Here is a 57671-nt window from a genome sequence, read left to right on the forward strand (position 1 = left end):
TCGCGACGGACACCCTTGCCCTTGGCTAACAGTTCCTACTGCCAAGCCTGTAGCGGACTTTCACCGCCAAGTTATCGCCCGTGCCGGGCGCACTACAAAAGGGCTCCTGTCGTCAAGCCATGACAACAGGAGCCCTTCGTATAGCTATAGCGTTTTTCCCTAATAAACAAACTCTTTTTTACTTTTAATGAACAGACACTTCTTCACTTTCTGCCGACTCGGCCTTCAGCCCGGCTGCATTACATGCCGCAACATATGCCAGTCCTGCCGCCATCACGATATCATGATGTGTAGCCGTACCGCGGAATTCACGCCCCGCACGTTCGACCGTAATCACAGCTTCGGCACTGGCTCCCTCTCCGCCGCTGAGCGCATGCATCTCCATGTCTACAAACGTAATGTCATCTGAAATACACTGACCAATGGCCTGAATTGTCGCATCAACCGGACCGCTGCCAACCGCCGAATACGAATGTTCACCTGTACTTGTACGAATGCGTACCGCCGCCATCCGGTCTGTCATGCTGCCCGCCGTAACCTGCAATTCAACCAGTTCATAGTCCTGTGCCGGGATGTTCATCGTTTGGCTTACCATTTGCAGTAGCTGGTCATCACTTACCACCTTCTGTTGATCTGCAGTTTCTTTAAACACCTCGTACAGCTGCTCCATCTGCTGCTCATCCGGTTCGAAGCCGTATTTGCGTACCCGATCCTTCAAGGCATGACGGCCGGAATGTTTGCCCAAAATAATCATACTGCGCGGAATGCCCAGTGCTTCGGGGTCCATAATTTCATACGTATTGCGGTTCTTCAGCAGGCCGTCCTGATGGATGCCCGACTCATGCTGGAATGCATTACGTCCAACAACCGGCTTGTTATAGGCAATCGGAAAATGCATGGCACGGCTGATCTGACGGGAGGTTTCATACAGCTGATTGAGCTTGATATTGGTTGCTGCGCCGATCACATCTCCACGGGTCTCCAGTGCCATAATCAGCTCCTCCAAAGCACAGTTGCCTGTTCGCTCCCCGATTCCGTTGATTGTCACTTCAATCTGTGATGCCCCGTTAGCAATAGCCGCCAGACTGTTCGCTACAGCAAGGCCCAGATCGTTATGACAGTGAGCGCTATATCGAACCTGATCGCCGCCTCTTGCCCCCTCGCGCACTCGGCGGAACATCTCGCCGTACTCATGAGGAAGTGCATAACCAACGGTATCCGGCAGATTGATAATGCTCGCCCCCGCCTCAATGGCTACTTCAACCATCTCAATGAGATCATCCATTTTGGTACGCGCAGCATCCATCGCTGTGAACTCGACGATATCGGTAAACTGGCGTGCATACGAAACCATCTCCCGCGCCGTTGCGACTACTTCACTGCGCGGACGGCGCAGCTGATGCTCAATATGAATGTCGGACGAGGAAATAAACAGGTGAATTCGGCGCCGGGCAGCATCTGCCGTAGCTTTCACTGCAGCATCGATGTCTCCTTTGACTGCGCGCGCAAACCCGCAAATTTCCACCTGCTGCAATTGTCTCGAAATCGCCTGAACTGCCGCGAACTCCCCTGGACTGGAGATCGGGAATCCAGGCTCAATGACGTCAATGCCAAGCGAAGCCAGCTGGTGTGCCAGTTCAATTTTTTGCTCAGGCTGAAGACTCGCCCCTGGTGCCTGTTCTCCGTCACGCAGCGTTGTATCAAAAATTTCAATCATACGTTTGTTCGGATTGGTTGTCATATTTATCATCCTCCATTAAATTGTTTGTCTGTGCAGGGCCAGTAATGGAATTGCATCAAGTGAAATCCTCAAAGCACTCCTTCGTTGTGAACAAAACGTCCTGCTGTTGTTATATGTTTGCTCTCAAGGCTTATGTCCTAAATGTGGATTCAAAGTGTACGTCGACTTACACTCTGATTTGCTTCAGATGTTCTGATCAGTCTTGCATACTCCTGCTCCAACTTGCACCATATGGTTGTTACCTTTGCCCACCCTGCTGCCGGCAGCAAAAAATACAAATAACCCGCCATCTCATCAAAGAGACGGCGGGTTATTCTCCCCTCCGCGGTACCACTCTCGCTTGATGGCCCAGCTTGTGCTGACACCATCCACCTCGTGTTCTCCCAAATTCATTGTACCTTCGAACTACGCAGTTGTCTGCGAATCCAGTCCAGTCCATTCAATTCAAGAGAAACACCCTGTAACGGGGGTTAGCCGTTGCTTTGTACTCATGGACTACTGTCTACAACCGCTCCATTGTAAGGCAGGGCGTTCAGCATATTCCAGATTTCCAAAGCTCTGTTCCCGGGCGAGATTCAAACGATTCCAGCCACTGCGTCGCACCAACCCGCAGCTCTCTGAGCGCCTTGAACGTTCTACTGCTCCCGTTCATTACCTTTGCTGATATGGTTTTGCGTAATCAAAATCAAAAAAGCCTGCCTCTCCTGCATAATGCAAGAGACGACAGGCTGTTCACCTTCGCGGTACCACTCTTGTTGACTTCCCCCTGTTCAATTCCGCTATCTCTGGCACATCATGTGCTGTATGATATACAGTTCATTGAAAGGCTGAAAATCCCCTCGTATTGTGTATTGATTTCTTTAACTAAACGCAGACAGACAACGGAGCAACTCCGGTCCGGTTTACAAAAGAAAATCAATCCCAATGGCCCATTCACGGGGGCAAACCGTAACGATATACTGCAATTGTCAGCTTCAGCCTTAGGCTTCTTCCTGCACAGCTGCGTTCCATCGTTCCGCTTCCAGGTGAGTTTCAGGTGTCCTTTGTCTGCGTTGCACCAACCCGCAGCTCTCTAATGACCGGGAATAACCTTACTGTTCCTGTTCATTGCGTTTATCTGTTTAATTCATTCATCGTTTCAGGAGAACATCTCCTTAAATTTGTAACTAATATACATTCTTCTCAAACCGCTGTCAACTATTTATTTTGTGCTCAGGATTGTACCGACCACGCTTCCAGCGAAAGTCCAGGGTCTGCCTTCGCATCAAAATCAGTACCCTCGCCGCGAATCCATTTCAGATGAGCAGCCGCTCCGATCATGGCTGCATTATCCGTACAATATTCCATTGGCGGAATGACCAGCTCGAGCCCTTCCTTCGCACAGCGTTCCTGCAGCGCTGTGCGCAAGCCCCGATTGGCTGCGACCCCACCGCAGAGGAGCAGCTGACGCGAGCCATATTCACGCACGGCACGCACCGCTTTTTCCACCAGAACCTCCACTACCGCTTCCTGAAACCCGCGTGCTACTGCAGAGGGCTCCAAAGTTTCACCGCGCATTTTGGCCTGATTCAGTGCATTGAGCACCGCCGATTTCAATCCGCTGAGACTGAAGTCATATGACCCTGCTTCAAGCCACACCCTTGGCAAAGGTACAGCGTGCTCCGCTTCGGACGCCATACGGTCCACGTGCGGTCCACCCGGATAAGGGCAGCCGAGGGCACGAGCCACTTTGTCATACGCTTCACCCACAGCATCATCACGTGTGCGGCCGATCAGCTTGAACTTGCCTTCAGACTCCAGATGCACAAGCTCCGTATGCCCGCCCGACACCACAAGAGCCATTGCCGGATATTGCAGCTCCCGTACAAGGCGATTGGCATAAATATGACCGGCTATATGATGTGTGCCGATGAGCGGTTTGCCCAAGGCCATAGCGAGTGTTTTCGCTGCTACAATTCCCACAAGCAGTGCGCCGACCAAGCCGGGGCCTTGTGTAACTGCAATCGCGCTCAGGTCACGAGCACGAATGCCGGACTGTTCAATTGCCTGCTCCAGCATCAGTGTGATGACTTCAACGTGCTTACGCGAAGCCACCTCGGGAACAACTCCGCCAAACGCTTTATGTGTTTCCACCTGACTGGAGATCAGATTGGACAGCACTTCATGTCCATCCTTGACCACCGCTACCGATGTTTCATCACAGCTGGTCTCCACCGCCAAAATGTAGGATGGGGCGGAACCTTGCTTATCTATAAGATCGTTCATGAATCCTGTACGCTTCCTTCCTCTTCGCCGCTCCGGCTGACAGGCGGCAGTGCCGCCCACATGATCATTGCATCCTCTCCATTATCGGAGTAGTATCCTTTGCGCAGACCTGCCGATTCAAACCCTTTTTTCTGATACAAGTTCTGGGCCACAATATTGGATACTCTGACCTCCAGCGTCATTCGTTCCATACCGAGGTATGCTGCTGTTTTCATCAACTCGTCCAGCAGCTTCTCGCCCAGCTTGCGACCCTGATATGCTTTTCTCACCGCGATATTGGTAATGTGGGCCTCGTCCATAATCGTCCACATGCCTGCATAACCGATCGCTGTGCCGCCGTGCTCCATGACCATATATTTAGCAAAATGATTATTCTTCAGTTCATTGTGAAAAGCCTCTTCCGTCCAAGGGAGGGTAAATGCCTCATGTTCAATCTCCATCACATCGGGTATGTCTTCCACCGTCATGAGTCTGAACTGAAACAGATCGTCCTGTCCTTCCATCGCTGTGTTGCCCATCCGTTTTCCCTCTCCCTTCAGCCTTTGCGCAGCAGGTTCGCTTCCGCTTCGGACAGCTGGGTGTAGTTCGGCACCAAGGCATGTACGTCGTCACGCTGACCTGCAAGCAGCGCTTCGGCGCCAAGGCGCCCAATCCAGCGGCCCTCCAGCTCATACGGGACAAGCTGGAGCGCCGTTCCTGCGGGGCAGCGAAGCTCTGCCGCTGCTGCCGCATGCGGGCCCGTCTCGCCGACGATCCAGACGGCAGCGGGCCGCTCTTCCGGCGCCGCCTCCGCCAGGCGGGCGGCGAGTTCCTCCAGCCATCCGTCCATTCGGCGGATGGCATCCGGCGCCAGCCGGCGGGGTGCATCGCCGCCGGCGGAGGCGAATAGCGCGGTATAGGCTTGACCGCGCCGCGCATCCACGAGCGGAACGATCCAGTGGACAGGGGCGGCACTGGTGCCGCCCTGGTCCGCGGATGGCGTTCCGCCAGCCCCGGCTGCTGCGGCAGGCTCTGCCGCAGCTTGCGCCTTGGCGGCGAGGCCGCTGTGCCAGCCGCCCCAGGCGAGGGCCTGCAGGCTGGACACCCCGGCAACGGGGATGTCCCATGCCCAGGCCAGCGTCTTCGCCGCGGTCACCGCAATGCGGATGCCCGTGTACGAGCCCGGGCCAATGCCGACGGCGATGCCGCTCAGCTGGCCTGGTTCCGTGCTGCTCGCAGCAAGCAGCTGCTCCATCACGGGTACAACGTGTACCGAGTGATTTCGCTCGGCACGTTCATTGCGCTCCTCCAGCAGCGAGCGTTCCTCCATCACCGCTGCGGCCATCACCGCGGTGGATGTATCCAGCACCAAAAACCGCTGCCGCGGCTTATTTTGCAAATCTTCCATCGTTCCTTTTTTTTCGACTTCTCCTGCAGATCCCTGACTTTCCAAATCTTCAGTCATGCTTTTTTTCTCAACATCTTCATTCAAGCTCTTCTTTTCTACATCCTCATTCAAGCTCTTCTTCTCTACACCCTCATTCAAGCTCTTCTTTTCTACACCCTCATTCATCCTATAACTCCATTCTGTCTGAACTGTCGACACAGCGCGGCATATGCCTCGCCATACCCATCCAGTGTAATCGTTCGATCCTCCAGCCCCGTTGTCTCAATCTGCACATGAAGGTGCTCCTGTGGCAGCAGTTCGGGAATGATGCTGGACCACTCTACCAGACTAACGCCTGCCCCATAAAAATATTCTTCAAGCCCAAGCTCGTCCGCTTCTTCCAGGGAGATACGATACACATCCATGTGATAAAGTGGTAATCGCCCCTCGTATTCCTTAATTAGCGTGAACGTTGGACTGCTTACGACATCCCTTACGCCCAAATGCCAGGCAAACTTCTGTGAAAATGCGGTTTTACCCGCGCCCAAATCCCCGTCCAGTGCAATCACCATTCCAGGGTGTGCCTGCAATGCAAGTGCGGACGCAAGCGCTTCTGTATCTGCAAGGTTATGCGAGTGGTATACCCACTGCTCATGCGTCTGATTCAATATATATGCCCCACCTTTGACGGCTTCCCGCCTGAGTTCACTTTGACCCTTATTATATCGGTCCCTTTCCTCGCCCGCAACATCAAAGGGAACTGCTGGAAACCCTAGACATCATAACCATCTCTTTGGCCTTATCATGCAAAAAATCAAAACAAATAAACCGGTACCACTTCGGTACCGGTTGTTAGATAAGACTCAAGTTGGATCAACCAAATGTACGGTCATGATGATATCCTTTTACTAGACCTCTCGAGGAAACATCTACAGCTGTTATCAAGCAACTTCGCCCCAAAGTCTCCTATTCCTCCAGACGATCCACCCGTACAGTTTGCGTATTCCCCGGTCTGCTGCCTACCTGCACGGTGGCCATACCGTTTGCTTCATCTACATTTTCGATCCAGACAGGCTCTCCCTCAAGAGTCACCGCAATCGTGTCCTTCGAATCATAAATTGCTTTAGCTCGCTTGGCATCCATCATATTATTCGTAGTCTCCTTCCGGGTCTTCATCATGAGCTTCCTGAACCATCGTATCTGTCGTACTATCACCAATATAGCCGTTATCCTCCGTGACCTGACCTCCGCCTAATCCCTCATTGACCATTCGATCAATATCGAGCATAAACGATTCCCGGTCCAGCGGCAGCTTCTCCGATGTGACTGCTTCCCAGTTCACAGCCGTTGCAGGGGTATAAAATTCCTCCGCACTTTCGGCATCCTCCAGAGGATAAGGTGTAAATGCATGCTTGTGCGCCTCTTCCTCATCTCTCTTGTCCTTCATCATGGCACCTCCCCAGATTGGTTACTGTTATCATCCCCGACTCTTGCAGAACCATACAGGCGTAACGAGAAGTCCCCACATCACACATCATTATCATTCTGAACTGAACACATTATTATCATTCTAAACTTAACCTTCATCTCCAATGAATAACTCGGTACAATCCGCAAACACAGGACTATCCCTTATCTCAACTGACCATACTATGGTTAAAAAGAAATTCGAAAGGAGCGTCTTTATGCACACGGTCTGGAAAGGTGCAATCAGTTTCGGTCTCGTTCATGTCCCGGTCAAAATGTTCTCAGCCACCGAGGACAAAGATATCTCCATGCGATATATTCACAAGGTCTGCGGCAGTCCGCTTGCTTATGTTCGCCAGTGCCCCTCCTGCGAGGTTGATGTCCAGTGGGAAGAGATTACGAAAGGTTACGAATATGAAAAGGGGAAATTTGTTCTGTTCGAAAAAGAAGAACTGGAAGCATTAAACGAGTCCAGCAGCAAAACCATAACCATTCTGGATTTTGTAGATTTAACGGATATTGATCCCATCTATTTTCAGAAAACCTATTATCTCTCTCCCGATCAGGCTGGTGGAAACGCTTATCAGCTGCTAATGAACGCCATGCGTGATACAGGAAAAATCGGCATTGCCAAAGTCTCGATTCGTTCCAAAAGCAGCCTTGCCGCCATTCGTGTACTGGAGAACTGTTTGTCGATGGAAACCATTTTCTACCCGGATGAGATTCGCCCGGTATCCCAGGTTCCCAACCTTCCTGAGGTTCAGAACGTTAACGAAAAAGAGCTGACCATGGCCAAGCTGTTAATCGATCAGTTATCCACGCCATTCGAGCCCAGCAAATACACCGATGATTACCGGGCAAAGCTGTTTGAACTCATTCAGCATAAAGTCGCTGGAGAAGAGATCAAGATTGCACCTGCAAAACCTGAAGCAAATGTCATGGATCTGATGGCTGCCCTTCAAGCCAGTATCGAAGCGGTTAAGCCAATTCCTGCCGACCCTGGTACAGCGACGGCCAAACCCAAAAAACGTGCTGCGCGCAAAACAGCCACTCAAGCGGCTGCCGGAGGAGAAAACGATGCATCAGCTGCACCCAAACGCAAGAAAGCACCCGCCAAGCCAAAAGCATAACCTCTCTTGGAGAGCCAGCTTAACATGCGGATTTTCGGTAATGACTTCGGCAATTACTTTGGGTTGTATGTAACTTTGGCATGCAGCTATAGTATTTGTTTCAATACGGACCTCGGTACTCGCTTCGGTTCTTGCTTTGGTTTTGCTGTGAATTTGGTACGTAGCTTTGAAATTTAATTTAGTGCTTGCTTTGGTACCAGCTTTGGGTTTTACGGGCTTGGGTACTTGTTTTAGTACTTGTTTTAGTACTTGTTTTAGTACTTGTTTTAGAATTGCTCTAGTACTTAGTTTGGTACTTTGTCTGGTACTTACTTTGGGTTTTGCTACTTCGGTAATTCAGCTTCGATATGTAGCCTTGGTAAGTACCTTTAGTACGTAGCTTTGGAACGTTAATTTGGTGCTTTTTTTCTTGCTTAAAGTTCTATTATTAGGTACTTGCTTTGGAATTTACTTTGCAGCTTACTTTGGTACGTTTTACTTTGGTACGTTTAATACACTGGCCGCATCAAGTTGCAGTAAAAGTTAATTCTCGGTACAACTTCTACATCTACCTTTTCGAAAAGAAATTTGAGAACAGTTCTATGAACAGCTCTAGGCAAACAGCCGCTCTCTATATCACTGCGAACCTTTACTGCAACGTAATTAGTGCCGAACATATCTATGCATAACTTACCGCAATCTTAACGAACAGCGTATTCAAGATACATCAACCTCTCGACATCTCAAAAGCTTGAATTACATTAACATCCTTGAACATCTTGCGCAGCATCTTGCTTATGCAATAGCTACACGACATAACATCTTTTTAATGTCAGAACATGTATATCTACACGCTAACGAATCGTACAAGCCCTATTCCGCCCTTTTTAGATGATATAGAAATGTAACGATTCCTATAGACGCTATTCGCTGCAATAACAAGAAAAATCATGCAAAATGAGCACAAAAGGCAAATATAGCGTTCCTCAGAATCGTTACGTTTGTGATTGGATTAAATCAGGCCAAATAGCGCATTCTCGATTCGTTAGCGTTTACACCAACTTGTACCTGCTTGAAATACTTATATTCGCTTGCATGTTTCGCAACTTGGAAGAGCTCTCAATACGCAGTGCCCCTGTCTCATGACAAGGTGGTCAGCCACATGTGGTGTGCCTTCAAGCTCTGAAATGCATCTTTTGCCGCCTTTTCACCCCCTTCTGCGTCACATTCCTTTGACATGCCCGGCACGCCCGCGGGAGGTTAATGGCTTAGAGTAATATCCGGAAAAATCTGCATCCTTCAGTGTTTTCTGATAAACCCTACGTTTATCAGCCTTTTGGCTGATGAGCTTTTTTTGTGGTTATGATCTGAATTAGATAGCCATATAAGTCGTTAATTCTAAGTTACCGCGAAAATTACGTTGACGAACGCGAGTTTATATTTTATATTAACTTATGAAAAGTAACTTATTTATGTTTTGATAGCTGAGTTCCAGCTATTTCTTATCTGTTTTTTTACACTCACTCTCCAGAGGTTCCATAACTTTATTTTCGAATTAGTGTGGTTTCACCATTATTGGTGGTTCGACCTTTTTCCTTTACAGCTCAACTCGTATTGTATCAGTCCAACTCACATTTAAAGGAGGAAATCATCATGAGCACCACTTATCAAATTCCAGCAACTACCCATTTGGGTGAAGTCAGTCTGAAAATTAGCAATCTGGATCGTTCCATCCAGTTTTATACGGAGGTTGTCGGCTTAAAATTGCTGACAAGGCAAGATCAGGTCGCTACGCTGACCGCAGACGGCCTACATTCTCTTTTACGCCTTGAAGAAGTAAGCAACAGCATCACTTTGCCTGAACGCACTCATGCCGGCCTGTACCATTTTGCTATTCTCCTGCCTGACCGCAAATCGCTTGGACTTGCCGTTCGTAATCTCGTAGCATCGGGAATAGACATTGGTCAAGGCGATCATCTGGTGAGTGAAGCCTTTTATATTTCCGACCCTGATCTGAACGGAATTGAAATCTACGCCGACCGACCACGTGACACGTGGAGACGCGATGCCGACAATAATTACATCATGGCCGCTGACCCGGTCGATGTGCAGAGTCTGTTTGATCTTTCGGAAGATGCAACCTGGAGTGGTCTGCCTGCTGGCACGGTGATTGGTCACGTTCACTTCCACGTTCGCAGTCTGGAAGAAGCACGCAGCTTTTACTCCGGAATTCTGGGATTTGACGTTGTAGGCAACTTCGCCAATATGTCTGCATTATTCGTATCCGCAGGCGGTTACCATCACCATCTCGGGCTGAACATCTGGGCTGGTGTCAATGCTCCCGTTAATCCAGCGAACGCTACCGGCATCGACTATTTTACAATCGTGTTCGCCCATGCCCATGAAGCTGAACAGGCTGCGCAGCGTTTGAGTCAATCCGGCATTGAGGTTACTCATGATGGTGGAGTATGGTACGCGGCAGACCCGCAAAACATCGGCATCCGCCTGATTGCTGAAGCATAAGCTTTAACCTGCCACTTCACAACATATGCAGTGCCGAGCACACATTTCTCAAACATGTTCAGCGGCAGTAATATACGCATTCACCTGCTCGTTACTTACACCTACTTTCCTCTTACTCTTAGGATTTTTCCTGTCCATACAGGTTACAGCCAAAAAAGCCTGACCCTCATCTCTCACACGCTTTAGCGCCGAGAATGAGCGGTTCAGGCTTATTTCTTGATGGTTGATAAAAACAGAAGTATTGGCACATCCTAACTTAATCCAGACCATGACAGATGAAGGAGATTTAGCGAATGATTGAAAAGGGACGTTTGACCGTCAGGCAGCTTGCTTCGCTTATGTTCCTTTGCACAATCGGGGAGCAGATTCTTTTCTTCCCTTCCATGATCACATCTTATGCCAAGCAGGATGCCTGGATCTCCTCCTTAGTAGGCGTAGCAGGAGGAATGGGCGTGCTCCTGATTACGCTGGCTGTTTATAATATGAACCCGCGTCTGAATCTGATCGAACATGTATTTCGAATTCTGGGACCATGGATTGGAGCAATCGTTAGTGTGTTCTATATTTTTTATTTTCTAATCAGCTCATCAACCTTTATCCGTGAGATGGGCGATTTTATGGGCACAGAAATATTGAAAAATTCGCCGTTATGGGCGATACATCTGACTTTCATCGTTGCACTCGCATGGGGGCTGCGTTCAGGATTGCCTAATATCGGCAGAACTGCAGAGATATTTTTGCCTCTGGTCGTTCTATTTCTGATCATTCTAACACTCTGCCTGCTGCCCAAAGCAGAACTTGAGAACATAAAGCCCATTCTTGGACAAGGCCTTCTCAGCCCATTCCAAGGTTTTATTGCCGTACTTACATATCCATACTGTGAATTGTGCATTTTTATGATGCTTTTACCCTACACAGAGCGCGGAACCCATTTAAAAAGAGATTTTCTACTCATGGGTATGATTGGCGGTTTATTGCTAACCCTAACACTAAGTATATGTCTGCTCGTTCTGGGGCCCTTTCTGACAGAGCATCACTGGTTTACATCCTTTAACCTGTCCCGAATGATTAACATCGGAAATTTCCTTCAGCGGATTGAAGCTTTTATGGCTTCTGTCTGGGTCATCGCTGTTTTTTTCAAAACGGTACTTTTCTTCTATAGCTTTGCACTCGGCCTGGCTCACCTGTTTCGATTGTCCAGCTATCGAATTTTGATTCTGCCAAGTTCACTGCTTATATTAGCCTTCTCTCTGCTGGTCGCGCCGAATGAAACCTTTTATCTGAAAATTGTCATTCCGTACTGGATTGACTGGGATTTGACCTGCGGGATTTTCCTTCCGCTGCTGCTGCTGCTGCTCCATCATATGAAACTTCGTCTGCAAAAACAGTAACCCCTCCGCTCACTCGTATTAAATTCTGATTCGATGAGGTGAGGAAAGGACAGAATAGAAAAGGGTAGGGCAGGAAAGGAAAAGAAAGGAGTATTCCATGTTGAAGCCAGTCATTCCGTTCGAACCTGTATCCCGAGACACACTCCCTTCAGGTTCACAATGGGTTGCCCAGATTAAATGGGATGGTGTGCGTATGCTGGCCTATGAGGATGGACAGGAACTGCGTCTGGTGAATCGCAGGCTGCACGACCGCACCGTTCAATATCCCGAACTGGTGCAACCACGCAAGCTGTGCTCTGCCTCCTCTTATATTCTCGACGGCGAGATCATTGCACTAGATCCGAATACAGGGAAGCCTTCCTTTTATTACGTGCTTCGCCGGGATCGCATGAGCAGGCCGGATGGCATTGCACAAGCCGTACAGCAGATACCGATCACTTATATGGTATTTGACATTCTCTTTTATGATGGGAAATGGGTTACAGATCAAACGCTGGCTGCACGTCAGAAGTTACTGCATGAAGTGCTCTGCACAGGCCAGCATGTGCAGGGAGTGACGAACTCACCGGATGCAGCCGCCCTGCTCACGGTCATGAGACAGCACCAGATGGAAGGCATCGTATGTAAGGACCTCACCAGCACCTACGGAATCCATGGAAAAGATGCACGCTGGCAGAAGATTAAAATTATGCACGACCTATATGCCATGATTGGAGGCGTCACTTATCGCAGCGGAATTGTCAATGCCGTGGCAGTTGGTGTATATGACGGCCCTCATTTTATCTATATTGGTCATGTTGGAACAGGCAAGCTGAACTCCACCAGTTGGCGCGAGCTTACAGCGCAGATTCAGCCGCTCATTACGAACGACAGACCGTTCTATAACATTCCTGAGCGCAGTGCCGAGACGACCTGGATCAAACCTCGGCTTGGCCTCAAGGTGCAGTATATGGAACTGACTCATCATCGTACACTGCGTCATCCCAGCATTCAGACCTTCGCTGAGGTGACGCCCGAAGATTGTCCGATAAGCCAGCTCGAACATTGAGCTATCGGGTGAATTTTGCCCATCATATCTGTCCTTAGCACGTTTACTATGTACATTTACCAATCGTTCGATAAACTGGAGGTGCTTCTATGCCACAGAAAGTTACAGGCTCCATTGTTATTGAGGGAGTGGAACTCACCGTCACCAATCCAGACAAGCTGTTATGGCCGGAAGCAGGTGTCACCAAAGCCATCTACCTGCAAAAGCTGGCCGCACTGGCTCCGTATCTGCTGACATATACACGCAACCGCTTGCTAACAACCATTCGGTATCCTCATGGCGCGGGAGGAACGTTCTTTTATCAGAAGAATGCACCGGAGCCCATTCCCGATTTTGTAGATACACATGAGCATGAAGGCATCCGCTACATCGTAATGAATGAACTCCCTTCGTTGCTCTGGCTAGGAAATCTCGCGGCCCTTGAATTCCATCCTTCACTGCATGCCATCAACAGCACACTTCCGTGTGAATGGATGATCGATCTGGACCCTTCCATAGAGCATGAGCCTCGAATCATGCAGGCCGCATTAATTGTAGGCGAAACATTATCCTCGCTCGGACTGCAATCTGTTCCGAAAACGTCCGGTGCCACGGGCGTTCAGATCATTGTGCCTATAACCCCAGGTGTGACATTTGACGAATTGCGGGATATTGGATACTTTGTCGGCCAATATGTTACGCAAAAGCATCCGGAATTATTTACACTGGAACGGCTAAAAAAGGACCGGGGGGATCGCATCTATTTTGATTATCTTCAGCATTATGGTGGCAAAACGCTCGCAGCTCCCTACACACCTCGTGCCAAGCCAGGAGGAACCGTCTCCACACCGCTGACCTGGGATGAGGTACGCCGTGATGCATCCATTCAGGATTATCATCTGATGAACATCATCGAGCGTCTGAACCAAGTTGGCGATCTGATTGCAGCCGTTCCTCCGCAGCGGGTCGAGCTGATCCTGAAACATCTGAAGAAAAAATAGCCGATACCCTGTCACTCAGGATATCGGCTATTTGTATGCCACATGAATTAATGATGAGCAAAAAATCGCTAGTGAATACCTTTTTTCTTGAAACGCCCGCCCTTCACATCGTGAATGTTACCAATAGCGACAAAGGCCTGCGGGTCCCAATCCTCAACGATAGACTTCAGCTTCGCCTCTTCCAGACGAGTAATGACAACAAAAATAATTTTCTTCTCATCTCCGCTGAAACCACCCTCTCCATCCAGGTACGTTACTCCCCTTCCGAGACGATCTGTCAATGCCGAACCAATATCACGATACTTCTCACTGATAATCCAGACGGACTTGGATTGATCCAGACCCTCATTCACGATATCAATCATCTTCATCGCGATGTAATAGGCAATCATGGAATACAAGGCGTTTGGCCAGCCGAAAACAAATCCGGCCCCAGCAAAGATAAATACGTTAATGATCAGCACGATCTGTCCGACAGACAGCGGTGACTTCTCACTGAACAGAATCGCTACAATCTCCGTACCGTCAAGTGAACCTCCGGAACGAATCACAAGACCTACCCCTACACCCAGAATCAATCCGCCAAATACAGCCCCGAGAAGCGGTTCGCCCGGTGTAAGCGCCGGAACTTTGTGAAGTAAAGATGTGCCGATGGACATTACAACGATCCCGAGCAATGTGGATAAGGCAAAGGTCTTGCCAATCTGCTTGTAACCCAGAATCAGGAACGGCAGATTGAGTAAAGTCAGAAATATCCCCAGCGGCAGATGGGTAAGCTCTGACACCATAATCGAGATGCCCGTGATGCCGCCATCGATAACGCCGTTTGGCACGAGGAACACTTCAAGCGATACAGCCATGAGCACAGCACCAATCAGGATCATGACAATACGCTGCAGAAACTTCAGCGTGAACACCGAGCTTTTGACGCCGCGGTCAGCTTGCTTGGCCGTTAATTCTTTCACCGTTACATTGGACACGGTATCCCCCCGTAAAATCAGAATGTGAATCCATTTTATATATCCATTAAATGACTCCACGGGGAAGCTCCATGTAGAAAACGAGCAGGACTTGATTCTGCATGTACTCTAACCCAACAGCCAAACAAGGGCATCTAAAGGCGATATAAAATAGATTCAAGATGTACTTCTTGCCGCATCACACTTCCAAAAGAGAGCAAAAGGGAGCCTGTTTTCCCGCAGACTCCCCTCCTTCGCCAAGACATGATTTATATAACTATTATATCATAAAAGATCAAACTGGAGCAAAATAGTTAGCAAAAAGAAGATAAATTCGAAAAAAGTGAATTTATCTTCAGAAATTTGCCCTAAATCGGCTAAAGAAGCGGAGAAAGCATGCGAGAAAGCATTTCAGCCCCTTTTTGCCAGCGTGAGCGATGTTGAAATTGCTGTGTGTCGATCTGACTGCATACCTCGAGATCACGTTCGAAATCCGCAAGCAGACGATGGATGGAAGAACTTTCGAACAATACCGCCGTTAGTTCAAAGTTACAGAAAAAGCTGCGCATATCCATGTTCGCTGTCCCTACCGTTGCCAGCAGCTCATCCACAATCATCACTTTGGCATGAACAAAGCCTTTCCTGTACTGATAGAACTTCACTCCAGCTCGCAGCAGCTCTTCAAGATAGGATAGTGATGCCAGGTGCACCAGCTTCGAATCCGATTGGTATGGAATGATAATCCGCACATCAACTCCGCTGACCGCAGCGGTTTTGAGAGCCTCATACAGAGCCGGGTCAGGGATGAAGTAAGGCGAAGTAATATAGATTCGTTCACAAGCAACCGAAATCGCTCCAAAACACATCTCCTGAATTGCATCCCAATCCTGATCAGGCCCGCTCCCCAGAATCTGAATACGTTCATCTCCGCTGCAAATATGCGGCGGGAACAATTCCCCAAGCTGCGGCTCCATCATTCGTTTGCCCGAGGCCAGCTTCCAGTCATTCAGAAACGTACTCTGCAGGAAATAAACCGCATCCCCTTCGATCTGTACATGGGTATCCCGCCAGAAGCCCACCTCCGGGTATTGCCCCAGATAGTCATCCCCCACGTTAATCCCGCCAACAAAACCCACCTTGCCATCCACTACGACAATTTTACGGTGGTTGCGGTAATTGACCCGGCGATCAATCGTTGCAATCAGCGGCGGCAGGAAAAAATGAAACTCCACGCCTGCGTCATGGAGCTTGCGGATAAAACTCCAGCTCATCTTGTGACTTCCTAACCCGTCGCAGATGAACCGTACCTTCACTCCCTCCTTCGCTTTGCGGATCATCAGCTCTTGAAACCGGGTACCAATGACATCATCGCGAAAAATGTAAAACTCGACATGCAGATGATGTTCGGCCTTCTCCATCTCCCTTAACATGGCTGCGAATGCCTCTTCGCCATTCGTAAGCACTTTACTCCGATTGCAGCCCGTAATGGGACTCTCGGACAGATGGGAGAGCAAATTAAACAGCCGATGCTGGTGGTTGTAACGATCCCCGGGCATCTGGGCAATATCATCGACAATGTGCGCCTGCTTCCAGATGGTTTCACGCATCTCCCGAAAGATCCGTGAGCCGCCCTTGCGAAGCTTTTTTCGTTTGCTGTAGTCCTGGGCTACAAAATAATACACGACGAATCCAATTAGAGGTACGCAAAACAATATAAACAACCATGCCACAGCTTTAGCCGGGTTGCGGAATTCCAGCAAAAGAATGGTGGCAGCCTGAAAAATAAATACAAGTAAAATAATGACCAGCCAAAACATGCGGCTCCCCCTCTATGTCATACTCTCTGAAGCTTTTTACCTTTTTTTTCATAAAAAGTAATATTTCAACCCGCATAGTTATGCACTTCGTTATAATTATGCCGTGCTTTCACTTAACCAGCTTTGACGATATTGCACACAGCTAATCATAGATACCCAATGAAGGTCATATTCGTAACGGAGGATTAGATAAAATTTTACATACCTCCCCTTCTCATTCTCTGAATTATCACTAAAACCTTGTGCTTGTACACTTTTTGTCTGCTTCACCTTTCCAGACTCTTCCTCTTTTCTTCGGGAAAGGTGGTCTTCTTACGTAAAATTAGATATAATACTCGTTAAAACTTATTACTTAAAAGGAGAAGAGTAGTGAATGGACAGTGAGAGGTATGCGTTAAATTTGGTTTTGGTTGCATTTTTGATAGGTTTATCGGCATTTTTTGTGGCAGTGGAGTTCGCTCTGGTACGGGTTCGTCCGAGCCGGATCGATCAAATGATTGCTGAAGGGAACAAGCGTGCACTTGCGGTAAAGCAGGCCGTTGCTAATCTGGATGGATATCTGTCTGCTTGTCAGCTCGGGATTACCATTACATCTCTCGGACTGGGCTGGCTTGGTGAACCAACGGTTGAGAAGATTCTCCACCCTGTGTTTGAAAGCATGAGTATCCCGGATGCGCTGGCTTCCTTCTTGTCATTTGTTATTGCCTTTGTAGCGATCACTTATTTGCACGTGGTTGTAGGTGAACTGGCACCAAAAACGATTGCGATCCGCAAAGCCGAGACTGTTGCACTGCTGACGTCCGGACCTATCATCTTGTTTAACCGAGTGATGTATCCTTTTATCTGGCTGTTAAACGGCTCTGCGAACCAACTGGTCAAACTGTTTGGCATCAAGCCTGCTTCCGAGCATGAAGATGCTCACTCCGAAGAAGAGCTGCAGATCATTATCAATGAAAGCTTCGAGAGCGGCAAAATCAATCAGGCAGAATTTGGTTATGTAAGCCGAATCTTTGCTTTTGACGAGATGCTGGCCAAAGAGATTATGGTTCCCCGGACCGATATGGTCTGCCTTTATCTGAATAAAACGAATGAGGAAAATCTTGAAATCATTCGAGAGGAACAGTATACCCGCTTTCCGGTAGTTAACGAGAGCAAGGACGACATTATCGGTATTATCAATACAAAGCAATTTTTCCTCGAGCTGTATGGCAATACAGAACCCGTGGACCTGTCTTCCCTGATTCAGCCCGTGTCGGCTGTTCATGAGACCACCCCGGTCAAGGACCTGCTCAAGAAAATGCAGAAGGACGGCGTGCACATCGCTGTGCTTGTGGATGAATACGGAGGCACCTCTGGTATTGTTACCATCGAGGACGTACTGGAACAGATTGTTGGCGAGATTCGGGACGAATTCGACGCCGATGAAGAGGAAGAAATCCAGATTGTGAATGAGCATTATGTCATTATGGATGGCAAGGTTTCGCTCTCGAAGGTTAATGATATGTTTATGTCTTCTCTCGATGCGGACGAGTGGGATACGATTGGCGGATGGCTTTACAGCCACCGCCCGGAGATGAATGAACAGGAAGAGTACGAGTATGAGAACCTGACCTTTGTCCTGCTGGAAAAAGATAAAAATCGTTTCTACAAGGTTGCAATCGTGCCTAAAGAACCGCTGAATATGTCAGATTACACGGACGAGGACGAGAAAGAAGCTCACGCATAATTCATATTGGAAAAGGTCTGTCCCATCGTCATCAATGACAAGAGGACAGACCTTTTTATGTTGATGCATGAAGCAGCCGCACCATCCATTCCTCTCCAGACACACCCGGCTTGCAGCTCATTTGTCCACTGCTTTATCCTCGACGATGCGATTCTGTATTTTACGGAATATAATCTTCAGAATCATATACAGCGGAATAATGATAATCATGCCGAGAATGTTACCCAGATCAGCTCCCACAAGCAGCAGAATAACTGTAGTCAACGGGTGGATATCGAGCTGTTTGCCATATACATAGGGTGAGATCAGATTATCCTGAATCTGCTGTGCGATGACGATAATAATCAGAGACCATAACGCCATCGAAGGGGAATCGATAAAAGCCACGATCACAACGGGAATTGCTGCCAGCAACGCTCCAACATAAGGGATAAAGTTCAGAATAATCGAAACCACCGTTAATAACAGCGCGTAGGGCAGGCCTATAATGATAAAACCGATAAACATCAGAATCCCCAGCGCCACATTAACAATCACCCGGCCCACGATATAATTGCTTAACGCCTCATCAATCTCATGAACCGTTTCTTCCCCGTCTTTTCGGTAATGTCTTGGCAGCAGCAGTGTCAGATTCGAACCGAATTTGCTGCCTTCCTTCAGCATGTAATAGAGCATGATCGGGAACGTCGCCAAAATAACGACCAGATTGGACACCACCGAAAATAAACCCGAGACATAATCGGTGACCTGCGTAATGCCCTGGCTTAGATACTGGGAGAATCTCGTAAATATATCCGAATTCTCAGGCATGTACCGGGCCAGGAAGCGGTTGTTCTCCAGTGCCTTGATCTGCTCTACCAGAGACGAGATCAGTGCGGGTGTATTTTCAATAAAATTCCACAGCTGCTCCCGCAGGGATGGCCACACCAGAACACTGAAACCTGCAATCAAAAGTCCTATAGCTACATAAATAATCAGTACCGACAGAGCACGCTTGATCTTGTGCCGTTCCATGAAATCCACGAGCGGGCGCAGCAGGTAATAGAAAAATCCCGCAATCAGCAATGGAATAATAATGATATGAATCAGAGAAGTCAGTGGGCGGAAAATAAAATTCACTTTATCTCCCAGATAAACGATCAGCAGAATCAAAATAATGGCTGTGCATACGCGGTAAAATTTATTGTTTATCAAGCAGTGTGATCCCTCCGTGCGCTGCCATATGAATTGGACTGCGGCGATAATATATATCTAGCTTTACAATACCAGTATGTACCCGGAATGAACAGCTATGCCTCAGGCAAACAAAAAAACAAAAAAAGAGGCAGGTGTTAACCTGCCACGTCTCTCTTGTTGAATACTACCCAGGATATCACCATAAAAATGACATAATATACGGCAAGCACCGCCAGAGAGAATCCTAGCGTCATGCCTTCACTGGGGCCGTTCATTAACCCTATATCCGATGAAGTATTCATATATTTGCTCAGATCCATATTGTTGAACAGAACATATTTGGCCCATGCATAACGGTCGGGATTAAAGATCAATGAGAATATGTTTTGCGTAAACATAATAAACAGTGACAGACCGATGGCAAGAGCGCCCGAACGAAATACCGAAGATACCATAAAGGCAATCGCAAGTGTAATGAAAAGATCAATATACAGATATCCCCACATCGTTAGCGCATTAGCTGCTGTTACTCCACTTCCTGCCGGTGCATCATGAGAGAACAGAATATACGAGGTGAGCATGGCCATACCGATAACCAGCAGTGTACTCAAAATACTGAAGCCCACTACAGTCAAATATTTGGAAGCCAGAATTTTGCTGCGTGACCACGGACGAATAAGCAACAGCTTGATCGTTCCCCAAGTGAATTCCCCTGCAACCGACTCCGCTGCGATCACAACACAGAAGATCGTGTTGAGGAAAAATGAAACCTGAACCGCCGTAACCGCTGCTTGCCAGTATATGATCTCACTCGACCCAAAGCCTTCCCGCATTAACACAGGCATCAATATCGAGATCAGTGCCAGAATAGCCAGCATGACCCAGGTACGTACCCGACGAAATACCTTCATGTTTTCATTCAGCAACAGCTTGCCAAAATGATTACCCAATGCTGCCACCTCCAGTTACCTGCAAAAATTGATCTTCAAGCGTACGCGTCACACTGCGAATGCTGTACACCTGTACCCCCGCCTGTACCAGCTTGGCATTCATTGCAGGAATCTGTTCACGCGATAGCGGCATAACGATAACATGGCTCTGGATCGTTGCCTCACCACCGAGAAGCTGAGCGGCACGTTCAGCATCATCAACTTCAAAGGCCACATCGATTAGAGCATCTGAAGTTTTTTCATCCCGCAGATTACGGACATCAATCAGTTTACCGTTCTGAATGATAGCAACGGTGTCACACATCAATTCCATCTCCGACAACAGATGGCTTGAGACAAAAACGGTAATTCCCTCCTCACGGGTGAGAAGCCGCAGATAGTCCCTGAGCTCCCTGATCCCTTGAGGGTCCAGACCGTTCGTAGGCTCGTCCAGAACAAGCAGCTTGGGTCTATGTAATATAGCCTGCGCAACACCAAGACGCTGACGCATACCCAAGGAGTAGGTTTTCACCTTATCATGAATGCGAGCACTCAGCCCCACACGCTCAATGGTCTCGGCAATACGTTCCTTGGTTACCCCTGGTGACATGCGCGCAAAGTGTACCAGATTCTGATAACCTGTCAGAAACTTGTACATCTCGGGATTTTCTACAATTGCCCCTACTTGAGATATCGCTTTTTCAAACTCATTCTTCACACTGTATCCAGAGATGAAAATATCTCCTTTACTAATGGACATCAAGCCTACCATCATGCGAATCGTTGTTGTTTTCCCCGCACCATTAGGCCCTAAAAAACCAAAAACCTGCCCCGGAGAAATATCCAGGGTCAGGTCGCTGACCAATGATCGGGAGGAAATGATCTTGCTGACGCCTTGAAGTCGGACAACCGGCTCCTGCTGCATTCCATCCTCTCCTTCATGGACGGACATGATTTATGCCCGTTTCTCATATGAACATAGTGTATCATAATCTTTAGTATATTGTCCTGCAAACTGGGTTTTTCCTTCACGTTTTGACTCAACTACACACGCTTCACAGCATCCAAGCGGCATTTCACTCCGGTAAAATCCGGTCCGAAACACGTGATTGCCTCCATAGCCCTCTTCCTTTCCGGTAAAGTCACTGGTGATCGGCACAATCATCCCACAACTGACACAGTAAAAGCGGCCCGTTTCATTCAATGGAATACCTTCCCCTCACAGAGAGCCTTTGGTCCCTGTTATTTGTCGTTAGGTGCTGAAAATTGATACATTTTGTATCCTAATTCGTAATTTACTTGACACCGGGACTATTGTCAAGATTTTCAAGCACAAAAACAGGATGAAATTCAAAAAAAACGCTATAAATGCGACAAAAGTCTCGCATTTATAGCGTCTGATTCGGGACTTATGATACGAATTGGTGTGGTTAACCTTCAAATATATTACGTTAAATGTTACATTCTCTACAAACTCATATATGTACAACGCTCTCTCATGCGGACGAAGCTTTGTCTTGCTTCCCCTGCTGTTCAGGATAATACCATAGAAGTGTCCACTGCTTTCCGTCCAGTACAAGATAACAAGTCTGAACCAGATCGAATTGACCAAATGTCCCCAAATACGTTTGGGTCACTTTAATTCGATAGGCTTCCGGAAACGGCTTCACGCCCTGAATGATCTCGACATCAAATCCCCGCTCCGGCGGCTCCATCTCTAATTCGAACGTCTGCACTCCAAAATGCTGCATAAAGATATGTGCTCTGTTCTGCACATAAGCACTTTTCGGGAATCGTTCCTTCATCAAAGGATGAAACAGTTCCCATGAGCTTCCGAAATCACCCGTTTGCTCGTATTTGTAAAACTGCTCTGCTGCAGCTGCAGCCTCGGCTGGTGCGTCCGCACGGAACAATGCCGAGCTTCTGGCAATCAACCATAACAAAAGCAGCACAAACAGAAAAAAGCCTATTTTTTGAAGCAGCGCATTTCGATTTCTTCTTCGCAGCATGTTCCAGCCCCCTTGTCCTGCTTCCTGCTACCCCATATGTATGATGGTTTACAAGCAAGTAGAAGCATTACGGAGCTGGAAACTGCATTTCCTGGGAAATCCTTTTTTATTTTCTCCTAAACAAAGCCCTGATTGCTGCATAAACCGCGATACCGAAACAGCCACCGATCAGGTCTACACCGACATCCCTGATCGAGCTTGTCCGTTCGGGACTGAATTGCTGAATATACTCATCAATGGAGGCGATAAGCGCAACCACAATTAATGCGAGCAGGATACATGTTCTCATATTCACACGCTTGTATCGCAGTCCGCCGTACACAAGCGCAGCAAGCACAGCATAAACAAATACATGTGCCGTTTTGCGAAAGAAAAACTCCACAAAAGCATATGGATTTTGCTTTAACGAATACTCATGCCCGCTATACGTAAATTGCACATCAGGCAGTATAAACCCGATGTGCATCTTCTGTGACAGTTTCTGGAGCCAAGGCTGTATATCCTGCTGCTGATAGGATTGTGCAGACATAGACCAGATTATCGCAATCCAGATGACAACCAGCAGCAGTCGCAAAGCACTTCTATATGAGTCTCGTTTTCGCTGATGCTTTTGTTTCCTCGTTTCCCACTCCTTCACCTTCAGCATTACTTTCATCACTTCCCCTGCTGGATGACACCACGTCAGACTCTTACTGTTCCATATGCTGCTTCAATATCCCGTGGATGCGCTCCTTTTCCTGCTGATCTACGATAAAATAATAAATACCGTTGATCTTCTTGCCCGTGCCTTTAATCTCTACTGTATCGATCTCTTCCAGATCACTCCGGTAATCCAGAATCAGCTCTTTCATCTCGTCAAACGTCAAGTCGGTTCTTACATGTGTTCCTAATTCATCCAGCATATTCTGAAGCTGCATCACACTGGAGAACTGCATTGTATTTTTCATAACCTGCTTTAATACCTCACGTTGACGATCATTTCTTCCCAGGTCACCCTTGGGATCATCGTAACGCATCCTGGAGAATCCGAGCGCGGCTGCACCGTCTAGGTGAATATTCCCCTGCTCATATCGCTTACCTTCGTAGTCAAAAGCAAATGGATTATTCACATTTACACCGCCGACCAGATCGATGATTTTGGAGAAACCCTCCATATCCACCTTCATATAATAATGAATAGGTATGCCCAGAAATTGCTCCACAGTTGCCAGCGACATATCTACGCCGCCAAACGCGTAAGCGTGATTGATTTTGTCCTCGGTGCTGCGACCGACAATTTCTGTCCGGGTATCTCGCGGAATATTAAACATAAGCACTTTCTTTTTCGCCGGATTCACACTTAATACAATCATCGTATCCGAACGTCCCCGGTCATGTGCACGCTCATCCACGCCAAGAATCAGTGCGTTGAAGGGCTCTTTGCGATTAAAATCAACCTGCTGACCGCCTGTGACATTCGTTACCGACACTGGTTTCACCGGATTACGCGGCTCATAGATCTGATCTGCTGTTGATTTGACCGATTGGTAAAGAACCATCGCATAACCAAATACCACGATTATAAACAGGGATACGATCCACACTGTCCATTTCATCCACTTTTTCATCAGATTTTCCTCGCTCGTATTTGTTATATTCACTGCCAGCTCAGATGATCGCTTGTGCTTTCCCCTCCAGCTTGGTCAGCCCCGGACGTCCCACTGAATAATATTGGAAGGCAGACGTTTGAATCTGTTCTGCACTGTACACATTACGACCGTCAATCATCACAGGCTCCTTCATCATTTGGGCTAACACATGGAGATCCACCTGAGCAAACTCCTTCCATTCTGTAAGCACACAGAGTGCATCTGCGCCTTGAGCAGCATGAAGCGGGGTATCCTGCCACGAAATGGAGGACATATCAATCTCCTTACGGAAATTATCCGTTGCAATCGGATCATATGCCTTAACATACGCACCCGCATCAATCAGGTGCTGCACAATATCGATAGCCGGTGCGTCACGAACATCATCCGTATCCGGTTTGAATGCCAGTCCCCAGACCGCAATTGTTTTACCTGTCAATGATCCAATGGCTTCCTCCAGCTTGTGGATCACTTGCATGCGCTGGTCCTGATTTACCTCTACAACGGATTTCAACATTCTGAAATCATAGTCCACCATACCTGCAATCTGGATTAATGCCTGCGTATCTTTGGGAAAACAGGAACCTCCATAACCGATGCCTGCCTTCAAGAAAGCCGAACCGATACGCTTGTCATACCCCATGCCTTCAGCTACACGGGTAACATCTGCTCCAACCTTTTCACAAATATTCGAAATTTCATTAATAAACGATATTTTGGTCGCCAGAAATGCATTGGATGCGTACTTGATCATTTCGGCTGAGCGAATGTCTGTGATAACCAGGTTGTTGGTTAACGGCCGATGCAGCTTCTTCAACGTTTGGATGGCCCGTTCACTGCTCGTTCCGATAACAATCCGGTCGGGATTCAGAGTATCCTTGATCGCTGACCCTTCACGCAGAAATTCGGGAACCGAGGCTACATCAAAGGGCTGGGAGGAAATGCTGCGAATCAGATCGCGAATACGGTCATTGGTGCCCACAGGAACCGTGCTTTTGGTCACGATAATTTTGTAGCTTTCGAGGTGGGTTCCGATCTCGACCGCCACCTGCTCTACATAACTCAGATTGGCCTCGCCGTTTGGCAGAGAAGGGGTACCTACGGCAATAAAGATAATGTCCGACTGGTGTATTGCCTCGCCGATGCTGGATGTGAACGATAATTTACCTGCCTGCATATTGGAAGTCATCAGCTCTTTAAGACCAGGCTCATAGATGGGAACGATGCCCTCATTCAGCATCTCGACTTTGGACTCGTTATTATCCACACAGATGACCTGATTACCGATCTCCGAGAAGCATACTCCTGAGACAAGACCAACGTACCCTGTTCCAATCACCGTAATATTCATCTTGTTTTCCCCCAATTCACGCAATTTTGTAAAATATCTTCCCACGCCATCTCAATACGCACGATATCCTCTTCGACCAGCTCACTACCCATCTGCACCTCGATAATTTCGAGCTCTGTCAATGCTTTTACGCTGTGCTTTCCACCTGCAGGGATGGAGATAACATCCCCTTGATGCAGTGATCTCAGCTCACCGTTGATAATGAGTTCACCTTGACCAGAAACAACGGTCCATACTTCGTTCCGTTTCAGGTGATACTGGTACGAAAAGTTTTTGTTCGGCTCAATGATGATACGTTTGGTCAACACCTCTTCGCCTTTATCATTGCGTGTATAATCAAGCACCCTGTAGCAGCCCCAGCGGCGTTCCTCATACATCGGGCGCTCTGTGCTGTCCTTCAGCACCTCTTTGATCTGCGGGCTTGCCTCTTTCTCGCTGACCAGGATGCCGTCGGGGCTTGTCGCTACAATCAGATTGGATACGCCCAGCACACATACCGGGATGTTCAATTCATTGATCAGATGTGTGTTTACCGTACTGTTTGTCATGACACCTTTACCAACAATCGTTGTGCTCATCTCATCCGTCAGCGTATTCCATGTCCCGAGGTCTTTCCAATATCCTTCATAAGGCGTAACCACGATATGGCTCGCCTTCTCTACCACCTGATAATCAAAGCTGATCTTCTGCAATCGTCCATACTGCTTCAGCATTTCCTCATACTGAATGGGCAGCTCCAGTGAGATCAGCAGGTTGATCAGATAATTCAGCTTGAAGGCAAAAACCCCGCAATTCCAAAGGGCAGATTGTGCAATCATCTCTGCCGCTTCAGCTTCACGGGGTTTCTCTTGAAAACGGGATACTTTGGCGTAACGTATATTCGGTTCAGGTTCAGACTGCTCTGGAATGATGTATCCATACTTCTCAGAAGGATAGGTTGGCTTCACACCAATCAAGGCAAGCTCAGCACCGGACTCATGCAGCACGTCCTCCAGCTCTGTAACTTTATGAAAAAAGGATTCCTCTACGTAAGGGTCTACAGGCAGCACCGCCACGGTTTCATTCAGGCTGACCTCCTGCACGGAGTACAGATAGACTGCTGCAAGAGCGATCGCCGGGAACGTATCTCTGCGTTCAGGCTCAACAACCAGATCAACTTCATAACCGAGCTGACTTCGCAGAATCTCCACCTGCGGTTTACTCGTTGCAATCGTTGCTTGTTCACTCAGCCCGGTATGCTTCAGCTGTCTCCATACGCGCTGTACCATCGATTCAGTCTGTCCTTGCTCACCATCCAGCACTTTCAAAAATTGTTTGGACCTCGTGTCATTGGACAACGGCCATAACCTTTTGCCTGATCCGCCGGAGAGAAGTACGATTCTCATGTGTTCACTCCATTCTTTTTCTATTTCGTGACATTTTTGATGTTTCTGTTTCTCTTCAATATATTTTTCTCATACAAACGCTCACGTAAAAATTCAAAATCACCCTTGTCATACACAATCTGTTTCAGAGGAATTTTACAAATCATTTTTAAAGCCAGCATGGACACAAACATTCGTATAATGGAACCAACGAGCAGTGTGATCCCAACCCCGTTTAAACCTAAAGTCGGAGTAATATAGAAAAACAAAAAAATCATAACTGACACTGAAGAAACCTGCCCGACAAGAATTACTTCCGGTCGACCTAGTGCATTAAATGAAGAGGCCAGAATACCGGCACCTCCAGCAACAATGCATTCCAGAGAAAGCAAATAAAAGACAAAACTCGCTTCCAAAAACTCTTTTCCATATAAAAGTCCCATTAAATACCGACCAATAAACAGGCTAGGTATAACAATAATGATCATCAGAACCATACTGCTTCGGAATGATCTGCCGACAAGACTGAAGACCTTTTCCTTCTCGAGACCAGCAGCTTTGGGGAAAATCACATTGGCGATGGCCGTCTGAATAACGTTAAACATGCGGGACAGGGCATAAACGACAGAATACAAACCAAAATCACGCGGCGTGAGCAAAGCCAAAATGATGATCTTGTCAAATTGGTTGTATAACGTATTGAACAGCTCAACCCCGCTTACTCTTCCAGCAAAAGAAAACAAGTATAATTTGGATCGGATCTGGAATTCCTTCATTTTTGTAGAGATGTGCATCCGCAACGTATAACAATAAAACACCAATACGATAGCGTGTGACATGAAACTCACGAGTATGGCCCGTTCCAAAGAAAGGGTCCCGCTGAGCCATAACAAAAGCAGTCCAAATAAATTAATTAACGTAGCAAACAGTCTTGCCAGATTGAAGATATGGAACTTTTCCGTTCCTTGTGCAGTGGCTGCCAGCACGCCAGCCAAAAGAAAAACAGGCGTCAGAGAAAGAATGTACACTTTCGCAATATAGATCACATCTGCCGAATAATTGGATAACCAGGAGGATATCCCGAACCAGGTTATAATGCCAATGATGATGCTGACTGGAATTTGAACCATAAAACCAATACCGGTATACATTGGAGTCAGGTCTTTATTTTTTTTGATATGATAAATCAATGACGTTGGCAATCCCAATGTTGCCAGATTGGTAAGAAACCCTGGCCAAAATAATATGGCAGCCAATTCTCCCTTGCCTTCTGCTCCAAATACCCTGGCCGTCAGGATGGAGGTAATGGTTGTAATGCCCATAATCAGAATATTGATTATACTGGTCATGAGGATTGTTTTAATCATACTTTGAGGTCTATGTCCTTTAGCGATAGCAATGCTCATCGAATACTCCGCCTCTCATTACTGCACTTCAACACTGCTGCTTACATTCCGCCCTCTCCCTAATCGGCCGTCATGACGAATCACCTCTTCATAATAGAGCAGATACTTCTGGGACATATTCGTCCAAGTATTATTCAGTGCTACTTCACGAGCCATTTCCCCCATCCTTTTCAATTCATCAGGAGCTTGAACAAATCGAGCCAGTATATTTGAAAGTTCCGCAGCATCATCCGAATTTTGCATAATGTATCCAGCCTGATGTTCCCCTTGGACAGCCGCTATCATTTCAGTCACGCCGGATTGTTCCGTTATAACAACAGGTATCCCTGAGGCAAGTGCCTCCAGAACAACCAGGCTGCAAGCTTCATAACGGGAAGGAAATATGAAGAGATCCACATTACGCATGAGCTCGCCCATATCTTTTCGGAAACCTAGAAAATGTACCCGATCCTCAATGTTCAGCTCTTTTGCCATCTGAGGATAAATGCTTCGATCCGTAGAACCCGCTACAACCAGCTCTATCTCAGGAACAGAACACATGGACTTCAGCACCGTATCCAGATTTTTTCTCGGGCTGCTGATATCACCTGCAAACAAACCTACGACCCGGCCTGAGGCAACTCCCATTCGAGTCTTCAGAGCAGCATCCCTGGGTTGAAACTCGTGCACATCCACTCCGTTATGAATGACCTGCACCTTAGCCGTTTCAATGCCTAATTGAATCAATTCCTTCTTCACTTTCTCTGAAACTGCAATGATTTTACCGCTTCTGCGAAAGGCAAACCGTTCCAGATACGCATTCACCAGCGTGTACAGACCAAAATACCATCGTTTCCAGGAACGGTGTACACGGAAGCTATGTACGGGGGATTTTATCCATGTACTGTGCACAAAGTGAACCGCATTGATGTCCCCTCTAGCCCAGGTGATAAACCCGTTGACCATGACAAGATCAACCTGCTTTGTTTTTCTTAGCTTGCGAATGTGAGTTGCACTTTGAAAGGCAAATATCTGATATCGAAGCAGCCGGGGCAGCTTGAGCGAAGGAAACACCTTGATCCAGCTGGCTCCCTTGTACTCCAGCAGCTCCGGCTCCACTTCATTGGATATCATCACCACTTCATGCCCCTGCCTTAATGCTTCGATTGCAATTTCATAGTTGACTTTGCCTTGTCCCTCTCCTCTGACAACCCTGTGGGTAACGATACATATTCTCATCCTTAATCCTCCCAAATTAGGACATGAAAATGGTGATTACCTTCCATCTTCATCAGACCAGCTGCTTGAGCAGCTGACCGCGATGCGACCACAGACAATGATTGGTCACCCAGTCATATCCGTTATCTCCCATCGTTCTGGCAAGCCCTTCATCTGTCATTAATTCCTCAATCCGTGCCGCAATCTCCTGATCATTCAAAGGGTCAACAAGGTACCCGGTAATTTGATCCTTGACCGCATCGGGAATACCGCCGCTATTGCCTGCAATAACAGGCAACCGATAATAGTTCGCTTCCAAAAATACAATACCGAATCCTTCCACATCACCCTTCTCTTTGATATCCCGGCTGGGCATGATGAAAAGGTCCGAACATTCATATAACTGATGCAGCTCATGATCTGTTGTACGCCCTGTAAAAACAACGACAGACTCCAGTCCATACTCTTTGACCAGCCGTTCGAGTTCTTGCTTATACGGCCCATCTCCGCATATCACGTATTTGAGATCAGGGATGCGTGTAATGAGCTGGCTCACGGCTTTCAAGGTGACATCATGTCCTTTGCGTTCCACAAGCCGTGAGACAGTGATCATCACTTTTTTTCCATGCAGACCATACGTATCCCGAATATCCTCCTGAGTCTCCATATCTCCGCCCAGCTTGCTGACATTCAGCCCTGGTGGAATAATGACGATTCGGCTCTCCGAAACACCCAGCTCCACCAGCCTCGACCTCGTATACTGACTGTTGGCAATCACCTTGTCTGCTCGTTTCAGAATAAACAACAGAAGCGGAAACAAGCTGCTGTTGACCATGCCCATCACATCCAGCCCATGAACATAAGGAAAGTATTTTACCTTAAAAAGCAATTTCATGAACGGACCCGCCAGCCCTACCGGGAATATGTTTACAAAATGAATTTCATCCGTCTTTTTGCGCCACCGGAGCAGCACCAATTGCATCACAAGAATAAGCTGCGAGAGCAGCAGCAGCCCTTTGCTCGAATTCCAGAAAATTCGTTTGCGAATAATCTCAAAATGATTGCTCTCGTCAAATCGCTCTGACTCTGCAGCATGGTTTGATATATTCGTCAGCACCGTTGTCTCTTCTGCCGGCATCTGTGAAATAAGCCCGTAGGCATAATCATGTATCCCTCCCTTATCAGGCGGGAAATCGATCGCAACAAACACTTTGTTCATAGCCTTATCTCCCTTACAAACGTACATTTCCGCTGCTCACACTGTGCTCATAATAATGTTGACCGTATCCTTGGCACATTTGTTCCAGGAGAAAAAGGCGGAATGCTCTCTGCCCTGAACGGACATTCGCTGCCCAAGCTCCGGATCGGACATCATCTCTACGAGACGAGAAGCTGCTTCCTGCGGGTGATGAGGGTCAAAGTAAAGGCCCGCCTCTCCGCACACTTCAGGGATCGAGCCACGTGAGGATACAATGACAGGACAGCCAAGCGCCATCGCCTCCAGGGGAGGTAAGCCAAACCCTTCATACAAGGACGGGAAAATAAACCCGGTGGCATGTTCGTATAGTGCTTTTAACTCTTCATCCGTCACATAGCCCACCCAATTAACATCTTCCGATTCACTCACGGCATGATCGTTGAACACCTTACTGTTCTTTGAGCCTACAATGACAACACTCAGATTCTGCGCCTTCACTTCGGGTAAAATGTCCAGAATTAGCTTGAAGTTTTTATAAGGATTCATCGTGCTGACAGCGAGCACATACGGAGACTTGATCCCGTATTTCTCAAGTGTTCCTTGAGCTGCCTGCCTATGATGGATATGATCAATGCCCAGATGGGTAACCGATACTTTCTGTGCAGCTATTTTGCAGTGCTGAATCAGTTCACCTTTGGAAAAATGAGATACGGTAATGACCTTTTTCGAAATCTTGCCCAAGCGAACCGTCAAAAATTGATACCATGACCGGAAGGCAAAGGAAAATGCCTTTGGATAACTGAACACCGAGGCATCATGAATCGTTACCACCTGATTCCGTTTGAAAGCCGGGCCGGTGTTGCACAGGTTAATCAGCATTCCCTTTTTCGCATAAAACGGCAGTTCCAGCTGCTCCCACACATGCCCCTTCAGCCTGCCTACGATCTGGTGACGGATATGCTTCAGTTCAAGATGAGTAACGACATTGGCGGGTGAAAGCAAACAAAATTCTACCTGGGAGCCGTCCACTTCTCCCACATCAATCAGATGATCCATTTCCTTCACAAGTTCAATCGCATAGCGCTGTACCCCGGTAACGGTCTGTGTCAGGAAACGGGCATTAATGTATATTGTAATCATGTTAATCTCCATTCCTTTTTGAAATTTCCAAACGTGAAGCTGGCGCAGCCGCCTGGAAGCTCACTTCCACATTTCTCGCTTCGTAATAGAGACTCACAAACTCCTCATTCATGCGATCCGAGCTGAACTTCTCTTTATACAGCTGACGACCTGCTTCTCCCATCGCGGCCAATGTGGATTTGTCGAGCTGCAGCAGAATGTCCTTCAAGCCTTCAAGCTGCTCCAGTTCGAAAATATAACCATTCACGCCATGAGTCACAAGCTCTGGCAGTGAAGACCGATTACTTGCAATGACCGGCTTATGATTTTTCATAGCCTCCAGCGCAACCAGTGGCAGCCCTTCCCATCTGGAAGGCATAATAATCGCATCACACTGCTCGTAATAATGATCGATCTCTGCATTATTGACCCAACCTAACCGGATCATATTGTCCGTAAAGGTCCACTCATTTTTTTCCAGCACACTATCTCCAATAATGTATAACTGAATGTGCTGCTGGAGCTCAGGATATTGCCTGAATACATCAAGCAGCAGGTCCAGTCCCTTCTGCCGATCGTATCTGCCCACAAACAAAAGCCTGATCATACTTGCATTCTGCTCGGACTCTTCAAGCTGCGGCAGCAGCTCCGGCGTCCGCTCCCCACCCTCACGCTTGCGGTCTTGCAGGCCGCTGTAGACGAATCGGGATTTGGCAGGAGACATGCCCATACGGATGGACTGCTGCATCTCATATTTTGAGATGTTAACGATAAAATCCGTTTTGAGCTCAAGCATTTTTTCAATCATAAAATAAGCCTTTTTACGCAATGGTTTGGTATCCATCAAAAAAGACCAGCCGTGTGAGCAATAAAATATGCTTGCCTTACGCGGTGTGAAAAAAAACAAGCCCCTTGCAAGCATGCCTGCAAATGAGCTGTGAACATGAATAATATCCGGGTCGATCTGCCGGATGGCCTGGTGAATCTGTCTCATCGCTGAGAGAAAGTGTCTGGGACTGCGCTTGTAGCTGTAACGCAAAATACGCTCGGGCTCCAGATCAAAATCCTTGGCCGAATTATAATCACTCATCAATACATAGACCTCAAACCGGTCACGCTGGTAAGAAACCAGTTCATTTACATACGTGGCTACACCACCCACCACATATTCTCCGATGTGCAAAACCTTCATCCCTGCTCACCCGCTTTATAAGGTATCTCACCTGCACGACGTTGCTGATATAGAGCCATGCCTATAAACATCCAGAAAAAAACGTTGGCAGGAAATAACTCAAGAACATTGGTCGTCAGGCTGGCTGCTGCCACACCTGCACCCATTGCGATAGCCGCCTGAGGAAGTGTAGACACTCCCGGTTCGGACGGAGCTTTCATTCGTTTAACAAGCGTGATAAACAGCAGCATAAATAGAATCAAAAAGTACACGAGTCCGATCCAGCCTGTCTGTTCATACAAGGAAAAGTATTGGTTGTCTACCGCAAAATTGCTGGAGTTCAGACCGATCATATGTGTGCGGCGGCTTGCGGCACCCACCGAGCCAATGCCATTACCGATCATGCCATTCATGGTGAAGGGGGATGTCAGACTGCTCCCCCATGTCTGCAGCCGATCCAGCAGAGAGGAGCTGGAGAGCAGATTTTTGGATTGCAGCAGCCTGCCTCCAAAAAACGCAGCAGCAGGCATTGCCATGAAAACAAACGCCAGAACCAGAATATTTCTCCTGCTGTACTTGCGCATACTCATCATAAAAATAACCACCTGATATACACACCACAGCAGCAACGCCGATCGAATGGTGGATAACAGCAAAAAGCTGATCGTCAGCAGCTGAATGAGGATGCGAAAGCTTCGATGGTTTACAGCCATTCTGGTTCGTTCCGCAATGATGCCGGTCATGAGCAGTGCGTACGCATAACCATCGGGTGAATACGTAATGGAAGATAAACGGGGAACACCTTCAAGATAGTTTTTGATGTTTACTCCATACACGAATCCCATCGTGATTAGCTTTTCTATGCCCAGCGCATATTGAACGCACCACCCTGCAATGAGCATAATAAAAATAACCAGATTGGTTCTGGCAAATGCGAACACCCCGCCATGCTGGGCCATAAACATGCCTGTAAACAGCATGACCAGCGGTAACAAGGTAATCTTGATGCCATAGATCAAAGTCACCACACTGGAACCGACCAGTACATTCAAAGAACCCAATACGACCAGGGACGCTAATACAAACAGGAGCAAGTTCATAAAGTCGATCTGCTGCCGATATACTCGAATCAGTGTATAAACTGCAAGCAGCAGCATGCCGGCATCCTTCAGTGAACGAATGACGATATTATCCACATAGATGGAGATCAACCCGTAAACAGATAGATAGAGCAGCAAAAAATGAATCAACATCATGATCACAGAGGGCGAGGTTTCTGATCTCGCTTGAATTAACACATGTGATTTGACATTCAAAGAAGTCATGTACATCCTAACCTCCACACCCGATTAAATTCTCATAAACGTCCGCATGACTCGCAAGAAGATAATCTTCATTAAAGGATAAGCTGTGCTTGCAGCATTGCAGCATCAGCTCCTGTTTATCCGCTTCGGATAACGCATAGTAGTGAAGAATCTTCTCACGAATCGCGTCGGAACTATGAGCAGTAAAGGAGAAGGTCTCTGCATCCAGCAAAATTTCGGGCATTCCGCCTACTCTTGAAGCATAGACGGGTGTACCGGCTTGATACGATTCAATCACAACCCTGCCAAAAGGTTCATCCCAGGTGGAAGGTACGATCGTCAGGTCCATTTTTTTCATCTGCGAGGTAATTTCCTGTTTGTCGATTTTGCCCACGAACACGATGCGGGAATCCGTTCCAGCCAGTTCCTTCAGTGCACCCAGCATAGGACCGTCACCATGAATAAACAATTTGCCTACAAGCTGTTGATCCAGTTTCTGCACTGCTTCAATCAGATAATGAACTCCTTTGACTTCTGTCAATTGTCCAAAATATCCGATGTGCAGCGGCTGATGATGACGAACCGTTTTGCCCCTGTTCAAATGCTGGTCCTGGTTCCCCTTCTCTACAATGTTGTGTATGACATGCCGGGATGCATTCTCGAAAAAACCAAGCTCTGTATGCTTCCTGAGTACATGCTCGGATATGCCGATAACAGATGCCACCCTGCGACTATATCGTCTGGATATCTGTCTGTAGAACCTGGAGTAGGCGGATATAGCAATAGGTTCGATCAAAGAGAAATCTCGAAGGGTATGCACAACCGGGATATTCAGTTCAAATGCTGCTTTCCAGATCGCCAGACTTAGTCCAGGAATGTTCTGAGTATGGATCAAGGCTGGACGTTTCAGCATAAGATATTCTTTAATATGCCGGTACTGTTTCACATTAAAAATATCCTGAATCCGCCATAACACTTTATCAGAAGTGCTGGTCTGTCTCGCCGTATCGCCGATCCAGTACCGATTGTTAAACGGAAGCCTTGAAATCTCGATCCCGTTAATCTGGTCTGTCTGCACCCCGCCCTCCTTATGTCCACCGACAGTAATAACTTCGACGTCATAACGAGGCTCCAGTGTCTGGGCAAGAATCTGTGTGGATATCTCGGCTCCTCCGATGATATGGGGAGCATATAAACTGTGGGCGATCAGTATTTTGGGCATGCATCTCAACTCGCTTTATTCAGCATCTATTTTATGAGGTTTCCTGTACTGGCACTTGCTCCTGCTGCAGCATGGTCCGATAATGCTGGATGGTACGTCTCAAGCCTTCTTCCAGAGCGATCACCGGTTCCCAGTTCAATATCTCTCTGGCTTTATCAATGACAGGCCGTCTGACCTTGGGATCATCCTCGGGCAGTGGCATAAAAACAATGTTGCTGTCTGACCCTGTCAGCTTCTTCACCAGATAGGCAACCTCAAGTATGGTGTATTCGGCGGGATTGCCAATATTGATAATCTCTCCTTCCGCCCTGTCCTCCGCCATCAACGCTTGTAATCCCCGGATGTTGTCATCCACATAACAGAAGGAGCGTGTCTGCGACCCGTCCCCATACACCGTAATATCCTGACCTGTCAGTGCCTGAGTGACAAAATTGGAGATCACCCGGCCATCGTCATTGCGAAGACCAGAAGAGTAAGTGTTAAATATGCGTGCAACTCGCACGGAAACACGTTGTTTCATGTAGTATTCATAACAAAAAACCTCGCCCAGCCGCTTGGCTTCATCATAACAAGCCCTCGGTCCCCATGTATTCACATTGCCCCGGTAACTCTCCGGCTGCGGATGAATTTCCGGGTCTCCGTACGCTTCACTTGTGCTTGAGTACAGAAACCTGGCGCCCTTCGTCCGGGCCAGCTCCAGCATGTGATAGGTTCCTCGGGTATTCACCCATATCGTGCCGATGGAATCGGCTTGATAAAACTTTGGCGAAGCAGGTGAAGCCAGATGATAAATTTCATGCACCTGCTGATCAGCAAAAATCTCCAGTGAATCCGGATATGTAACATCCGCTTGATGAAACTCGAATCGAGGATTCGCCATGACTTCTTCCAGATTGCGCAGCATGCCTGTGGATAGATTATCCATGCCTGTTACCCGGTGTCCCTGATCAATTAAGGACTTTACAAGATGAGAGCCGAGAAATCCGGCTGCACCTGTCACAACAATATGTTTCATTACATCACACTCCAGCGGTTAATCAAGATTGGTCAAAAGGTATTACTTTTAATCATCACACCGATTGTTTTAAAAATAATCGTGATATCCATTTTGACGGATACGTTGGAAATATAGTGGAAGTCATACTGCAGATTGTGGTGAATAGGCTGCTTACGAGCCTCACTGACCTGCCACAATCCTGTAATTCCGGGCTTCACCAGAAAACGTCTGCGCTCCAGATCGGTATAACATTCCTCCACAATCCGTTTCATCTCAGGTCTTGGCCCGATAAAGCTCATATCTCCCTTAATGATGTTAAGCAGCTGCGGCAGCTCATCCAGACTCGTCTTACGCAGTATTCGCCCTAACCTTGTAATCCGTGGATCATAGCTGTCCGTTGGGGATAGGCCATATTTCGGTGCATCTGTATGCATCGTCCTGAATTTGTAGATGTTAAATTTGACTCCATTCTTCCCGTATCGTTCCTGCTTGAAGATGACAGGCCCTTTGGAATCCAGCTTGATCAAAATGGCTGAAAGCACCATGACTGGTAAGGTGATGAGCAGTAACAAAACGGCTATCACAAAATCGGCGAACGGCTTGATTACTTCCGTATACCCGCCAACACGTCGTGAGTAAGGCTGCTCAAGCAAGGCTGCATTCCCTTCTTTGACCAACATCTCCCCGCTCCCAAAGGTCTCCGGTCCTGTAAACTTCACAGACTATCCCCCCCAGCAACAAGCATTGAATTCATTTGCTCTTTCGTGAGAATCTCCTCAATGGCCATCAGCACAGGTGCGCGCAGCTCTTTGTTTCTGAGCGCGAAATCCAGTGTTGTGAGAATGTATCCCAGCTTCTCGCCTACGTCATATCGAGCTCCTTCAAAGTCATAGGCACTGATCCCTTCATCATGGTTCAGCTTCTGCAGTGCATCCGTCAGCTGAATTTCGCCACCTGCGCCTACATTTTGCTCCTCCAGGTATTCAAAAATTTTAGGGGTCAAAATGTATCGTCCCATAATCGCCAGATTGGAGGGTGCCGAGCCTAGAGGCGGTTTTTCAACCATACTGTTAACAGAAGATAACCGACCTTCGGTATGCAGCGGATCAATAATGCCGTAACGGTATGTTTCACTCGGACTCACCGTCTTCACACCAAGTACAGACTGCTGCACCTGTTCATACTGCTGGATGAGCTGTTTCAGACAAGGTACTTCCGAAACGACAATATCATCACCAAGCAGCACGGCAAAGGGTTCATTGCCGATGAAGTTTCGGGCACACCAGACGGCATGCCCAAGCCCGAGTGCTTCCTTTTGCCTTATGTAATGAATATCCACGTTGGAGGACTTGCGGACCTCTTCCAATAAACTGAGCTTGCCTTTTTCAAGCAAGTTATGTTCCAGTTCAAATGCACTGTCGAAATGATCCTCAATCGCACGTTTGCCCTTGCCCGTCACGATGATAATATCCTCAATACCGGAAGCAACGGCCTCCTCCACGATGTACTGAATCGTCGGTTTGTCCACAATAGGGAGCATTTCTTTAGGCATCGCCTTTGTGGCAGGTAAAAATCGGGTTCCCAATCCGGCAGCAGGGATAATCGCTTTTCTCACCTTTGTCATCGAAATCACCCTATCCATTTTTTATTTAACCTCGTGAAACCATGAAAACATGAAATTCATCATACATCATAGGGCATTGAACCCCTCCTCACATCACACCCTTGACGATTCACGTCTAAGGTACACTACCCACAGTGTGACCGAGTGCCTACCTTGATAGAGGTATAGTAGACATGACCTTTTAAAATGATATATAGGATCAGATCATCTGGCGGATACGTTATGCCTTTTCGCTATAGCTCATATTTCGGCTTTTCGGGAGCTGAACATTGTTGAGCACGGCACCCAGAATACGTGCATTTACATGCTCCAGATGGGCTTTGGCCTTTTTGACCAAATCTTTTTTCACTTTGCCCGCACTCACAACCAGAATGACACCATCGCATAATGAGCTGATAATCAAAGCATCGGTCACAGTAAGAACTGGCGGAGTATCAAACAAAATCACATCATATTCCTGCTTCAAATCCTCCAGCAGTGCCGTCATCTTGCGTGAACCAATCATCTCTGAAGGGTTAGGAGGGATCGGCCCGGAAGAAAGCACATGCAGTCCTTCCACTCCCGTCTCCCTGAGCACTTCTGTGACCTTGTATTGACTGGATAACACGCTGGTCAGCCCAACGTGGTTCGGGACATTAAACATGAGATGGACTGCTGGTTTACGCAGATCCGTATCCATAAGCAGCACCTTTTTCCCCTCTTGGGCATAGGTAACTGCCAGATTGCCAATCGTCGTCGTTTTTCCTTCACCTGATGCTGCCGAGGCAATCATAATCGTTTGAATCTGACTGTCTATCGATGAAAACTGAATATTGGTTCTGAGCTTTCGATAGGCTTCCGAAGAAGTAGATCTGGGATTAGCCATCGTGACCAGGCTTACTCTCTCATTGGTTAATCGTGACATACTGTCCATCACCTACCTGTTTTTGAGATGTTGAGGATTGCTTGAAACCACGGGTTTCTTCTTTTCTGATTTTCGAAATGACAGCAAGTGCAGGCAGGTTTAATTCTTTTTCCAGTTCTTCTTCTGTTTTCATCGTGTCGTCCAGATATTCGAGCAGGAATACAAAGCCTACTGCCAATAAAAGTCCGACAATAAAACTGATTAGAATATTGATGATGGGATTGACATTGATAGGTTTGGAGGAATCCGCAGGTTTGGCTTCACTTAGAATCGTTACGTTGTCTACCTTCATAATTACGGGGATTTGGGTTTTGAACACTTTGGCCACTGCATTTACGGTTTTCGCCGCTTTATCAGGCGATAGACCCGAAGCCGTTAAATTCATCACCTGAGATTCGTTGGCAGTAGAAGCCCGGATGTTCTGTCCGATCTGATTGCCAGTCATACCCAGATCAGGATATGCAGCTGCCACTTTATCAAGAATCGCGGAGGATTTAATAATCTCCATATAGGAGTTGATCACTTTGATATTGGTCTGAATTGTACTGATATCCAAACTCGGAACACCTTGAGCATTATAAGCCTGATTCACGATTAATTTGGCATTCGCTTCATAGATGGGTACCGTAAAGAAATAGTTTTTGACACCTGCACCGATGCAAGCCACAGCAACAAAGGCAATAATGATCCAAATTCGTTTTCGTAAAATGTGTATATATTCCTTCAGTTCCACTCCGTATTCCTCCCCTTCAAATCAGCTATAATATTGTGCTCATGCATTCGTTTGTTACCATGTTAGCTCTTTACCAGAACAAAAAGCGTCTTCTCCTGCACGTCGATTTTTCAGTCAAAATACGTTGATTCTCCCAAATGGATCTTGCATTGTCGTGCAAACGTTGCGTGTAACGGCGCCCAAAACGCTTTTCCAGAAATGGATAGATCGTATCCAGCCTAAATGTGCGACGTTTTGTATCATGCGCATCGGATGAAATGAAATGAAACCTGTTTTCTTTGCAAAAATGGAAACACCATTTCTGAACTTTTCGCCCGAAAAGTCCAGTGAAAGATTCGGCCGTGAGCTGGCATAGCCCGCCCTGACTCAAATAATCGGATAACAGCAACGGCTTTTTCAAAATAACAAGGTTGCGTTCCGGATGAGCAATAATAGGGGTGATTCCCGCGGTTCGCAGCTCATGCAGTATCTCGGGGAACTGTGAGGGAATATGACCAAAGGGCAGTTCCAGCAACATGTAACGGCTACCGGCAAGTGTGCAGCATTTCCCTGCATACAAGTCTTCAATCAGCCTGTCGTGCACCCTGATCTCCTGACCTGGAGCAATCTGCAAACGGATATTTCGTTTGCTCAGTTCAGCACGTAACCGTTGAACAGCCTGATTCACTACCAATGGTTCATTGTGGTAATATCCGTTCAGGTGATGCGGAGTTGCAATAATGGAGGTAATTCCTGAGGCTGCCGCCTTCTCAGCCATCGCAACGGACTGCTCCATTTGAACAGGACCATCATCCAGACCGGATAAAATGTGGCAGTGCATTTCAACCATATCCAAACTTCCTCAATGTATGCTCCTCCCCGCCCTGTTATTCATTGCGCAAATTCTTTTGGTGTTAAAGAACTAATGCATAACGCTATGAAATATAGTAAAATGGCGTTAAGTACATGCTTGTTCAGAAATTGTTCAGATTGAACTTTGTCCTATATGGTAAAATCAATGTAGTGATATGGTTTATACGGAGGAGAAGGGTTTGCTGCTTTCTCATAAGCAATCCGTGAAACCGCCTCAAATTCTACTTCAGCAAGCATTCGGTTTAACTGTCCAGTTATATATAGTGTCTGTTCTTTCTGAATATGCAGGTTCGAATGATACATGATGAGCTCTCCGAAGGGCTGTTTCCATTGAAGCTTTGCAGGAAGTCTGACGCATACATGGCTGTCTTCTACATCCAAACCTATGAGCATTTCTGATACAACTGGCAAGTTCAGGTCACTAAGGAAGGTAATCGCATGTATGTCCATACCCAATAACAGGACGGGACGTCTTTTGCGGTCTACTTTTCTCCCATGAAACTCCTGAATGTACATATGGACATTGGGTTTTAAATCGGCCCATTCCTGGACAATTTTTGAGTGCATGGTTTCATTCCTTTAGAATCAATTCACGTTCATGTTTGCCCTATTCCTTCTCACAGGTATAGTAGACGGGCAATATGGAAATACTTGAAATATTCAAATGATACATTTTGTAACTCTATACGTTCAATTTACGATACAATACGTATCATGTCAAGCAGTATTTGGACATGGTTCTTTTGATTTACGACAATATGAGATGTCCTTAGACAGACCTATTTACAAATGAAGTATATGAGACGAATGAGGCGTAGTACATTTGCAGGAAAGCTTGCCCTGATCAAAAACTTGGCTCAGGATGGTTTCTATATATATGATGGTGTTCAGGGGGAAATAGCTTATGAGCTACGGAAATCGCATTGCTGAATTAAGAGAACAGCGGGGACTTACTCAAGAAGAACTTGCGAGCTCCATTCATATTACCAGAGCGGCCCTCTCCCACTATGAGAAAAACCGGCGCAAACCGGATTTCGAGGTGTTAACAAGGCTTGCTGACATCTTTGACGTGTCCATTGATTATTTGATCGGACGTACCAAGCAAAGTGATATGGTCATGGATGAGGATGTGCGTGATTTCGTGGATGCACTTGAATTGTCAGATAAGGAAGTGCTTGAGCGCTTTGATCTGATGATTGATGGCAAACCCTTAACCGAGGAAGAAGCGCGCCGTTTTATCGCTTTTGTTCGAATGGAACGCAGTATGGATTAATTCATCCTCACACCCGAAAAGAAAACCCAGCTTCCGAGCGCTTCAACCTCCGGTACCTGGGTCTTTTTGTGTATCTTGAATTCCCTCCATTCACAAATGTGTACTGGGTCAAGAACGCTTGATGTTGGAGGAAACGAAATGGTTCAAACGCTCCGGGTCGATTCCGCATTGCAGTAAAATTTTCATGATGTCGATCTTGGTGGCTTCGACTGGTGTACCTGCCGACTTAGGATCGCCCATATTTGGATGCTTCATCTTCATTCCGCTAACCTCTCTTATCTTATACTTTCTCTTCACTCCAAAACTAAGCCTAATTATACTTGAGAACGTTCCTTGATGTTGTCGTCTCATGGCGAGAACGTTTTTGGAGCGGGTTCTAATTTTGTCGAAAGCAAAAAGGAGCCTTGCAGCGCCAGTTTAGCGGCTGTAAGGCTCCTTTTTGTTTTTTTATCTTTTATACACTTTTATATAGGAAAGAAAAATTCATTAACCTCCGGTACGTGCAAGCTCACGCATGTTGGCTTCAAATGCGGCGAGCAGAGCAGCTTCACCTGTCAGACCTGTCGCTTGCACACGCTCGATCTGTTCAGTCATACGTTTGAAGTCTTTTGGAATGACACGTACGAACTGATTCAGGGAATCCTGCCACGTATCCAGAATACGCTGACCTGCCGTACTTCCCGTAAGTGCTACGTGACGTTGAATCATGCCGCGCAGATCCGCACTTTCGGAAGCATCCTCAATGCGCTCCAGAAGAACCATTTCCAAGTTGCAGCGCTGCAGGAATGTGCCTTGTGGATCATACACATAAGCGATACCACCCGACATCCCTGCTGCAAAGTTACGGCCTGTATCGCCGAGTACCACCACGCGTCCACCGGTCATGTATTCACAACCGTGATCGCCCACACCTTCAACGACCACTTTGGCACCCGAGTTACGTACGGCAAAACGTTCACCAGCAATACCGCGAATGTATGCTTCTCCGCTCGTTGCTCCATAAAGCGCAGTGTTACCGATAATAATGTTATTTTCCGCTTCAAACGTCGCTTTTGGCGAAGGCATAACGATCAGTTTGCCTCCTGACAAGCCTTTACCCACATAGTCATTAGAGTCGCCTTCAACGGTGAGTGTCATGCCTTTTGGTACGAAAGCACCAAAGCTTTGTCCGGCTGAGCCAACAAATTTGAATTTGACGGTATCTTCTGGCAGGCCAGCAAGACCATATTTGCGTGTAATCTCACTGCCCAGAATTGTACCTACAGCACGATTCACGTTTGTGATAGGCAAAACTGCCTCAACAGGCTGACCCGATTCGATTGCAGGCTGTGCAAGTGGTACGAGCTGCTGCATATCAAGCGTCTCTTCCAGCTGATGGTTCTGATGCTGTGTGCGGTAACGCGCAGAGCCTTCCGGCATCTCAGGCACATGCAGCAATACAGACAGATCCACACCTTTTTTCTTCCAGTGGTCTACTGCTTCTACCGCTTCCAGACAGTCTGTACGTCCAACCATCTCTTGAATTGTACGGAAACCAAGCTCTGCCATAATCTCACGCATATCTTCTGCAACAAAACGCATGAAGTTGACCACATGAACCGGATCACCCATATAATTTTTGCGCAGTTCCGGGTTCTGTGTAGCTACACCAACGGGACATGTATCCATTTGGCAGACACGCATCATGATACAACCAAGTGCAACGAGTGGAGCAGTGGAGAAACCATACTCTTCCGCACCAAGCAAAGCAGCAATCGCCAGATCGCGTCCATTCAGCATTTTGCCGTCCGTCTCCAGTACGACACGATCACGCAGATTGTTCAGCATCAGCGTTTGATGTGTTTCAGCAAGACCCAGCTCCCACGGCATACCGGCGTGACGGATGGAACCTTGTGGAGAAGCTCCTGTACCTCCATCGTAACCGCTGACCAGGATAATATCTGCACGGCCTTTAGCTACACCCGCAGCAATCGTACCTACCCCGACTTCGGATACCAGCTTCACGTTAATTTCAGCACGCGGGTTGGCATTTTTCAAGTCATAGATCAACTCGGCCAAGTCCTCGATCGAATAGATATCGTGATGCGGTGGCGGAGAGATCAAACCTACACCTGGTGTAGAGCCGCGAACTTCAGCTACCCAAGGGTACACTTTACGGCCTGGAAGCTGTCCGCCTTCACCCGGTTTAGCACCTTGAGCCATTTTGATCTGAATTTCGTCCGCATTCACCAGATAATTGGATGTTACTCCGAAACGTCCCGATGCAACCTGTTTGATTGCACTGCGACGGGAATCACCGTTGCTGTCTTTTACGAAACGAGCCGGGTCCTCTCCGCCTTCACCTGTGTTGGATTTACCACCCACACGGTTCATGGCGATAGCGAGATCTTCATGTGCCTCTTTACTGATCGAACCAAAGGACATGGCTCCCGTCTTGAAGCGACGCATAATATTCTCTACAGACTCTACTTCCTCCAGCGGAATGGATGGTCCAACCGGCTTTAGCTTCAGCATCGAACGAATCGTCAGCAGCTGATCATTCTCACCTTGTACCAGCTTGGAGTACTTTTTGTACAGCTTGTAATCGCCAGTACGTACAGCATGCTGCAGCGTGTGGATCGTTTGCGGGTTGAACAAATGCTCTTCCCCATCGTTACGCCATTGGTATTCACCGCCGGAATCCAGCACTTTGTCATTGCCGTCCTTGTCTGTAAAGGCACGATTATGATGTGTCAATGCTTCTGCGGCCACTTCCTCCAGACCAATTCCCCCGATACGGGAAGGTGTCCATGTGAAGTAACGATCTACGAAGTCGGATTTCAAACCAACGGCTTCGAAGATTTGAGCCCCGCGATACGATTGAATCGTCGAGATTCCCATTTTGGACAATATTTTAATAACGCCTTTGGTTGCGGCTTTAATATAGTTTTTAACAGCTTTCTCGTGGGAGATGCCGCGCAGCAAGCCCTGCTGAATCATGTCATCCAGCGTCTCAAATGCCAGATAAGGGTTAACTGCACTTACACCATAACCCAGCAGCAGCGCGTAGTGGTGAATATCACGCGGCTCTGCGGATTCCAGCAGGATGCTGACTTTGGTTCTCGTTCCCTGACGAATCAGGTGGTGATGCAGCCCTGCAACAGCCAGCAAAGCCGGGATTGCTGCATTCTCGGCATCTACACCGCGGTCAGACAGGATCAGAATGTTATGTCCTTTGTCGATAACCCGGTCTGCCGCTTCAAAGAGCAGGTCCATCGCTTTACGCAAACCCTCCGCGCCTTCCGCAGCCGTGAAGAAGATCGGAATCGTCATGGAGCGGAAGCCCGGACGACGAACATGGCGAATTTTCGCAAAATCTTCATTAGACAATACCGGTGTATCCAGACGAATCTGGCGGCAGCTCTCCGGCTCAGGATTCAGCAGGTTGCGCTCAGGACCAATGGTTGTCGCTGTCGATGTAACGATCTCTTCGCGGATCGCATCGATCGGCGGGTTGGTTACCTGTGCAAACATCTGTTTAAAGTAGTTATAGAGACGCTGCGGACGATCCGACAGAACAGCCAGCGGTGCATCATAACCCATGGAGCCCGTAGCTTCCATACCTGTGGATGCCATCGGCTCAAGCACTTTACGCAGTTCTTCAAATGTATAGCCATAAGCCAGCTGCAGCTGTGTTACATTATCATGTTTTGGATCTGGCAGCTCCGGCGCTTCCGGCAGCTCACTCAGGTCCATCAAATGCTCATCCAGCCATTCCTGATAAGGGTTCTCGGCAGCAATAATCGCTTTGACCTCCTCATCAGAGATGATACGGCCTTCCTGTGTGTCCACCAGCAGCATACGCCCTGGACGCAGACGATCTTTATACAGAATATCTTCCGGCGCAATATCCAGAACACCCACCTCGGAAGACAGGATGATTCGGTCATCCTTCGTTACATAATAACGGGCTGGACGCAAGCCGTTACGGTCAAGCGTAGCCCCGATCTGCAAACCGTCAGTAAAGGCCATCGCAGCCGGACCGTCCCATGGCTCCATCATTGTGCTGTGATATTCATAAAATGCCTTTTTGGCAGGGTCCATATTTTCATCTGTGCTCCATGGCTCAGGAACCATCATCATTGCCACGTGTGGCAAAGAACGTCCGCTCAGATACAGGAATTCCAGCGTGTTGTCAAACATCGCTGTATCCGAACCATCCGGATTAATAACCGGTTTTACTTTAGCGATATCATCGCCGAACAGTTCACTTTCAAACAGAGACTGACGCGCATGCATCCAGTTTACGTTACCACGCATCGTGTTGATTTCACCGTTATGAATCATGAAACGATACGGGTGGGCACGTTCCCAGCTCGGGAAGGTGTTCGTACTAAAACGGGAGTGAACAAGTGCAATCGCCGATTCCACCAGCTCTTCCTGCAAATCCAGATAGAACTTGCCGACCTGCTCGGTTGTCAGCATGCCCTTGTAAACAACTTTACGACAGGACAAGCTTGGCAGGTAGAAGGACTCACCTTCCGCCTCATCTGCCGAATAACGAATAGCCAGTTCAGCACGTCTGCGAATCACATAAAGCTTGCGCTCGAAAGCCAGCTCATCCTTCACATCAGCCGATCTTCCAATAAACACCTGACGAACATAAGGCTTCGCGGCCAGCGCAGAACGGCCCAGCATCTCATCATATGTCGGTACATCACGGAAGCCGAGGAAGGTCTGTCCTTCATCCGCAATAATCTTCTTCAAGCTCTCTTCATGCGCTGCACGAACCACCGGATCATGAGACAGGAACAGCATGCCTACGCCGTAGAAGCCTTGTTCAGGCAATTCAAAACCAAGACGTACCGCTTCCTGTGCAAAATAACGATGTGGAATCTGAATAAGAATACCTGCTCCGTCACCGGAATTCGGTTCACTACCCTGTCCACCACGGTGTTCCATATTACTGAGCATGGTCAGTGCCTGACTAACGATATCGTGTGAAGGTACTCCTTTGATATGGGCAACAAAGCCCATTCCGCATGCATCTTTTTCGAACTGCGGGTCATATAGACCCTGCTTTGGAGGTAATCCGATGTGTCTCATGGAACGCAACCTTTCTATAATGAAGTATTTCGGAAAGATCAAGAACATTAGCAACAGGCAACAATAAAACGGGGGGAGCCGGCATTCCGCTTGCGATAAGCCTGCCTGCTGGATGAAGAGGTGACAGCCCAGGCTGTCTGTTCATTACCTGATATTGCGGCGATGACCGCGATTATTGCGAAGGAGCGCTGCCGCCGGGTCATTCCCGTAACAGCATCTATACAACAACATGCAGCCGTTGGCACGACTACGTGTGATGAAGAAACGTTTTTTTGATTACGTATGAAGCAACGTTTTTGATTACGTGTGAAGCGACGGTTTTGTTTGCTTGTTGTAAAGCAACGTTTGATTACGGATCATAAGGCGACGTTTTTTGATATAGTTCTATTATTTTAACACCGACCTAACATCAGCGCAATTTAAACTTTTTAATACCTCCGATAAGAAATGCTTTGCAGTACAGCTTTAGTGTGATGACGTTTAAAAACATCTCTTTTTCGAATAATTATACACATTTTAAGACAGAGTACAACTGATTTTAATTACTGATAAAAGAAAATCGTTCCATATACAGCCTGCGTTTGACCAGATTTTCGCAATTTTCATATCCAAGCTTACAACAAAGCATTCCGTTTTCATACATTTGTATACAAAATAGCCTGCAGCTCATTTTCGAGCTGCAGGCTATTTGCACTATTTGACTACTATATTGCATAATTTCGATACATGCCCTTTAACTTTTTTTTGCAAAAGTTGTCCGGATCACTGTGTCTTTTCTTATTTTAAACTGTTGCAGCTTGACCAGCTTCTGTCACGTCAGCTTCTTTCTTAGGACGTCTGCCGCTCCAGAGGAAGTATGCCAGTGTCAGAACAATAGATACACCAGCATAAATGCTGAGTATACCTGCTTGATGCCACATCACATCAAAGTTGCCGCTCGATACAACGGCTCTGAGGCCAATAATGCTGTGAGTCATCGGCAGCCACTGACTGATCGACTGCAGCCATGATGGAATCAGCTCTACCGGGAAGGTACCTGCACTCGCTGCAAGCTGGAATACCAGCAGCAAGATGATCACGTAACGTCCAGGCAGATCAAGCCAAGTAACCAGCGCCTGAACGATCAGCATGAAGGTCAGACCCGTTATGATCGTAAACAGATAAAACATTCCTGTACTGTGTGTCTCCAGCCCGAGCCCGTACAGCATGAAGCTTGCAACGATAACGGACTGGAATATACTCACCGAACCAAACACAAGCGTACGACTGACAAAACGATTCCAGCCCGAAACACCTGGTACTGACGTTTCACGCATTTTCAGAACGATGGTGGAAATCAGCGATCCCACGAACAAGCCGATGGACAAGAAGAACGGTGTCATACCTGTTCCGTAGTTGCTCACGCTTTCCGCTTTGTTCTCGGAAGAATTGACTGGTTCCGCAAACATGTTCACCACATCATCCGTTTTCTTCACTTCGGATGTTTTCTTGGCAGCGTCATTCAGCTTGGTTGCCAGCTCTCCGGAGCCGTCCTTCAGATCCGAAAGACCGTTAGCCAGTTTGCCTGCTCCCTCTCCAAGCTGTTTGGAACCGTCGGCTAACGATGATACGCCGCCGCTGAGTTTACCTACACCTGTTTGTAAAGCCGTTGTACCCGAGCCAAGCTGCTTCGCGCCAGCAGCCAGCTGCGAACCGCCTGTTGCTGCTTCACCCAGCTTGCCGCTGAACTGTTTCAAGCCATCGGAGAGCTGAGCTCCTCCCTGACTGAGCTGACCGGCACCAGCTAGCAGCTGCTTCTGTCCATCGACGAGCTGGTTTGCACCAGCCAGCAGCTGTTGCTGACCTCCATGCAGCTCAGTCGCGCCAGCAGCCAGCTGCTGATTTCCTTGATGGAGCTGATCAGCACCTTGTGCCAGCTTCTGCTCGCTCTCATGCAGCTGTGCACTGCCATCAGCAACAGCCTGGCTTGCAGCAATCAGCTTCTGAACATCCGCACTTGCAGCCAGTTCAGGGTTGCTAGCTGCAAGCTGCTTCAATCCGGCAGCGACGCTTTGCGCGCCATCGGCTACCTTGCTGCTGCCGTCTACAGCAGATTGCAGCCCTGTTGCCAGCGTTCCGCTGCCCTGCACTGCCGTTTGCAGCCCGTCTGACAGCTTCGCACTGCCTTGTTCGGACGATTGCAAACCGGCCTGCAGCTTGTTTGTACCATCGAGTGAAGATTGGAGGCCTGCGGCCAGTTTATCACTGCCCGTTTTCAACTGGTCAGCACCGCTTTGAAGCTGACTTGTAGCCGCCTGCTGCAGCTGCTGCAAGCCTGAAACCAGACTTGTTGTGCCGCTCTCCAGTTTGGACGCCCCATTATGCAGTGCATTTACACCGTTACTTAATGGAGACAAACCATCCTGAAGCTTCAATGTCCCGGAGGCAAGTTTCTCCAGATTGTCTTTCAGCTTCACAGCTCCGTCATCCAGTTTGACTGCCCCGCTCTTCAACTCTCCTGCACCGTCGCCAGCTTCTGCCAAGCCGTCGGATACCTCCGAGAACTTGTCGAGCAGCGTCTCTGCATACGATTCAGTCACTTTGGCTGAAACCTTGGATTTCAGATCCTTGATAGCCGTTTTGCCGATTTGTGCACCAACAAAGTTGTAATTGCCATTGGGCTCATAGATCAGCTCTGCCGGTGCAGGTTTATCATCAAGCAATGTTGTTGCTTTTGATGAGAAATTTTCAGGAATGGTGATCTGCATGTAATACTTGTCGGTTTGCATGCCTTCCTTGGCTTTGGCAGCACTGACAAATTCCCATTTGAAATCATCATTTTTCTTCAATTCATCAATAAGGTCGTTCCCTACATGGAGTGATTTCCCTTCGAGCTCGGCACCTTTATCAAGATTCACTACGGCTACTGGAAGTTTATCCACATGACCGTACGGGTCCCAATAGGCAGCCAGATAAATGCCGCTGTACAGGATCGGTATAAATAAAATAGCAATTACAGGGATCAACACCTTCGGGTTTCTCACGGCCGATCCCACATCCTTGAAAAACACGGATAAAGATTTCATGTCATTTTCTCCCCTTAACCTCTCTGCTCATCAGCAGGAATAACTAATATGAAAACAGAATGAAATTTTCTGGAATTTTTACCGAAATACGTGATGACCATAATTCTCAAACGGTCAATTCAGGGCAAAAAACAAACTTGCCCTCCGACAAGTTTTACTGTCCTTCACCTTTAACTACTTCAATTATCCTGATACAACCACTTAATCATCCTGATACAACCACTTAATCATCCAGATTCTAACCACTTAAATCTTCCAACTTCAAAACACGTTAATGATCTCAGCCAGCCTTGTCAGTGACTGCTATTCCCTCCATCAGGAAAAGACGAAAGTAACTTTTGATCTCATCCTTGCTGAGCGGTTCATGGAGCTTGCTCCAGTCTGCGGTTAGTGCCGTATACAAACGAATCATCATAAACGCAACGACTTGCGGATCACAATCCCGAATCTCTCCGCTTTCTCTAGCCTTCTCCAGCTCCCGTGCCAGAAAATCGGAAGTCACTTTCTCAACCTTGTCCAGTCCCGCTTTGGCCTGCAGCGTTCCAAAATCCTTTAACTCCTGCGACAGCTTAACCAGCAGCTCATGGTCACGACGAAATTCCAGCAATGCATCCAGCACACGGAACAGATTTTCGAAAAAGCTGCTCTCCTGGTGCACTTCGCGATGTGCGATGTTTTTCATCTCCTGGATAACTTCAACCAGAATCTGATCAAAAAGCTGCTCTTTATTGGTGAAAAAAGTATAAATCGTACCTTTGCCTACATTCGCAATTTTGGCAACCTGATCCATCGTAGTTGCTTTGTATCCAAACATAGCAAACGACTGAGCGGCTGCATGAATAACCTGTTGTCTCCTGTCAATCGGAGCCATTGTATCTCCTCCTTGCTTCTCTTAGATCGCTCGAATATGATGAGTGATGCAGTCGTTCTTTCAGAATTGACCAGAAATACAAAACGGTCATTCGGTCACAAGTTACAATATCACCTTCAAATTAAGATTGCAACCCTAACAATGAAAAAATGTATTAATTTTTTTTAACCTAAATGCAGTGGAAACTGTAAGCTTGGTCGTCTATAGTGTAAGATGACTCAAACAGTCCGCACATACATGAAGTTTGATGTCTCAAAACGTGGAGGATGGTGTAAATATTCAGGGATGAAACATGATTCCATACATTTTCGTATATTCATGTAATAGAAGCCTTGCAGCGCCGTCTCAAGCTAACTCACGATACGAATTTTCTTATTGCAAATTTTTAAATTCTTGTCTTATAGCAAATTTTTAAATTCAAATTTAATTAAACTTATGAATAAAGGTGAACTCATGCGAAAACCAAGAGTGCTCTTATTATCAGAAGGATTCGGTACTGGTCACACGCAGGCGGCTCACGCCTTGGCACACGGAATCAAAAAAGTCAGTCCGCATGTTCATAGCCGTGTCATTGAACTCGGAAAATTTTTGAATCCAACTGTGGCTCCACTTATCTTTACTGCATATCGAAAGACACTATCGGTTCAACCCAAGCTTGTCAGCCTGTTGTATCGCACACAGTACAACAAATCGTTAAACGGCTTTACCAAACTGGCGTTGCACCGTATTTTCTATACTCAAACAGCTCAGGTTATTGCTCAGCTGCGGCCAGATATCGTCATCTGTACTCATCCGTTTCCCAATGCGGTCATCTCCAGACTTAAACGTCAGGGGCTCAAAATTCCGCTCTACACATTAATTACAGATTATGATGTACACGGAACCTGGATTAATCCTGAGGTTAACAGATATCTCGTTTCTACACCTCAAGTTAAGGGCATGCTGGAAGATCGAGGAGTTCCTTCCTCGCAAATTCAAATCACAGGTATTCCGGTACACCCCGACTTCTGGGAGAATGGTGATAAGGTCAAGCTGAGAGAAGAAATGGGACTGCGCAATATGCCGACTGCCTTGCTTATGGGAGGCGGCTGGGGTCTTTCTTTTGACGAGGAGCACATGAAAGCTCTTGCCTCTTGGGCAGATCGGGTACAACTCGTATTCTGTCTTGGAAGCAATCAGAAGATGATTGACAGAATGAAGGAAATTCCATGCTTCCAGCATCCGAATATTCGCATCCTGGGGTACACTCGGGAAGTTAGCAAACTTATGGATGTATCGGATGTCCTGATCACGAAGCCGGGAGGCATGACATGCACAGAAGCAATGGCTAAAGGTCTTCCTATGCTGTTTATTCCGCCACACCCTGGTCAAGAAGAGGAGAACTGTGAATATTTTGTACAAGCCGGGCATGGGCGAATCATTGACTCTGCCGATGTCATTACAAATTGCTTCCAGGAGCTGTGTGATGAGCAGCAGCAAGGGACGACAACTCCTCGTAGAAATGATCAAACCGAACAAGCTGCTGCCTATGATCCGACGCTTTGCGCCCAAGCTGTTCATGATTTATTATTCCCGGCAACTTCAGAAGTTACAGCTCCGTCTCTAGAGCGGTTTAAAGCCGGAATAACTGCCAGACCCTTGTCCAGTACCAGACTACCTCTATAATGCCGCTAACGGGCCTTAGAATTGGTCTGAGAGCTTAAATAATAATATATACTCATGAACAATATGTACAACAATAAAAAAACAACAAAAAGGGTTCCCCTTCACTGATGAAGGGAAACCCTTTTATTTAACCCCATCCAACCGTATATTCTTCCAGAAAAATGGGTATATTATATGTGAAGATTCACTCGGAAAACGACGAAATAAAACTGCATTACAACATTTTCAGGGCTGATGTGAAGCTCACAACGTTAACTACCCTGCCTGTTTGCAGAATTTCAAGGCCGTTTACTTGTAGAAAGTATGATGACCGATCCTTTTCACTTCTTTCTTCGTACGAGCCACTGTCAGATCGTCCGCAAGCGTCAATGACAGGAAATAATACGTATTATCAGAGACTTCCTTCTGTCCGTTCAACGCAGCATTCACCGCTTTGATGCTGTCCTCATTCGGCGTCACCCGTTTCAAACGGCCGTTCGCAACAGGACTGAACTGGGATTTCTGATAGATGACCTTATATATAGTATCGGGAAAATTGGCTGACCGCAGCCGGTTTAAGACAACGTTGGCAACTGCCACTTTGCCTTCGTACGGTTCACCTTCTGCCTCTGCCATGACTATTTTCTGCAGCAGAAACAGTTCTTTATCGGACACACTGTAAGACCAGGTTGCGAGTTTCGCATCTTCCTGTTTCAAAAGTTCGGTCCGCGTAAAGTAAAGTTTTTGGGGGGGAGTTGAAACAGCAGCAGCCGCTTTGGCCCGTTCAATTTTGGCCAGTTTCAAGGCAGCTTCTTTTTTAGCTTTTGCGTCAGCAATCGCCTTCGCTTTTTGTCTGGCCGCAGCCTGCTTCTGTTCCTGCTCATGTTGAGCAGACACAAGCCAGTTTCTGGCTGGCAGCGCAGCAGTCCAGTTTACCGATTGTGCAGACGGGTGAACAGATAGACTTGTCCCATCTTCCGTCATTCGCCTCTGCTCCGGAGACAAAGACAGGTTATTATGTGTCGAAGCTGCAAGCTCCGTCATCTGTTTGCTATCACTCGCTTCATTCCACTTCCCAGTCGCTTGAACGACATTTACCCCCACTATACATACAAGCAGCACAGATAACATCGGTGCTACCCAACGATTCTTGCTTATAATATCCATTCGAAGATTCCTCCTGTCGAAACAATTCCCTAATCTAAGTAACCCAAAAAAAAGAATTTGAATAACGATGGCTAATATTACATAGGGATAAACACAATGTCAATGTGAGTTTATGGCATAAAAAAGTTTTTCAGGAAAATGAAAACGTATCCAGTGTCTCATACATTGGCGATTGTGCAAGCCTTGTCACATAAAGTACAAACCCGTCCACAGTCCATGAATTCCCATGAGAAACAGGTTCTGTAACGAGGTTTGTGACACCATTATTATCCATTCCAGGCAAGTGTCCAACATATTTTCTGGCCACGGTCACATGTGGACGATACGGCCTCAGCTCTGCTTCAAAGCCTAGCTCCTTCGTCGCCTGAACAATCGTCGCTTGCAGAAGGTGTAACCGCTCTACCTCTCCGCTAACACCCCTCCATAGAACCCTGGGTGAATGTTCCAGGCCAAATGTGCCCCATGTGTCAAGCTGCAGCTCAAACCTGCTAAATTCAGCAGCAACAGTACGCAGGGCTGCACGAAGATGACCGACATCACTCATCAACGTATCTCCCAAAAACTGCAATGTAATATGATAATCCCTATGGTCCGTCCATTTGCGAAAATCAAGTTTGTTCCGAATGGGCTGTACTTGCATCTGAAGAAACTGCTGAATATCCTCAGGCAGACGTACAGCGATAAACAGACGCTCCCGCCGGGATGCATGTTCCTGAATTGCTTGAGTATTCATTCCATACACCTCTCTAAAGTTCGCTCTATTATTTCATAAATATGCATAGCATTTCAAGCTGGGTAAATATAGATTGACACAAAGAGTGACATTTGCATATAAGGCTTCATTCCTGCATTTTCTATCTTTGTGCACGTCATGTACCTAATCTGATACACTTGAAAAGACGAATCCATTGATCTCAGGAGGAATACACTTTATGGGCAAAATCATATGTTTTCCAGCATTATCTGAAGAGCAGCAGCAGCGGATACAGCAAGCCGCACCAGGGTACACCATCCAGATCGGCAAAGCCAAAGACCTCGATCCAGCCGAATTTAAAAAAGCAGAGATTATACTCGGATGGTCTTCCCTTATTCGTGAACATGCACTAAATGAGGACAGTCCACTGAAATGGATTCAGGTCTGGTCGGCTGGTGTTGATCATCTTCCAATAGAGGATCTGCAGCATAAACAAATTCAGGTGACCAGTGCCAATGGCGTTCATGCCATCCCTATTACGGAAATTATTCTGGGAATGATGTTATCCCACAGCCGATGGTTGAGACAAGCTATGCTGTATCAGCATCAAGCCGAATGGAAGGCTCCCGGCAAAGCGCTGCCGGAACTGCATGGCAAAACAGCAGTAATCGTCGGCGTTGGGGAAATCGGCACCGAAACAGCACGAGTCCTGAAAGCTCTGGGCATGCACACTGTTGGCGTACGACGTTCAGGCAAGGATGTACCAAACATAGATCATATGTATGATATGTCCGGACTGCATGAGGCTGTCCGTCAAGGCGATTATGTAATCAATATTTTGCCACTGACCGATGAAACCCATCACATTTACAATCAAAATACATTCGATCAATTCAAAACCCATGCTTGTTTTGTTAATGTAGGTCGCGGCCCCAGCGTAGATACAGAAGCACTTCTAGGTGCTCTTCGCAGCGGGAAGCTCGCTTTTGCAGCCCTGGACGTATTTGAAGAGGAACCTCTCCCGGCAGACCACCCGCTCTGGACAATGGACAATGTGTTAATTACACCACATATCGCAGGAAGTACAGAGCAGTACACAGAACGCGCTCTTGATATTTTCATCAAAAATCTGGAAGCTTACGTTGCTGGCAAAACTCTACCGCTCAACCTTGTCGATTATAGTCATAAATATTAACACAAACACATGTTCTCGTGCAATATGATTCAAATTACAAATCAATATAAGACAGAGAATATGCTGCCAAGAGTTCAGCGCACAACAAAAAAACTCCATCAGGAAAATATTTTCCTTGGTGGAGTTTTTCATAGGACTCAATTCGCTTATACCGGTCAGGAACATACCCAGATATGCCTTACAAATGCACTTTTACGAACCGTTCCATACCGCTCAATGGTCCAGCCCGCTTCCAATAAATGCTCCTGAACCCACTCTGTAGAAACAATTACAGCTCGACCACACAATTCACGTAATTTCATCAGCATTGCCCGCTGCTCATGATCGGGAAGAACAGAGCATAGATTGTACGGCATGTCGAATAATGCCGAATCATAACTTCCCTCAAGCTCCTTCATATCCCCTAGCGTAATTCGTTGTGCATCATATCCAAAGTGTGGTAAATTGACACGTGCTCCCCGCACTGCAAGTGCATTCAGATCATTACCTCTTGCATCAATTCCCATGGACAAAGCTTCAATGACAACGGTCCCCATCCCGCAGCAGGGATCAAGCAAACGATGTCCCTCCACTTCTGGAACAGCGATATTCACAAGTGCTCTTGCCAGAGCAACACCGAATCCGGTGGAGTAGTTTTGTGGCTTCTGCTGATGAACCTGCCATGACTTGTCCGATTCTGTCCACTGACCGAGGAGCCATTTTTGCCCTGTTTTGATTAGTCCAAAAGTCACTTTAGGCTGCTTCATCTGAGCTGTTCCCCGGATACACATCCCGATGTCTCTTTCTAACTTGCGAGCCTGATCATAATCCGGCACAGCGTCTCCTGCCTTCAAACAAACCACCTTAAACGTCTCTTCTGGCATCAAACGAATCTCCCTGGCCACAGGAAGTAATTCGGCAGCTGAATCGCCATGTCCAAGCACCTCCAGCCGTCCATGGATAAATGGACTTCTCCCCGGCAAAATACATCGTTCAGACCAAACGTACGAGCTGCCGGCACTATTTATCGTCAAATCCGTTTGAAGAAGGGTGCTTAGTTCCATCTCGCATAATTGCAGCTCATTTTCATGACATGCAAAGGTATATAGGTAATGAAAATGTTGAGATTCTATAGTGTCACCTTCGTCGATCCGTTCAAATTCAGCAGAACTTGCAGGATACACCTCGGCTTTGTTCAGATCATTCGCCATAATACTCCTCTTTTCCCATCTTTCATAGCATACCCTCTCTTCGAGCAGCGCCAAGCGTCGGTAGTCATTGTATCCAAAGTCAGGATGAGTGACAACTGTACAGGGTTTTGATGCAGCTTGCTTTTGACCAGAAAATAAAAAAACAGGGACCTCCAGCATCGGAAATCCCCCTTATCACTTTCATTAGTACCTGGTCTTAAACCTGATTTTATACGACGTAAACATGATGGTTCAAACAACCGTTTTACCCTGTTTCTTCTATTAAAATAGAACAGCTTCATACAGAACAGATTAAACTTTCAGTTTTTCAATAGAAACGACCAGATCGTCAGACATTTCCTTCAACGTTTGAATATTACTGCTGATCATTTCCAATGAGCTTACCTGTTCCTCTGCCGAAGCAGAGACTTCCTCCACACTTGCAGCCGATTGCTCGGATACCGCAGAAATCTGCTGACTGAAATCATTCATTTGACCACTGCTCTCTTCCATCCCGGCAAGTCCATCCGTCATTCTTCCAATGACTTCAACCATGCCTTCAACGGATTGATTAATAGTCCCGAATAACTGACCTGAAGCAAGTACATGCTCCTGTCCAAGCTGTGTTTCCTGCACACCGACACGCAGTTCGTTTACAACTCCCTGTGAGTCCTGTTGAATGTCCTGAGTAATGGTCGTAATCTCTTCAACAGAAGCCTGTACAGCCTCGGATAATTTACGAACTTCGGAGGCGACAACCGCAAATCCGCGTCCACTCTCGCCAGCCCGCGCCGCTTCAATCGACGCATTCAACGCCAGCAGGTTCGTTTGACGCGCGATGTCGTGAATCACCAGCACCAACTTGGAAATATCCTCGTTTTTACGATTGAGCTGCTCCATCTTGTTCATTGAAGATGACACTGCGCTGGCGA

At 47.2% G+C, this 57671-nt stretch carries 49 protein-coding genes and 1 other annotated feature (1 of these 50 running past the window's edge); of the genes, 10 read left to right on the forward strand and 39 right to left on the reverse strand.

Features of this window, described 5'->3' with window-relative positions; all coding sequences use genetic code 11:
• Nucleotides 1-184: 184 nt before the first annotated feature.
• From HNR77_RS23575 to HNR77_RS23605, 7 genes are all read right to left on the reverse strand, one after another.
• Nucleotides 185-1741, reverse strand: a complete 1557-nt coding sequence (locus HNR77_RS23575) for a 2-isopropylmalate synthase (protein WP_184189778.1) — start codon at nucleotides 1739-1741, stop codon at nucleotides 185-187.
• A 295-nt stretch (nucleotides 1742-2036) separates the two neighbouring features.
• Nucleotides 2037-2402: a binding site (T-box leader), on the reverse strand.
• Between the two features lie 551 nt (nucleotides 2403-2953).
• The gene (gene tsaD / locus HNR77_RS23580; protein ID WP_184189780.1) at nucleotides 2954-4006 is read right to left on the reverse strand and encodes a tRNA (adenosine(37)-N6)-threonylcarbamoyltransferase complex transferase subunit TsaD; all 1053 of its coding nucleotides are present in this window, start codon (nucleotides 4004-4006) and stop codon (nucleotides 2954-2956) included.
• A complete protein-coding gene (gene rimI, locus HNR77_RS23585) occupies nucleotides 4003-4524 on the reverse strand; it encodes a ribosomal protein S18-alanine N-acetyltransferase (RefSeq protein WP_260410828.1) in 522 nt (173 codons plus the stop codon). Before rimI ends, tsaD begins: the two co-directional genes overlap by 4 nt.
• A 17-nt stretch (nucleotides 4525-4541) precedes the next feature.
• Entirely contained in the window at nucleotides 4542-5393 is an 852-nt protein-coding gene (gene tsaB, locus HNR77_RS23590) for a tRNA (adenosine(37)-N6)-threonylcarbamoyltransferase complex dimerization subunit type 1 TsaB (RefSeq protein ID WP_184189872.1), read from the reverse strand.
• A gap of 161 nt (nucleotides 5394-5554) precedes the next feature.
• Complete coding sequence (tsaE, locus tag HNR77_RS23595; protein WP_184189782.1) at nucleotides 5555-6040, reverse strand: tRNA (adenosine(37)-N6)-threonylcarbamoyltransferase complex ATPase subunit type 1 TsaE; 486 nt, start codon at nucleotides 6038-6040, stop codon at nucleotides 5555-5557.
• 298 nt (nucleotides 6041-6338) lie between these two features.
• On the reverse strand, nucleotides 6339-6515 hold the full coding sequence (locus HNR77_RS23600) for an H-type small acid-soluble spore protein (protein ID WP_111270532.1): 177 nt from the start codon (nucleotides 6513-6515) through the stop codon (nucleotides 6339-6341).
• 4 nt (nucleotides 6516-6519) lie between these two features.
• The gene (locus tag HNR77_RS23605) at nucleotides 6520-6819 is read right to left on the reverse strand and encodes a hypothetical protein (protein WP_221443982.1); all 300 of its coding nucleotides are present in this window, start codon (nucleotides 6817-6819) and stop codon (nucleotides 6520-6522) included.
• A 238-nt stretch (nucleotides 6820-7057) separates the two neighbouring features.
• Between HNR77_RS23605 and ku the strand changes: the two genes are divergently transcribed.
• From ku to ligD, 5 genes are all read left to right on the forward strand, one after another.
• Nucleotides 7058-7969 (forward strand): non-homologous end joining protein Ku, encoded by a 912-nt coding sequence (gene ku / locus HNR77_RS23610; protein ID WP_184189784.1) that lies wholly within the window; start codon nucleotides 7058-7060, stop codon nucleotides 7967-7969.
• Between the two features lie 1632 nt (nucleotides 7970-9601).
• On the forward strand, nucleotides 9602-10471 hold the full coding sequence (locus HNR77_RS23615) for a VOC family protein (RefSeq protein WP_184189786.1): 870 nt from the start codon (nucleotides 9602-9604) through the stop codon (nucleotides 10469-10471).
• 293 nt (nucleotides 10472-10764) lie between these two features.
• Entirely contained in the window at nucleotides 10765-11862 is a 1098-nt protein-coding gene (locus HNR77_RS23620; RefSeq protein ID WP_184189788.1) for a GerAB/ArcD/ProY family transporter, read from the forward strand.
• Between the two features lie 97 nt (nucleotides 11863-11959).
• Nucleotides 11960-12910: an ATP-dependent DNA ligase gene (locus HNR77_RS23625; RefSeq protein WP_184189790.1), complete on the forward strand. Its 951-nt coding sequence runs from the start codon at nucleotides 11960-11962 to the stop codon at nucleotides 12908-12910.
• Between the two features lie 89 nt (nucleotides 12911-12999).
• On the forward strand, nucleotides 13000-13890 hold the full coding sequence (ligD, locus tag HNR77_RS23630; RefSeq protein WP_184189792.1) for a non-homologous end-joining DNA ligase: 891 nt from the start codon (nucleotides 13000-13002) through the stop codon (nucleotides 13888-13890).
• Nucleotides 13891-13958: 68 nt separating this feature from the next.
• On the opposite strand, the gene HNR77_RS23635 is transcribed toward ligD, so the two are convergent.
• Both HNR77_RS23635 and cls read right to left on the reverse strand, forming a co-directional pair.
• On the reverse strand, nucleotides 13959-14807 hold the full coding sequence (locus HNR77_RS23635) for a YitT family protein (protein ID WP_311768669.1): 849 nt from the start codon (nucleotides 14805-14807) through the stop codon (nucleotides 13959-13961).
• A gap of 419 nt (nucleotides 14808-15226) precedes the next feature.
• Nucleotides 15227-16666 carry a cardiolipin synthase gene (gene cls / locus HNR77_RS23640; protein ID WP_184189794.1) on the reverse strand — a complete coding sequence of 480 codons (1440 nt, stop codon included), beginning with the start codon at nucleotides 16664-16666 and terminating at the stop codon, nucleotides 15227-15229.
• A 373-nt stretch (nucleotides 16667-17039) separates the two neighbouring features.
• On the opposite strand from cls, the gene HNR77_RS23645 reads away from it, so the two are divergent.
• On the forward strand, nucleotides 17040-18392 hold the full coding sequence (locus HNR77_RS23645) for a hemolysin family protein (protein WP_184189796.1): 1353 nt from the start codon (nucleotides 17040-17042) through the stop codon (nucleotides 18390-18392).
• 117 nt (nucleotides 18393-18509) lie between these two features.
• Here the strand turns inward: HNR77_RS23645 and HNR77_RS23650 are convergent, their stop codons facing one another.
• From HNR77_RS23650 to HNR77_RS29990, 22 genes are all read right to left on the reverse strand, one after another.
• The gene (locus HNR77_RS23650; protein ID WP_184189797.1) at nucleotides 18510-19586 is read right to left on the reverse strand and encodes an AI-2E family transporter; all 1077 of its coding nucleotides are present in this window, start codon (nucleotides 19584-19586) and stop codon (nucleotides 18510-18512) included.
• Nucleotides 19587-19723: 137 nt separating this feature from the next.
• A complete protein-coding gene (locus tag HNR77_RS23655) occupies nucleotides 19724-20518 on the reverse strand; it encodes an ABC transporter permease (protein ID WP_184189799.1) in 795 nt (264 codons plus the stop codon).
• On the reverse strand, nucleotides 20511-21422 hold the full coding sequence (locus tag HNR77_RS23660; protein ID WP_184189800.1) for an ABC transporter ATP-binding protein: 912 nt from the start codon (nucleotides 21420-21422) through the stop codon (nucleotides 20511-20513). The genes HNR77_RS23655 and HNR77_RS23660 overlap by 8 nt, the downstream gene beginning before the upstream one ends.
• A gap of 571 nt (nucleotides 21423-21993) precedes the next feature.
• Nucleotides 21994-22506: a hypothetical protein gene (locus HNR77_RS23665; RefSeq protein WP_184189802.1), complete on the reverse strand. Its 513-nt coding sequence runs from the start codon at nucleotides 22504-22506 to the stop codon at nucleotides 21994-21996.
• 106 nt (nucleotides 22507-22612) lie between these two features.
• Entirely contained in the window at nucleotides 22613-23161 is a 549-nt protein-coding gene (locus tag HNR77_RS23670; RefSeq protein ID WP_184189805.1) for a VanZ family protein, read from the reverse strand.
• 34 nt (nucleotides 23162-23195) lie between these two features.
• A complete protein-coding gene (locus tag HNR77_RS23675; protein ID WP_184189807.1) occupies nucleotides 23196-24113 on the reverse strand; it encodes an LCP family glycopolymer transferase in 918 nt (305 codons plus the stop codon).
• A gap of 40 nt (nucleotides 24114-24153) precedes the next feature.
• Nucleotides 24154-25485: a UDP-glucose dehydrogenase family protein gene (locus HNR77_RS23680; protein ID WP_184189809.1), complete on the reverse strand. Its 1332-nt coding sequence runs from the start codon at nucleotides 25483-25485 to the stop codon at nucleotides 24154-24156.
• On the reverse strand, nucleotides 25482-26870 hold the full coding sequence (locus HNR77_RS23685; RefSeq protein WP_184189811.1) for a sugar phosphate nucleotidyltransferase: 1389 nt from the start codon (nucleotides 26868-26870) through the stop codon (nucleotides 25482-25484). Before HNR77_RS23685 ends, HNR77_RS23680 begins: the two co-directional genes overlap by 4 nt.
• A 20-nt stretch (nucleotides 26871-26890) precedes the next feature.
• Nucleotides 26891-28198 (reverse strand): oligosaccharide flippase family protein, encoded by a 1308-nt coding sequence (locus HNR77_RS23690; RefSeq protein WP_260410829.1) that lies wholly within the window; start codon nucleotides 28196-28198, stop codon nucleotides 26891-26893.
• A 75-nt stretch (nucleotides 28199-28273) separates the two neighbouring features.
• Nucleotides 28274-29473 carry a glycosyltransferase family 4 protein gene (locus HNR77_RS23695; protein ID WP_184189815.1) on the reverse strand — a complete coding sequence of 400 codons (1200 nt, stop codon included), beginning with the start codon at nucleotides 29471-29473 and terminating at the stop codon, nucleotides 28274-28276.
• A gap of 52 nt (nucleotides 29474-29525) precedes the next feature.
• Entirely contained in the window at nucleotides 29526-30671 is a 1146-nt protein-coding gene (locus tag HNR77_RS23700) for a glycosyltransferase family 4 protein (RefSeq protein ID WP_184189817.1), read from the reverse strand.
• 36 nt (nucleotides 30672-30707) lie between these two features.
• Complete coding sequence (locus tag HNR77_RS23705) at nucleotides 30708-31790, reverse strand: glycosyltransferase family 4 protein (protein ID WP_184189819.1); 1083 nt, start codon at nucleotides 31788-31790, stop codon at nucleotides 30708-30710.
• A gap of 1 nt (nucleotide 31791) precedes the next feature.
• Entirely contained in the window at nucleotides 31792-32961 is a 1170-nt protein-coding gene (locus tag HNR77_RS23710; protein ID WP_184189821.1) for a glycosyltransferase, read from the reverse strand.
• A complete protein-coding gene (locus tag HNR77_RS23715) occupies nucleotides 32958-34265 on the reverse strand; it encodes a hypothetical protein (protein ID WP_184189823.1) in 1308 nt (435 codons plus the stop codon). The genes HNR77_RS23710 and HNR77_RS23715 overlap by 4 nt, the downstream gene beginning before the upstream one ends.
• Before the next feature lie 7 nt (nucleotides 34266-34272).
• On the reverse strand, nucleotides 34273-35466 hold the full coding sequence (locus HNR77_RS23720; RefSeq protein WP_184189825.1) for a glycosyltransferase family 4 protein: 1194 nt from the start codon (nucleotides 35464-35466) through the stop codon (nucleotides 34273-34275).
• A gap of 31 nt (nucleotides 35467-35497) precedes the next feature.
• Entirely contained in the window at nucleotides 35498-36481 is a 984-nt protein-coding gene (locus tag HNR77_RS23725) for a UDP-glucuronic acid decarboxylase family protein (RefSeq protein ID WP_184189827.1), read from the reverse strand.
• 32 nt (nucleotides 36482-36513) lie between these two features.
• Nucleotides 36514-37182: a sugar transferase gene (locus HNR77_RS23730; protein ID WP_311768668.1), complete on the reverse strand. Its 669-nt coding sequence runs from the start codon at nucleotides 37180-37182 to the stop codon at nucleotides 36514-36516.
• Nucleotides 37179-38087, reverse strand: a complete 909-nt coding sequence (galU, locus tag HNR77_RS23735; protein ID WP_184189829.1) for a UTP--glucose-1-phosphate uridylyltransferase GalU — start codon at nucleotides 38085-38087, stop codon at nucleotides 37179-37181. Before galU ends, HNR77_RS23730 begins: the two co-directional genes overlap by 4 nt.
• Before the next feature lie 220 nt (nucleotides 38088-38307).
• Nucleotides 38308-38991 carry a CpsD/CapB family tyrosine-protein kinase gene (locus tag HNR77_RS23740; protein WP_184189831.1) on the reverse strand — a complete coding sequence of 228 codons (684 nt, stop codon included), beginning with the start codon at nucleotides 38989-38991 and terminating at the stop codon, nucleotides 38308-38310.
• On the reverse strand, nucleotides 38972-39724 hold the full coding sequence (locus HNR77_RS23745; RefSeq protein ID WP_184189833.1) for a YveK family protein: 753 nt from the start codon (nucleotides 39722-39724) through the stop codon (nucleotides 38972-38974). The genes HNR77_RS23740 and HNR77_RS23745 overlap by 20 nt, the downstream gene beginning before the upstream one ends.
• Nucleotides 39725-39794: 70 nt before the next feature.
• Nucleotides 39795-40553 (reverse strand): tyrosine-protein phosphatase, encoded by a 759-nt coding sequence (locus HNR77_RS23750; RefSeq protein ID WP_184189835.1) that lies wholly within the window; start codon nucleotides 40551-40553, stop codon nucleotides 39795-39797.
• Nucleotides 40554-40705: 152 nt separating this feature from the next.
• Entirely contained in the window at nucleotides 40706-40879 is a 174-nt protein-coding gene (locus HNR77_RS29990; protein ID WP_221443979.1) for a KH domain-containing protein, read from the reverse strand.
• Nucleotides 40880-41480: 601 nt separating this feature from the next.
• Between HNR77_RS29990 and HNR77_RS23760 the strand changes: the two genes are divergently transcribed.
• Nucleotides 41481-41849, forward strand: coding sequence for a helix-turn-helix domain-containing protein (locus HNR77_RS23760; RefSeq protein ID WP_110897135.1), 369 nt, complete (start codon nucleotides 41481-41483; stop codon nucleotides 41847-41849).
• A gap of 108 nt (nucleotides 41850-41957) precedes the next feature.
• On the opposite strand, the gene HNR77_RS23765 is transcribed toward HNR77_RS23760, so the two are convergent.
• A complete protein-coding gene (locus tag HNR77_RS23765) occupies nucleotides 41958-42110 on the reverse strand; it encodes a hypothetical protein (RefSeq protein WP_184189839.1) in 153 nt (50 codons plus the stop codon).
• Between the two features lie 225 nt (nucleotides 42111-42335).
• Complete coding sequence (gene gltB / locus HNR77_RS23770) at nucleotides 42336-46934, reverse strand: glutamate synthase large subunit (RefSeq protein ID WP_184189841.1); 4599 nt, start codon at nucleotides 46932-46934, stop codon at nucleotides 42336-42338.
• 120 nt (nucleotides 46935-47054) lie between these two features.
• Between gltB and HNR77_RS23775 the strand changes: the two genes are divergently transcribed.
• Complete coding sequence (locus HNR77_RS23775; protein WP_184189843.1) at nucleotides 47055-47210, forward strand: hypothetical protein; 156 nt, start codon at nucleotides 47055-47057, stop codon at nucleotides 47208-47210.
• A gap of 506 nt (nucleotides 47211-47716) precedes the next feature.
• On the opposite strand, the gene HNR77_RS23780 is transcribed toward HNR77_RS23775, so the two are convergent.
• Together HNR77_RS23780 and HNR77_RS23785 are read right to left on the reverse strand one after the other, a co-directional pair.
• Nucleotides 47717-49999, reverse strand: a complete 2283-nt coding sequence (locus HNR77_RS23780) for a YhgE/Pip family protein (protein WP_184189845.1) — start codon at nucleotides 49997-49999, stop codon at nucleotides 47717-47719.
• A 280-nt stretch (nucleotides 50000-50279) separates the two neighbouring features.
• On the reverse strand, nucleotides 50280-50870 hold the full coding sequence (locus HNR77_RS23785) for a TetR/AcrR family transcriptional regulator (RefSeq protein WP_184189847.1): 591 nt from the start codon (nucleotides 50868-50870) through the stop codon (nucleotides 50280-50282).
• A gap of 453 nt (nucleotides 50871-51323) precedes the next feature.
• Here HNR77_RS23785 and HNR77_RS23790 point away from each other — a divergent pair, with 453 nt between their 5' ends.
• Nucleotides 51324-52535, forward strand: a complete 1212-nt coding sequence (locus HNR77_RS23790) for an MGDG synthase family glycosyltransferase (RefSeq protein ID WP_184189849.1) — start codon at nucleotides 51324-51326, stop codon at nucleotides 52533-52535.
• A 288-nt stretch (nucleotides 52536-52823) separates the two neighbouring features.
• On the opposite strand, the gene HNR77_RS23795 is transcribed toward HNR77_RS23790, so the two are convergent.
• Complete coding sequence (locus tag HNR77_RS23795; protein WP_184189851.1) at nucleotides 52824-53681, reverse strand: cell wall hydrolase; 858 nt, start codon at nucleotides 53679-53681, stop codon at nucleotides 52824-52826.
• A gap of 130 nt (nucleotides 53682-53811) precedes the next feature.
• Nucleotides 53812-54414 (reverse strand): RNA 2',3'-cyclic phosphodiesterase, encoded by a 603-nt coding sequence (gene thpR, locus HNR77_RS23800; protein WP_184189853.1) that lies wholly within the window; start codon nucleotides 54412-54414, stop codon nucleotides 53812-53814.
• 199 nt (nucleotides 54415-54613) lie between these two features.
• Between thpR and HNR77_RS23805 the strand changes: the two genes are divergently transcribed.
• Nucleotides 54614-55570: a D-2-hydroxyacid dehydrogenase gene (locus tag HNR77_RS23805; RefSeq protein ID WP_184189855.1), complete on the forward strand. Its 957-nt coding sequence runs from the start codon at nucleotides 54614-54616 to the stop codon at nucleotides 55568-55570.
• Nucleotides 55571-55725: 155 nt separating this feature from the next.
• Here the strand turns inward: HNR77_RS23805 and HNR77_RS23810 are convergent, their stop codons facing one another.
• Complete coding sequence (locus tag HNR77_RS23810) at nucleotides 55726-56760, reverse strand: TRM11 family SAM-dependent methyltransferase (protein WP_184189857.1); 1035 nt, start codon at nucleotides 56758-56760, stop codon at nucleotides 55726-55728.
• Nucleotides 56761-57051: 291 nt separating this feature from the next.
• Nucleotides 57052-57671: the 3' end of a HAMP domain-containing methyl-accepting chemotaxis protein gene (locus HNR77_RS23815; RefSeq protein WP_184189859.1), read on the reverse strand. It continues 1093 nt past the right edge of the window; only the last 620 of its 1713 coding nucleotides appear in the window; its start codon lies beyond the right edge, outside the window; the stop codon is at nucleotides 57052-57054.

It is taken from the genome of Paenibacillus sp. JGP012, from assembly GCF_014203995.1.
Classification (GTDB): Bacteria; Bacillota; Bacilli; order Paenibacillales; family Paenibacillaceae; genus Paenibacillus; species Paenibacillus silvae.

What these genes read in the sequence shown, in the direction of transcription:
- HNR77_RS23575 (WP_184189778.1), bottom strand. Translation starts at nt 1,741, where the DNA reads ATGACAACCAATCCGAACAAACGTATGATTGAAATTTTTGATACAACG.
- tsaD (WP_184189780.1), bottom strand. Translation starts at nt 4,006, where the DNA reads ATGAACGATCTTATAGATAAGCAAGGTTCCGCCCCATCCTACATTTTG.
- rimI (WP_260410828.1), bottom strand. Translation starts at nt 4,524, where the DNA reads ATGGGCAACACAGCGATGGAAGGACAGGACGATCTGTTTCAGTTCAGA.
- tsaB (WP_184189872.1), bottom strand. Translation starts at nt 5,393, where the DNA reads ATGGAAGATTTGCAAAATAAGCCGCGGCAGCGGTTTTTGGTGCTGGAT.
- HNR77_RS23600 (WP_111270532.1), bottom strand. Translation starts at nt 6,515, where the DNA reads ATGGATGCCAAGCGAGCTAAAGCAATTTATGATTCGAAGGACACGATT.
- HNR77_RS23605 (WP_221443982.1), bottom strand. Translation starts at nt 6,819, where the DNA reads ATGAAGGACAAGAGAGATGAGGAAGAGGCGCACAAGCATGCATTTACA.
- ku (WP_184189784.1), top strand. Translation starts at nt 7,058, where the DNA reads ATGCACACGGTCTGGAAAGGTGCAATCAGTTTCGGTCTCGTTCATGTC.
- HNR77_RS23615 (WP_184189786.1), top strand. Translation starts at nt 9,602, where the DNA reads ATGAGCACCACTTATCAAATTCCAGCAACTACCCATTTGGGTGAAGTC.
- HNR77_RS23620 (WP_184189788.1), top strand. Translation starts at nt 10,765, where the DNA reads ATGATTGAAAAGGGACGTTTGACCGTCAGGCAGCTTGCTTCGCTTATG.
- HNR77_RS23625 (WP_184189790.1), top strand. Translation starts at nt 11,960, where the DNA reads ATGTTGAAGCCAGTCATTCCGTTCGAACCTGTATCCCGAGACACACTC.
- ligD (WP_184189792.1), top strand. Translation starts at nt 13,000, where the DNA reads ATGCCACAGAAAGTTACAGGCTCCATTGTTATTGAGGGAGTGGAACTC.
- cls (WP_184189794.1), bottom strand. Translation starts at nt 16,666, where the DNA reads ATGTTTTGGCTGGTCATTATTTTACTTGTATTTATTTTTCAGGCTGCC.
- HNR77_RS23645 (WP_184189796.1), top strand. Translation starts at nt 17,040, where the DNA reads ATGGACAGTGAGAGGTATGCGTTAAATTTGGTTTTGGTTGCATTTTTG.
- HNR77_RS23660 (WP_184189800.1), bottom strand. Translation starts at nt 21,422, where the DNA reads ATGCAGCAGGAGCCGGTTGTCCGACTTCAAGGCGTCAGCAAGATCATT.
- HNR77_RS23665 (WP_184189802.1), bottom strand. Translation starts at nt 22,506, where the DNA reads ATGCTGCGAAGAAGAAATCGAAATGCGCTGCTTCAAAAAATAGGCTTT.
- HNR77_RS23670 (WP_184189805.1), bottom strand. Translation starts at nt 23,161, where the DNA reads ATGAAAGTAATGCTGAAGGTGAAGGAGTGGGAAACGAGGAAACAAAAG.
- HNR77_RS23675 (WP_184189807.1), bottom strand. Translation starts at nt 24,113, where the DNA reads ATGAAAAAGTGGATGAAATGGACAGTGTGGATCGTATCCCTGTTTATA.
- HNR77_RS23680 (WP_184189809.1), bottom strand. Translation starts at nt 25,485, where the DNA reads ATGAATATTACGGTGATTGGAACAGGGTACGTTGGTCTTGTCTCAGGA.
- HNR77_RS23685 (WP_184189811.1), bottom strand. Translation starts at nt 26,870, where the DNA reads ATGAGAATCGTACTTCTCTCCGGCGGATCAGGCAAAAGGTTATGGCCG.
- HNR77_RS23690 (WP_260410829.1), bottom strand. Translation starts at nt 28,198, where the DNA reads ATGACCAGTATAATCAATATTCTGATTATGGGCATTACAACCATTACC.
- HNR77_RS23695 (WP_184189815.1), bottom strand. Translation starts at nt 29,473, where the DNA reads ATGAGAATATGTATCGTTACCCACAGGGTTGTCAGAGGAGAGGGACAA.
- HNR77_RS23700 (WP_184189817.1), bottom strand. Translation starts at nt 30,671, where the DNA reads ATGAACAAAGTGTTTGTTGCGATCGATTTCCCGCCTGATAAGGGAGGG.
- HNR77_RS23705 (WP_184189819.1), bottom strand. Translation starts at nt 31,790, where the DNA reads ATGATTACAATATACATTAATGCCCGTTTCCTGACACAGACCGTTACC.
- HNR77_RS23710 (WP_184189821.1), bottom strand. Translation starts at nt 32,961, where the DNA reads ATGAAGGTTTTGCACATCGGAGAATATGTGGTGGGTGGTGTAGCCACG.
- HNR77_RS23715 (WP_184189823.1), bottom strand. Translation starts at nt 34,265, where the DNA reads ATGACTTCTTTGAATGTCAAATCACATGTGTTAATTCAAGCGAGATCA.
- HNR77_RS23720 (WP_184189825.1), bottom strand. Translation starts at nt 35,466, where the DNA reads ATGCCCAAAATACTGATCGCCCACAGTTTATATGCTCCCCATATCATC.
- HNR77_RS23725 (WP_184189827.1), bottom strand. Translation starts at nt 36,481, where the DNA reads ATGAAACATATTGTTGTGACAGGTGCAGCCGGATTTCTCGGCTCTCAT.
- galU (WP_184189829.1), bottom strand. Translation starts at nt 38,087, where the DNA reads ATGACAAAGGTGAGAAAAGCGATTATCCCTGCTGCCGGATTGGGAACC.
- HNR77_RS23740 (WP_184189831.1), bottom strand. Translation starts at nt 38,991, where the DNA reads ATGTCACGATTAACCAATGAGAGAGTAAGCCTGGTCACGATGGCTAAT.
- HNR77_RS23750 (WP_184189835.1), bottom strand. Translation starts at nt 40,553, where the DNA reads ATGGTTGAAATGCACTGCCACATTTTATCCGGTCTGGATGATGGTCCT.
- HNR77_RS29990 (WP_221443979.1), bottom strand. Translation starts at nt 40,879, where the DNA reads ATGTATCATTCGAACCTGCATATTCAGAAAGAACAGACACTATATATA.
- HNR77_RS23760 (WP_110897135.1), top strand. Translation starts at nt 41,481, where the DNA reads ATGAGCTACGGAAATCGCATTGCTGAATTAAGAGAACAGCGGGGACTT.
- HNR77_RS23765 (WP_184189839.1), bottom strand. Translation starts at nt 42,110, where the DNA reads ATGAAGATGAAGCATCCAAATATGGGCGATCCTAAGTCGGCAGGTACA.
- gltB (WP_184189841.1), bottom strand. Translation starts at nt 46,934, where the DNA reads ATGAGACACATCGGATTACCTCCAAAGCAGGGTCTATATGACCCGCAG.
- HNR77_RS23780 (WP_184189845.1), bottom strand. Translation starts at nt 49,999, where the DNA reads ATGAAATCTTTATCCGTGTTTTTCAAGGATGTGGGATCGGCCGTGAGA.
- HNR77_RS23785 (WP_184189847.1), bottom strand. Translation starts at nt 50,870, where the DNA reads ATGGCTCCGATTGACAGGAGACAACAGGTTATTCATGCAGCCGCTCAG.
- HNR77_RS23790 (WP_184189849.1), top strand. Translation starts at nt 51,324, where the DNA reads ATGCGAAAACCAAGAGTGCTCTTATTATCAGAAGGATTCGGTACTGGT.
- HNR77_RS23795 (WP_184189851.1), bottom strand. Translation starts at nt 53,681, where the DNA reads ATGGATATTATAAGCAAGAATCGTTGGGTAGCACCGATGTTATCTGTG.
- thpR (WP_184189853.1), bottom strand. Translation starts at nt 54,414, where the DNA reads ATGAATACTCAAGCAATTCAGGAACATGCATCCCGGCGGGAGCGTCTG.
- HNR77_RS23805 (WP_184189855.1), top strand. Translation starts at nt 54,614, where the DNA reads ATGGGCAAAATCATATGTTTTCCAGCATTATCTGAAGAGCAGCAGCAG.
- HNR77_RS23810 (WP_184189857.1), bottom strand. Translation starts at nt 56,760, where the DNA reads ATGGCGAATGATCTGAACAAAGCCGAGGTGTATCCTGCAAGTTCTGCT.